This is a genomic window from Propionivibrio dicarboxylicus (genome assembly GCF_900099695.1).
Classification (GTDB): Bacteria; Pseudomonadota; Gammaproteobacteria; order Burkholderiales; family Rhodocyclaceae; genus Propionivibrio; species Propionivibrio dicarboxylicus.
In genome coordinates this window covers 1-57,671 of record NZ_FNCY01000006.1, presented here as the reverse complement: position 1 = coordinate 57,671, position 57,671 = coordinate 1, and the positions used below count along the sequence as shown (strand labels likewise).

The following is a 57,671-nucleotide window of genomic DNA, read 5'->3' as shown; positions in this document are numbered from 1 at the left end:
ACGAAAGCGATATTGACCGTCCGCTCCGGATGCTCAAGCGCTTGCACGAGCGTCTTCCACACCGACAGGTCCGCGGCGCGGGCGAGAATGTCCAGCTTGTGGCAAATAATCTCGTCGAGCATCTGGTTGTGCAGCATGGCCGGGATCTTGTAGATCGAATCGGCATCGAGACACTCGATGACCGCCTCGCGCTGCACGTTACAGAACAAGGCGATCTTGGCCTTCTCATCCTCCGGAATCGGGCGGTCCGCACGACACAGCAGAACATCAGGCTGAATACCGATTTCGCGCAATTCCTTGACCGAATGCTGTGTCGGCTTGGTCTTGAGCTCACCAGCCGTCGGGATATAAGGCAACAGTGTCAGGTGCATATAGCAGGCATTGCCACGGCCTTCCTGAAGCCCCATCTGGCGGATTGCCTCGAGAAATGGCAGTGACTCGATATCGCCGACGGTACCGCCAACTTCGACTATGGCAACATCAGCACCTTCAGCGCCGCGACGAATATGATTCTTGATTTCGTCGGTAATATGCGGAATGACTTGAACCGTCTTACCGAGATACTCGCCTCGCCGCTCCTTCTTGATTACCGTTTCGTATATCTGTCCGGTCGTGAAGTTGTTGCGCTTGCTCATCTTGGCGCTGGTGAAGCGCTCATAATGGCCTAGATCAAGATCGGTTTCGGCACCGTCTTCCGTAACAAAAACCTCTCCGTGCTGGAAAGGACTCATCGTTCCCGGATCCACGTTGATGTAGGGATCGAGCTTGAGATGAGTGATTTTGATACCACGCGATTCGAGGATCGCACCCAGAGACGCAGCGGCGATGCCCTTGCCAAGCGAGGACACTACTCCGCCGGTAACGAAGACGTATTTGGTCATGGAATTCTCTGCAGCGGGAAATTGAGATTGTAGCCGAAAAACGTCATTCTCAAACAGTGCCAATCATCAAGAGTCATGACAAAAGCCACACCTGTCGCTGCGACAGCGAGCTCAAGGCCCATGTTAACCTTCGTGGTCACAATCGTTTATGATTGGCGCTTGTCTTGACAAGAACCAAGTGACCACGAGGCACATCCATGAGACAGGAACACTCGGCGCAAGCATTTGGCGCCCTCGCCCGAACACAGCGCTTTATCGCCCTGCTTGCCATCTCGGCAATCTCGGTGAGCGTGGTTTCCTGTGGAAAATCATCCGAACAGACGACGCCTCAAGTCAAGGCCGAGAGCGCCGTTGTTGCCGATTCCCCGCTGGCGAAAGCGGTTGTTCAGGGCGACATTGGAGAAATCCGGACGCTGATTGACGGCGGCGCTGACATCAACGCCCGGGACACACTGGGCAGGACGCCTTTGCACATCGCGGCATTTTATGGCCACACAAGAACCAGCGACTACCTGATCAGCCGCGGCGCCAACGTCAATATAAGAGATCTTGTCGGAATGACGCCACTGCACGTCGCTGTCATCTCGGGCGGCAGACAGGAAGTGGAGCTTCTTCTCGACAAAAAGGCCGATATCAGCCTGAAGTCTGAATCAGGACAAACCGTTCTGCACCTCGCCGCAGCAACCGGGCAGCCAAAATTGACCAAATTCCTTATCGAACGCGGTGCTGACGCAAAAATCAAGGACAACGAAGGAAAAACCCCGTTGTTCTACGCGATTCAGAACAAGCATCCGCAAACTGCAGCGGTTCTGCAACAGGTTACGCCAAAAGAGCAGTAACGGCGGCGACGGCTCGGTCAAGCAGCAACAAAGACCAACGCCACTTCCGCACGAGCACTTTCCCTGCGCCGGCTCAAAAGCCTTCTTGGCTACGGATTAAACCGACAGCGATTCCCTCTATCGCGACGGGTTGTTCGCGCGTATCGACAACGATCGGCTCGAAATCGGGGTTTTCCGCGATCAATTCGACGATTGCCCCTTGTTTTCGAAAGCGCTTTACCGTCACATCCTCGTCAAGGCGCGCCACGACGATCTGACCATTTCGCGCCTCCTGGCAGCGATGCACTGCCAGCAAATCGCCATCGAAGATCCCGGCATTAATCATGGAGAGCCCCCGAACGCGCAGCAGAAAATCGGCACGCGGCTTGAACAGACTGGCATCGAGGGCATATCGCATCTGCACGTTTTCAACCGCCAGGATCGGACTGCCCGCGGCAACGCTACCGATCAATGGCAACCCGAGTTGCTCCACCAGACGGATCCCGCGCGCCGACCCCGGCTCAAGCACAAGCAAGCCTTTCTTTGCCAGTGCCTTGAGATGTTCCTCGGCCGCGTTGTGGGACGCAAAGCCGAAGGCGTGGGCAATCTCGGCCCGCGTAGGGGGCGCACCGAGCACTTCAAGCGAGTTGCGTATGAAGTCCAGGATTTCCTGTTGGCGCGGCGTCACTTTCATCATCGGTCAGTCTCCTCCAATAACTGTATTTATATACAGCAATCGCAAATTGCGCAAGTCAACGCGAGGATGGCACGACAACTTTCGTCACCGGAATGAAAAGAGGGAGGCTACCGCCTCCCTTCTATCGCATCGAAAAACTTTGTCGGCGATCCGACTCAACCCTGCTTGCTGACGATATCGCGTGTGTCGCGTGCGATCACGAGTTCCTCGTTGGTCGGAACCACCATCACCTTGACAGCGGAATCACTCGTCGAGATAAGGACTTCCTTCCCGCGCGAATTATTCGCCGTAGCGTCAAGCTTGATACCGAGCGCGGTCAAGCGTTCGACGACCGACGCACGGAAACTGATACCGTTTTCGCCGATACCACCGGTGAAGATGATCGCATCGACCCGGCCAAGCTCGATGGCATAGGCGCCGATATACTTGAGTGCGCGGTGACGAAGCACGTCGATCGCGAGTTTGGCGCGCTCATTGCCTTCATTGGCGGCATTTTCGATGTCGCGCATGTCGGAGCTGATGCCGGAGATACCGAGCAGCCCAGACTTCTTGTTCAGCGCATTGTCGATATCGGCGAAGGTCATGCCATTGTTATCGGCGAGGAACTTGGGAATGCCGGCGTCGATATCGCCGCTGCGCGTTCCCATGACAATCCCTTCGAGCGGCGTCATGCCCATGCTGGTGTCGTAAGACTTGCCGCCCTTGACGGCGGTAAACGAAGAGCCATTGCCCATATGGCAAGTGATGCAGTTGAACTCGTCCTTGGCGATACCGAGGATTTCAGCGGCGCGCTCGGAAACAAACCGGTGCGACGTACCATGGAATCCGTAGCGACGGACGTGATGCTTCTCGTACCACTCGTACGGGACGGCATAAAGGTACGATTCCGGTGGCATAGTCGCGTGGAATGCCGTGTCGAAAACGCCAACGTTCGGAACGCCTGGAAGCGCCTGCATCATTGCTTGAATACCCGTGATGTTGGGCGGGTTGTGCAAAGGCGCAAGCGGGATATTTTCCTTCAGCGCTTCGATGACATCTTCATTGATAAGCACCGACCCCGAGAACTTCTCGGCGCCATGCACGACGCGATGACCGACTGCCTTGATGTCGGACAGCGACTTGATAACGCCAATCTTGGCATCGACGAGTTTGTCCAGGACACGCTTGATGGCCGATTCGTGATCCGCGATCGCGCCCACTTCGCGGACTTTTTCGCCGCCTGAGGGTTCATAGGCAAGAATCGAATCGTTCATGCCGATTCGCTCCACGAGGCCCGCAGCGACCCGGTTTTCATTCGACATGTCGAGCAACTGGTATTTGAACGAAGAACTTCCGCAATTCAGAACGAATACGAACATGGATTATCCCTTTATGATTATTGCGAGAATGTGAGCACGCGACCCGCGGTCATTTAACACCGAAATCATGAGTTTTGCCAGAATTCAAATCCAACAAGGCTCATGCATGGACGATATTGCAGACTCGAAGAATATCGAGCGCGATGCGAACCGATATCGTACCACATAATGAAATATCAAATCACAATATGGTTTTTTAAAAATCGCAATGCCGTGATTTAAAAGTCATTTCTCAAAACGGGTCAAGAGCGCATAAAACTATATTTAGGCAATATCTTGCGTTACACCACTATATATAGTAGCTTTGCACCTCAAATCGCAGCCAACACGCAGTCCGGAAGACGCCAGAAAAACTGGCATCAAAAAACCACTCGCCTGACAGACTAGATTTGACGAGACCTTCGTACTCATCGATATTCCGAGGAAACAATGAACAATAATTCGCAACAACTTTCCTTTGACGCCATTGCTGATGCGCCTGAAGTCGCTCTGCCGGCGGAACAGGAAATCTCCACCGAGGTGCTGATCGAAAAATATGCCAAAGGCACCGAAATAAACGTCCACGACGTGCGCCGACGCGTCGCCCGCGCACTGGCCGCCAACGAAAACGAAAAGCAGCGTGCCAAATGGGAAGAACGCTTCCTCTGGGCACAGGAAAATGGCTTTGTACCGGCCGGACGTATCAACTCCGCCGCCGGCACACCGCTGGCCGCAACACTGATCAATTGCTTCGTTCAACCGGTGGGCGACTCGATCGTCGAACATGTCGACGGCCGGCCGGGTATCTACAGCGCTCTGGCTGAAGCGGCCGAGACCATGCGCCGCGGCGGCGGCGTCGGTTACGATTTCTCGTCGATCCGTCCGCAAGGCGCGCAGGTCAAAGGCACGCAGTCCCGGGCATCCGGCCCTGTATCCTATATGCGCGTTTTCGACCGTTCCTGCGAAACGGTCGAATCGGCGGGCGCCCGTCGCGGCGCCCAGATGGGGGTCCTGCGTTGCGACCATCCGGACATCGAGGTCTTCATCCACGCCAAGGACAAGGGCGATCTGACCAATTTCAACATTTCGATCGGCGTCACCGACCCGTTCATGAAAGCGGTCGAAGAGGATGGCGATGTCGAACTCGTGCATCGCGCCGAACCCAATTCCGAAATGAAGCTCTCGGGCGCCTATCAGCGTGACGATGGCATGTGGGTTTACCGGAAAATCCGTGCTCGCGATCTCTGGGACCAGGTCATGAAATCGACCTATGACCACGCTGAACCCGGCATCCTGTTTCTCGATCGCATGAACAAGGACAACAATCTCTACTATTGCGAGCAGATCGAAGCGACCAACCCGTGCGCCGAGCAACCTCTGCCCCCCTACGGTTGCTGCTGCCTCGGCTCGATCAATCTGACGCTGTTCGTGCGCCACGCCTTCTCTGACCAAGCCGAGTTTGACTTCGAAGCCTTTGGTGAAGTGATCAAGGTGTCGACGCGCATGCTTGACAATGTCCTGGACGTCACCGCTTGGCCGCTCGAGCGGCAAAAAGAGGAAGCCGCCAACAAGCGCCGTGTCGGACTTGGCTTTACCGGCCTCGGCGATGCGCTGTGCATGCTGCGACTGCGCTATGACAGCACGGCCGCCACCGCGATGGGCGCACGCATCGCCGAATACATGCGCAATGCCGCTTACCTCGCATCGGTAGAACTGGCCCAGGAGCGCGGCGCCTTCCCGCTGTTCAACGCGGAACTCTACCTCTCCGGCGGCAACTTCGCCTCGCGCCTGCCGGCCGAGATCAAGGCTGAAATCCGCAAGCACGGCCTGCGCAATTCTCACCTGCTCTCGATCGCTCCGACCGGTACGATTTCGCTCGCTTTTGCCGACAACGCGTCGAACGGCATCGAGCCGCCCTTCTCTTGGACGTATAACCGCAAGAAGCGCATGGTCGATGGAACGATCAAGGAATACGCTGTAGAAGACTACGCATGGCGTCTCTTCAAGCATCTTGGCGGCGACATCGAGAACCTGCCCGACTATTTCGTCACTGCGCTCGAAATTTCGGCGCAAGCGCACAAAGAGATGGTTGCCGCCGTCGCGCCTTACGTCGACACCTCGATTTCGAAAACCGTCAACGTCCCGGCGGAATATCCCTATGACGACTTCCAGGATCTCTATATGAGCGCCTGGAAATCCGGCCTCAAGGGCCTCGCCACGTATCGTCCCAATAGCGTCCTGGGATCGGTGCTGTCGGTCGAACCGGCCAAACAGGTCGAAGAGAAGAAGCAACCGCAGGATTTCGTCAGCGGTGACGCCAACCGCCGCCTGTCGATCAAGACGCTGCCCGCGCCGGTACTGTCGAGCCTGCGCTGGCCCGGCCGCCCGAGCTTGCCGGAAGGCAACATGGCGTGGACCTACATGATCGAACACGAACAAGGCAAATTCGCCCTCTTCGTCGGTCACGTCGAACAGGAGGGCCGTTCCTGGCCATTCGAAGCCTGGGTCAACGGACCGTCGCAACCGCGCGGCCTCGGCGCCGTCGCCAAGACGCTGTCGATGGACATGCGCGCCGACGATCACGGCTGGCTCAAGCTCAAGCTCGAATCGCTCTCGAAGACGCCCGACGGCGAAGGATTCGACATGCACTTCCCGCCTTACGGCGAACGCAAGCGCATGCCGTCGATCGTCTCCGCCATGGCCCGTCTGATTGAATATCGGGTCGAGCAAATCGGCGCGTTCAAGAAGGAAGGTCCCACGCCGGTGCTTGACGCGCTGTTCAGCATCAAGGAACCGAAGACGGGCACCGACGGCACCCTCTCCTGGACGGTTGACGTCCTGAATCCGGCGACGAACGAAGATTTCGTGCTTGGCCTCAAGGAAATCACGCTGCCTGATGGTGTCACCCGCCCCTACTCGGTCTGGCTCTCCGGCAACTATCCGCGTGCGCTTGACGGTCTGACCAAACTGCTGTCGCTCGACATGCGTGTTCTCGACCCGGCCTGGATCGGCATGAAGCTGCGCAAGTTGCTCGATTATCCCGAGCCGCTCGGTGATTTCATGGCTTTCGTCCCGGGAACCCGCAAGCAACAGACCTATCCGTCGACGGTGGCCTACATCGCCCATTTGATCATCCACCGCTACGCCATGCTCGGCATCCTCGACGAAAACGGCCTGCCGCTGCAGCAGATGGGCATGCTTGAATCGCCGGTGAGCAAGACGGCGCCGAAGCCCACTGCCGGCAAGCTGTGCGCCGAATGTGGCAACCATACGATGATTCGCAAGGACGGTTGCGATTTCTGCACCGCCTGTGGCGCAGTCGGCACCTGCGGTTGATTCAGGACGTGCGAATGCAAGAGTAAAACCCAAGCATTCAGCGCAAGCCAATGAGAAGGCCCCGGAGCAACCCGGGGCCTTTTTTCTTCTGATCACCCACGAAGAGGCATCGATCCAAGACAGAACCTCGCCGCCAAAATAGCGTCAAAGTGCATGACGGTATTCAGGAGAAGTTGAAATGCATGACGGCAAGGAGAGCATCGTTCTCGGCATGGGTTGTTTCTGGGGCGCCGAAAAACGCATGGCGGCGCTCGAAGGTGTCGACGTCGAAAGCGGTTATGCCAATGGCGATATCGACGGTAATTACGAGGCGGTCTTGCAGCACGAAAGACGCCGACAACGGGGACAAAGTTCGCTACGCAACCACGCCGAGGTCGTCCGCGTCACTTTCGATCCGGATCGTGTGGACCTCGAGACTGTCCTCGCGCGCTTCTGGGAAAGTCACGACCCGACCCAGGGAGATCGTCAGGGAAACGACATCGGCTCCAATTACCGTAGCGCGATCTACTTGGAACGTCCCGACCAGCAAGCCGTTGCAGAACAAAGCCGGGAGCGCTACCAGCGCGCCCTGGATGCCGCTGGCAAGGGCCGCATCACGACCGAAATCATGCGGTTGACACGCTATTTCCGCGCCGAAGACTATCACCAACGCTATCTGCAGAAGAATCCGCATGGTTACTGTGGTCTCGGTGGCACGGGCATCCCCTATCCTCGCCAGGATATGCACAAAGAGCACGAAGAACACGAAGGCCTGTTCGTGTTCATGCGAAGCGATTGCGCGGCCGGCCAGCGTCTGGCACGCGACATTCTGACAGACTGGCACGCGCCGCTTCCGGTCACGCCGGTGTCTTTCGACGCGGTACCCACCGGCATCGGACTGAACGAGAAAATCGCGGTTAGCCCGACCATCGTATTCGTCCGGAAATCACGGGAAGTCGCCCGCCTGGCCGGGTATGACGGCAATCCTCTGGCATTCTGGCACTGGCTGGGACGCCATCTGCTGTCGCCGGAACAGCAGAGAATAGCGCTCCAGCATGGCACGGAGCGTCCGTTCACCAGTCCGCTTCTTGATGAAACACGGGCAGGACGCTTCATCGATCCGATCACCGGCGTCACGCTCTTCCGCAGCGCCGCGAAATTCGACAGCGCTTGCGGCTGGCCAAGCTTCTTCATGCCAGAAGACGGTGCATTGAGCTTTCACGAAGACGACTCATTTGGCATGAATCGCATTGAAGTCCGCAGCGCCAGTTCCGGCATTCACCTGGGACACGTCTTCGACGACGGCCCGCCACCCACCGGCCAACGCTATTGCATCAACGGTGCTGTGCTGCGCTTTATTCCGGAGCCTGACTGAGCAACTGAAGCCGGTACGCGCCCAACGCCTGTTCGGTCGACTCTGCCGATAACGGCCTGCTGACCAGGAATCCTTGTACCTTTTCACAGCCGACACGGCGCAGAAAATCGAGTTGCTCGGGCGTCTCGACGCCCTCTCCGACGACATCGAGGCCAAGTTTGTGCGCCAGCAATATGCTGATCTCGCAGATGTCAGATGCACCATTTCCGGCGTCGACATCCTTGACGAACGAACGGTCGATCTTGAGCGTCTGGATCGGAAACTGCCGCAGGTAAGACAAGGACGAATAGCCGGTACCAAAATCGTCGATCGAGAATGACACGCCTTCACTGACGAGGCGGCGAATTACCTTTTCGGTTTCGACCGGAGAGGCCATGGCGATCGATTCGGTAATTTCGAGTTCGAGACAGGACGCCGGCAATCCGGTTCTGGTCAATATGTTGGCGATGCGTTCCGGAAACCCGGGATCGGCAAACTGTGCCGGTGACAAATTCACGGCCAGGCGCACGCCATCGATCCCGCGCGCGCGCCATTCCGCCATCTGCCGACACGATTCCTCGAGGACCCAGTTGCCGATGCGGGCGATCAAACCCGTCTCTTCGGCCATCGGAATGAACTCAAACGGACCAACGAGCCCACGACGCGGATGCTGCCAACGGATCAGGGCCTCTACACAGCAAATCCGGTTATCGAGCAAATCAAGCTGCGGCTGATAATGCAAGATGAATTGCTTTTCGTCGATGGCGCGGCGCAGGTCGGCTTCGAGCGCCAGGCGTTGTTCGGCCTCTTCCTGGAACACTTCCCGAAAGAACTGGAAATTTGCCTTGCCCATCGACTTGGCGTGATACATGGCGACGTCGGCTTTCTTGAGCAACTCGTCAGCCTCGGTGGAATCGTCCGGATAAAGGCAGATGCCGACGCTCGGCGTACTGCGCAGATCGTGCCCGTCAACCCGGTATGGCTCGGAGACGACACTGACGATCTTGCCGGCGACAGTCCCTGCGTCAGAAGGCTGGGCGATATCCGGCAACACGACGACGAACTCGTCGCCGCCAAAACGTGCGACCAGATCGCTTTGCCGGACCACATCGGACAGGCGATGCGCCACCTCAGTCAGCAATCGGTCGCCGATCAGATGCCCAAGGGTATCGTTGATCGACTTGAAATTATCGAGATCGATCAACATCAGGGCGACCCGCGTCCGGTTGCGATCCGCCAGCGCCAGCGCCTGGGCAAGATGCTGTTTGAGACTGGCTCGGTTCGGCAACCCCGTCAGCTGATCGAAAAATGCCAGGCTGTTGATCCGCTCTTCGGACTGCTTGCGTTCGGTTATGTCCTGGATGACGCAGGCAAACTGTCCCGGAGCCGGGCGGAATGCCATCACCTCAAAGTACTTGTCGATGTCCGCCGAATAGTTCTCGTAGGAAACAGGATCGCCGAACAAGGCGACCCGGCCATACGTTTCCACCCAATAGGTTTCAAGCTTCGGAAACAGTTCTCCCGCCGTACGGCCGACCACAGTGCTGGCGACCATGCCGGTCATGCGTTCGAATGCGGGATTGACTGCGAGGAAGCGATAATCGACCGGATGGCCGTCCTTGTCGCAAACGATCTCGTGCAAGGCAAAACCGTTCAGCATTTCGCGGAACAGCATCTGGTAATTCTGGGCTACCCGACTGTATTCCTCCGCTGCCAACTTGGATTCGGTGACGTCGATCATGATGCCACGCAGCCAGCGCGGAACGCCCTCTTCTTCGACCACCGTGACCAGATCGTTGAGCCAAACGATTCGGCCGTCACGGGCGATGAAGCGATATTCGACCTTGAAGTGCTCGCGTACGCTGACGCCCATCGCGTATTGAGAGGGCACCCAGAGCTGATCCTGCGGATGCAGATTCTCTTGCCAGAAACCGGCGACATACCACGCGGATGCCGGATAGCCGAGAATATCTTCGGCCTTGTCGCTGACAAACGAGAAGCGATTCCCCGTGATCTCCCGTTCCCACACGATGCCATCCGTCGTATTGACGAGATCGCGGAAACGCCGCTCCGACTCGCTGAGCTGGCGTGTTCGCTCGCTGATCCTCAACTCGAGCGATTCCTGAGATTTCTTCAGGTTGTCGGCCATCGTATTGAACGACTCGGCGAGGTCGGCAATTTCGTCGCGCGTCTGAACGTCGGCACGCACCGTCAGCTCTCCGCGCGAAATCGCATGGATCGGATGCAGCAATTCACGGATCGGACGCAGGATTTCACGGGTCAACCGACGGGACAGGAAGACGGCCCCCACAATCGAAAGGAAAAATACCGAAGCCATGAACGCAATCGCATTCCTGAACTGATTGCGCATGATTTCGCGGGCGGACATGCCGAACGCCGTCGTCGTCATTTCCAGTTGGCCGGAGAGTTCCCCGAGAACCGCGGTTGTCCTGCGATTGGAGTCGCTCAGAAGCAGAAATTTTTCGAGGCTCGACAGATAGTCGCTCGCATACTGGACAAGGCGATACAAGCGCCGCTGCATCTCGCCTTCGTGTATGTCGTACAAGACGCGATGACGCTGTTGTGCCAATTGGTTGCGCAACTCGCGAACGTCGTCCAGCGAAACGGTCGTAGCATTCCCAAAGCGCTGGATTCGCCATTGGATGCCGACCAGATGCGCTATCAACTCTTCATAAACCGAATGCACGCGACGGTCGTCGTGCTGCAAATTGCCGGCCTTCAACTCCCCGTTGATCCGCTGTCCCAACACCGCCAACTGACTGCCAAGCGCGTCGAGTTGATCGGCCTCCGCGACGAATTTTTGAAAATTGAGGCGGTACTCGTCGATATTGGGCAGCAACAATGCCAGTGAACGCGACTCGTTGCGTCCGGAATAGATCCGTTGGCGAATGCCATCGAGATTGACGAATATTTCGCTGGCAAGTTCGCGCGAGGGCAACTGCGCATACCGGCCGAACGCGCCATTCACCTGATTGATTTCCTCGAGTATCCGGATGCGATCCTGTTCCTGCGCGATTTGAGCAGAAACGACATACGCCGACGGAATGACGACAAAGGCATTCGCCGCGATCAGGATGATGAGCCCGGCAAAGCTCAATCCGATCTTTTCCTTCAGATTCAGGCGACGAAATAGGCTCATGCGCGCTTAACGGCTCGGCGAAAGGGATTTGAAGGACTCGGCCGATCGATCGGCGAGATCATGAACGATCTGCCGATACGAATCGGGGAAAGCCAGGAACTCGGCGAACGCATCCAGACCAAGCGTTGCGACGGCAGGCGGGGCAGCCAGATCGAACGAAAAGGCAAAACGCTGACTCCGCGCGATCTCGTCACGAACACGCCGTTGAATATCGCTGTAAAAACCATCCTCGACACGGACATTGGGCGCCAAGGCACCGGACCCGCGACTGAATGCCTTTTGCGCGTCCTCCTGCGCCATCAGCAACAAGGCCGCTTTGGCTCCCTCGGGGTTGGACGCACGCTTCGGCATGACAAGACCGTCGATCGGACCGATCGACACGCGCGGAATCGCGGGATTGACCACAGGGAACGGGAAAAAGTCGTAATCCGTGCCGGCCTTCCAAGCGTGCTTGGCATTCTCGAAATATCCGATCGTCCAGGTCCCCATCAGCGTCATGGCGGCCTCACCACGGAAAACCATTTCGTTGGCCCCCGCATCCCAGGACAAGTCGTTGGGATGCGGCGCCCGGTTGAAGCACCCCCGATCGATCAGTGTCTTCCAGCGCGCGAAGACAGCAATCACTTTGGCATCGTCGAAGCGTTCCGACCCGTTCATCAATCCCTGGCGAAATTCGAAGGGGGCGGTCCTCAGCAACAACAGGTCGAACCAGAATTGCGCCGGCCACTTATCCTGCGCACCCAAGGCAATCGGAACGACTCCCGCCGCACGAAGGCGGGTGCACGCGTTCAGCAAATCGTTCCAAGTTTCCGGCGGTTTCAGTTTGTATTGGGAAAAAACCCCCTTGTTATAGAAGAAACCGATGTAATGCTGCGTCATCGGGACGAGGTATTTGTGCCCGTCGTAGTCGCTTGCCGCTTGCGCAACCGCGGGTGAAAAGAGCTTGTCGAACTCGCCTTCACGCCACAGGTCATCGATCGGATCGAGCTGATCGATGATCGACGCCGTCCGCGCACCGGCCCAATACGAATACAGGTCGGGCGGATTTCCGGAACGCAAAGTGTCATAAATACTCGATTTGAACGCCTCGTGATCGAGCGAAATGGCTTTCAGCTCATAGCGCGGATGACGTGAATTAAACGTCTGCGCCAATTCGGCGATGCCGCCACTGAGGGAATCGGTGAAATAGTGCAGCAAGGTCACTGCAGTCTTGGGTACAGTCTCTGTCCGCCGTCCCGGCCGGCCGTCGCACCCGCTACCCAGAAAAATACAGATCGACAGGCAGGCGAGCAACACGCCAAGCATGCTTTTTTTCATTTTCTCTGCCCCCCGCGACAAAGCGCCACCAGACTCCTCCATCGACGCAAAAAACGACGGTGGTCGTGCGGCATCAATTATGCCCCATGATTGCATGCCCCAACAGGACAAAAGACAGCGTGCCTGAAGAAAAAACAGGGCTCGACGCGATACCTGGCAAGCATTTGGATGAAGCAGTTGCGCTTACTTCTTGACGCAGAATACCCTGCAATGTAGCATCCGCCGATTGCCCGAAATGGGTTCCACAAATCTGGGAGGATGCGCGTGAAAAAGATCTTTTCTCTTCTGACGCTGGCCGCCATCATGGCTGCAGGCGTTTCCCTGACCGGCTGTTCGAATTCCGGCTCCAGCAGTGATGTCATCAAGATCGGCGTTTTCGAGCCGCTGACCGGCGCCAATGGCGCTGGCGGTGCTGACGAACATGACGGCATCAAGCTCGCCAATAAACTGTTCCCCACCGTGCTTGGCAAGAAGGTCCAGTTGGTCGTCGTCGACAACAAGTCGGACAAGGTCGAAGCCGCCAACGCAGCGACGGTACTGGCGCAGAAGGAAAAAGTGAACGCGGTGATCGGCTCCTGGGGCAGTTCGCTGTCGATGTCGGGCGGCCCGATCTTTGCTGAAGCCAAGATCCCGGCGGTTGCGGTGTCGGCAACGAATCCCAACGTCACCAAGGGTAATGACTACTACTTCCGCGTCTGCTTCCTCGATCCGTTCCAGGGCGTCGTCGGCGCAACGTATGCGGCCAAGACCCTGAATGCCAAGAAAGTGGCGATTATTCGCGAAGTGTCGAACGACTATTCGGTCGGTCTGGCCAAGTTCTTCGCTGACGAGTTCGTCAAGCTGACGGGCGACCAAAAGTCGATCGTCGCGACCGCCGACTACAACACTGGCGACCAGGACTTCACGGCGCAACTCACCAACATCAAGCAGTTTGAACCGGATGTCATCTTTGCTCCGGGCAACTACACCGAATCGGCGCTGATCATCAAGCAAGCGCGCGCCCTCGGCATGAAGGCCCAGTTCATCGGCGGCGACACGTGGGACGTCACTTCCTTCCTGGAAGTCGGCGGCGCAGCTGTCGAAGGCGCGGTCTTCTCGACCTTCTTCGCCAACGACGTACCGATCAACAAGACCTCCGAAGCCTTCCTGAAGTCCTTCCGTGAAGAGTACAAGAAGGAGCCGGCAGCGGTTTCCGCGCTCGGTTACGACGCCTATCTCGTCATCCTCGAAGCGATCAAGCGCACCAACTCGGCCGAACCGCAAAAAATCCGCGATGCGCTGACCCAGACGAAGGATTTCGAAGGGTCGGCCGGGTCGATTACGATCAATGCCGAACGCAACGCCGACAAGGCCGCCGTGTTCAAGACGGTGAAAGATGGGAAGTTCGTCTTCCTGACGACCGTCAAACCCTGACGACTGCGCGGGGCGAAAGCCCCGCCTTCCCGGCAAGATCCTGAAATCCGGATGTGCTGTAGCGATGGCTACTGTTGCATTCGGATTTTCTCTTGCCGGAAGGGAGGCAATTTAGCGTCATTTTCTGGCGAGCGCGACCGTATCGGCGCCGCTTCAGAAGGAACAAGATGGATCTTCAGACTTTTCTGCAACAATTCGTCAATGCACTGTCGCTCGGCAGCTTGTACGCGTTGATCGCAATTGGCTACACGATGGTGTATGGCATTCTCCGCCTGATCAATTTCGCCCATGGCGACGTGTTCATGATCGGCGGATATCTGGCTTTCTATGGCATCAGCACATTTGTCATACCCTGGTGGCTGGCGGTTGCACTGGCGATCGCGCTGACCACTCTTTTCGGCGTCGGCCTCGAACGCGCCGCCTATCGCCCCTTGCGCGACTCGCCGCGCATCTCGATCATGATCAGCGCAATCGGCGCCTCCTTCCTCATCGAGAATCTCGCCATCGTGCTGTTCGATGCCCGGCCCAAAGCCTTCCCGGTTTCAGACTTCTTTGCCGCAAACTACGTCTTCAGCGGCGTCTATGTCGCCGGCATCAGCCTGATCATCCCGCTCGTCACCATCGTGCTGCTCGCCGTGTTGCTGTGGATCGTGCATCGCACCAAGACCGGCATGGCGATGCGCGCGGTATCGACCGACATCGATGCAGCCCGACTGATGGCCATCGACGTGGATCGCATCATCTCGATCACTTTTGCCATCGGCAGCGCCCTCGCGGCGATCGGCGGCATCATGTGGGCGCTCAAGTACCCGCGCCTTGAGCCTCTAATGGGCATCATGCCGGGACTCAAGTGCTTTATCGCCGCAGTCGTCGGTGGCATCGGCAGCATCGCCGGCGCCGTCCTTGGCGGCCTCCTGCTCGGTTTCATCGAATTGATGACCATCGCATTCCTGCCGGAACTCACCGGCTACAAGGACGCTTTCGCGTTCGTCCTGCTCATCGTCGTCCTGCTCGTCAAACCGACCGGCCTGCTCGGCAAGAACCAGGGAGAAAAGGTCTGATGAACATGTCCCCCGTGCTCCACGATACGCAACGCCGCGATCGAATGCTGACGATCGGCGCCGCCCTGCTCGGCCTGGCACTGCTCTTCGTATTCGATTCGATGTTCGACCCATTCACGATGCAGATCTTCAAGCTTTGCGCGATCAACATCATCCTGGCGCTGTCGCTAAACCTGATCAACGGTTTCACCGGACTGTTCAGTCTTGGCCATGCCGGTTTCATGGCGGTCGGCGCGTATACCTGCGCCATCCTGTCGATGTCGCCGGACCAGAAGGCCGCCAACTACGTCCTCCAGCCGATTGTTCCGTGGCTTGCCAACGTACATTTGCCCTTCCTGCCTTCGCTGCTCGTTGCCGGTCTCTTCGCCGGATTCATCGGCTGGATACTCGGCATCGTCGCCTTGCGCCTGCGCGATGACTATCTCGCGATCGCAACACTGGGTTTCTCCGAAATCATTCGTGTCCTGCTGACCAATGCCCAGACCATCACCAACGGATCGCTCGGCCTCAAGGGATTGCCGCGTTATACGACGATGTGGTGGGCATGGGGCTCGGCAATCGCCATCACGATTTTCCTCGTGCTGCTGATCAAATCGAGTTACGGCCGCGCCTTCAAATCGATCCGTGACAACGAGATCGCCGCCGAGGCCATGGGCATTGATGTATTCGGCATGAAAGTCCTGTCGTTCACGATTTCCAGCGCCCTCGCCGGTATCGCCGGTGGACTGCTGGCGCATTACCTGACGACAATCGATCCAAAGCAGTTCATCTTCCTCAAGACCTTCGACATCCTGCTGATCGTCGTACTCGGCGGCGTCGGTTCGATCACCGGCTCGGTCGTCGCAGCCATCGTCGTCACGGTGTCGATGGAAGCGCTGCGTTTCCTCGACGGACCGCTCAACCTTGGCTTCATGGTGACACACGGCATTCCCGGCTTGCGCATGGTCTTCTTCTCGGCGCTCTTGATGATCGTCGTCATCTACCGCCAGCAAGGGCTGATGGGTACGGCTGAATTCAGCTGGGCGTCGCTCTCGCGCATCGGCCTGCTGCCGAAGCGTTCCAGCAAGGAGGCCGCGCGATGAGCACCTTGCTTGAGACGAAAAACGTCAACAAGAAATTCGGCGGCCTCGCCGCGGTGACCGAACTCAACCTGCGGGTCGACGAAGGCGAAATCATCGGCTTGATCGGTCCCAATGGCGCCGGCAAGACGACCTCCTTCAACCTCATCACCGGCGTCTATACACCGACAAGCGGCAGCATCACCTTCGCCGGTCATGACATCACCGGCATGAAGCCGCATGGGATCACCCGGCTCGGCGTCGCCCGCACTTTCCAGAACATCCGCCTGTTCAAGGAGATGAGCGTCCTTGAAAACGTGCTTGTCGCCCAGCACATGCGCATGGGGACCAACATACTTGAGGCGACCCTGCGCCTGCCTTCGTACATGAAGCGCGAGCGGCATATTCACGAGCGCGCTCGCACTTTGCTGGCCGAGGTAGGACTCTCCGAACACGAGAATGCGAAAGCTACCAGCTTGCCCTACGGCAAGCAGCGCCGCCTCGAAATCGCCCGCGCACTGGCGACCGAACCGAAGCTCCTGTTCCTCGACGAACCGGCGGCTGGCATGAACCCGCAAGAATCGGTCGAGTTGATGGAATTCATTCTAAAAATCCGCGACCAGTTCAAGCTCACCATCGTCCTCATCGAACATCATATGCAGGTCGTCATGGGCGTCTGCAAGCGTCTCTACGTACTCGACTACGGCGTCACCATCGCGCATGGCACGCCGGAGGAAATCCAGAACAATCCGAAGGTCATCGAGGCCTACCTGGGAGTGGAATAAATGCTGTCAATCCGTAATCTGTCCGTTCATTACGGCGGCATCCACGCGCTGCGCGGGATCAGCCTCGATGTTCCGGCCGGAAAAATCGTCACGCTGATCGGCGCCAACGGCGCCGGCAAGAGCACGACGCTCAATTCGATCATGGGCCTCGTCAAGGCCGGCAGCGGCTCGGTCAGCTGGAACGGCGAGGAAATGCTCGGACGGCAGACCAAGCGCATCGTCGAATCCGGCATCGTTCTGGTGCCTGAGGGTCGTCGCGTCTTCCCAAACCTGACCGTCGACGAGAACCTGACGCTCGGAGCATTCGCCCGTCATGACAAGGCCGCCATCGAAGCCGATCGCGAACACGTCTTCAAGCTCTTTCCGCGCCTCAAGGAACGCCACAAGCAAAAGGCCGGCACCTTCTCCGGCGGCGAACAGCAAATGCTCGCCGTTGGACGCGCGCTGATGTCGCGCCCGACCGTGCTGATGATGGACGAACCTTCGCTGGGGTTGGCCCCGCTCTTCGTCGGCATGATTTTCGACATCATTCGCCAGATCAATGCCGAAGGTGTCACGGTGCTGCTGGTCGAGCAAAATGCCAAGGCGGCGCTCGATGTCGCCGATACCGGTTACGTCATGGAGACGGGATCGATCAGCTTTTCAGGCACCGGCAAGGATCTGCTGGCCGACGACCGCGTGCGCAAGGCCTATCTCGGCGAAGGCTGAACGCTGTCCGCGCTCAGCGATCGAGCCAGACCATCGTCGCCATTCGACCGGTCTGGCCGTCGCGGCGATAGGAAAAGAACCGTTCGGGATCATTGACGGTGCAGCAGTTTCCGCCAAAGACACGCTCCACCCCGCAAGCAGTCAGACGCTGACGGGCCAACAGGAAGATATCGGCCAACCATTTACCGTCGACCGCCCCCGGAACAAAGGCCCGGGCAGCACCCGCATCGCGCGCCAAGAATGCCCGGCGAACCTCGTCCCCTACCTCGAATGCCGTAGGACCGATCGCCGGACCGAACCAGGCAAGGAGGCGCTCGCCGGGGACCGACATCGCCGCCACCGTCGCTTCGAGCACACCGTCCAGCAACCCGCGCCATCCGGCATGCGCGGCAGCGACGACAAGCCCGCGATCGTCACACAAGAGCACCGGCAGACAATCAGCCGTCATCACCGTACAAATGACACCGGCTTGGCGCGCATAGCCCGCGTCGGCGTCGGGCCGATTTTCTGTGGCCGTAAAAGCTGCCGCATCGACCACCGTCTTGCCATGCACCTGATTCAACCAGCATGGCGTGCCGGACACCAGTTCCTCCAGCCGGCGCCGGTTGGCCAAGACAGCCTGCGGATCGTCGCCGACGTGGTCGCCAAGATTCAGACTCGAATATTTTCCCTGACTGAAGCCTCCATGCCGCGTCGTCGAGAGCGCGCGCACTCCCGCCGGCGCAGGCCAGTCGGGAACCAGACAGGCACCATCACTCCAGGTCGTCGTCATCATCTTCGCTGCCGTCGCCACGGACGTATATAACCTCGGGGCCGTCGGCGAAATCATCCTCGTCCCAATCGTCCTCCGCCTCCTCGGCCATCAGTCGAGCTTCATACGCCTCGGAACGCGCGTTTTCGATCAGCTCGCGCATATCGTCCGGCAGTTCTGATTTCCACAGCATTGACCGCTGCGTCAGCGGATGAACCAGACCGAGACGCCGTGCATGCAGCGCCTGACGCGAAAACACCGGCCCGCTCGGGATCCGGCTCGCACCGCCGCCATAGACCGGATCGCCGACGAGCGGATGACCGATCGATGTCATATGCACGCGGATTTGATGCGTCCGGCCGGTTTCCAGCGCACATTCAACCAAGGTGCAATCGAGGAAGCGCTCAACGATCCGATAATGCGTTCGAGCCGGTTTGCCATTCTGGATGATCGCCATTTTGGTTCGTTGCGACGGATGACGTCCCATCGGCGCGTCGACCGTACCGCCCCGTTCAAGCACGCCACGGACAAGTGCATAGTAATAGCGCTTCATCGTACGCGCCTGCAACTGACGCACGAGATCGGTCTGCGCTTCAAGCGTTCGCGCCACCACCAACAATCCGCTGGTGTCCTTGTCGAGGCGGTGCACGATTCCCGCTCGCGGCACCCGTTCGAGTTCGGGCGCGTGATGCAACAAAGCGTTCTGCAAGGTGCCCGTCCAATTACCGCTGCCCGGATGCACGACCAAGCCGGCCGGCTTATCGACAACGATCAATGCCTCGTCCTCGTACACCACATGAATGCCGATGTTCTCGGGCTTCGCGGCCAGCGAATGCGGGTCGGGACGTTCGATGATCTCGACCGACTCGCCTCCCCAGAGTTTATGTTTGGGCTCCGTTATCCTGGCCCCATCGATCGTCACACTACCCTCGCGCACCCACTGCTGCAAGCGACTGCGGGAATGTTGCGGACATAGCCGTGCCAGAACCTGATCAAGACGAAGTCCGCCACACTCGGACGGCACACTCAAGCGAAGGGCGGCGTTTGTTGCGCTATAATCTGCCGGCCCTGCAACGTCGCCTCCGATATCGGAAGGCACTAATTTATTTTGCGGAATTTTCATCATGCGTAGTTTAGCGGTTATCGCGACGCTTTTCCTGCTCTTGCTTCAATCCGGATGCGGTCTCTTGCCGGAAACCAAGGACGAAACCATCGGTTGGTCAGCCACGAAGCTGTACTCCGAAGCCAAGGAGGCAATGACCAACGGCTCCTATGACAAAGCCGTCAAGCTTTTTGAAAAGCTCGAATCGCGCTATCCCTATGGCCGTTATGCACAGCAGGCGCAAATCGAAGCGGCATATGCGTACTGGAAAGCCAGCGAGCCCGCCTCTGCGATCGCCGCCTGCGACCGATTCATCAAGCTGCACCCGAATCATCCGAATATCGATTACGTCTATTACCTCAAAGGTCTCGTCAACTTCAACGAAGACCTCGGCCTGCTCGGCGCCATCAGCCAACAGGACATGACCGAACGTGATCCGAAAGGTGCTCGGGAGTCCTTCGATGCCTTCAGGGAACTGGTCACACGCTTCCCCGATAGCAAATACACGCCTGACGCCATCCTGCGCATGAAGTATCTCGTCAATGCGCTGGCAACGCTGGAAGTACACGTCGCGCGCTACTACATGAAGCGGACCGCCTACCTGGCCGCCGTCAATCGTGCACAGTACGCGCTCAAGAATTATCCGGATGCCCCGGCAACCGAAGAGGCCCTGTTCATCATGATCAAGGCTTACGACGAGATGGGCGTGAACGATCTGCGCGACGACGCCGAGCGGATCATGCGCAAGAATTACCCCAATAGCATTTACTACACACGCGGGATCGACCGCAAAACGCCCTGGTGGAAGCTCTGGTAGCATGCGGAGCGGGACAGCATCCGCTCTGCCCGCTCATGACGACTGCTTGATCGCGAGAACAGCCTGGTTGCGCAAGGTGCGCAACAAGGCGAGTTCCCTTTCCGAAATCACGATCTCACCGGCAAGATCCGCATCGGCGTAGATCATCGCAACCGCGACGTTCTTGATCGAGAGCGGGAAAATTACGAATGTCCCGGCGTTGACACCCTTGCGGAACCAGTCGGGGATGCGACCAGTGATCTTGGCATCGCCGGTATCGCTGATCAAAATGTCAACGTTCTTCGACAGCGCTGCATGAAAAATGTCGGGCGTGAATTCGAGCGAGAATTTGAACCGCTGCGCCACCTCTATCGCATCGGGACCGAAACCGAACCGACCGACCATGCGGTTATTTTGGGGATCGCGCACGCAGAGAATGACGCGCTTGAAATTCTTTGCGCGGAACATCGTTTCGAGAATGATGCGCAAGAGATCATTCAGCTTGAACTCCTCGACCAGCGTGTTGCTGATGTCCTGAATTCCAGCCATCAGGATCGCCTCCGAACTGACCACACCATCAGTTGCAGCCGATGCATCTTCGGGAGAGGTCGCTCCAAGCGCCCCCGTCGGCACGCCTTCGGCCAGAATCGTTTCGCCGCCGACTGAACCCTCGCGGTCTTTCTCGGCACCGCTCAGCGTCTTGGCCCCCCAGGCGCGCATCTGCTTGCCGAACACCGATTGTTTCATGTTGATGCCGATGATCGTCGCAAACTGCGATATTTCGACAAAGGACCGGTCGATCGCTTCGCGCAAGCCCTGCTCGCCCTGCGGAAAATTCTCGCCGAAACGCGCCGACATCTTGCGCAACTCGGTTTGCCGCTGATCCGACTCAACCGTCGAAATCATCCCGCAGAGTTCATTGGCAAGCGACGAGAGAACGCGCATGCGTTCCTCATTGGTGGTCGCTTTGCGGACCTTACCGGCCGGCAGTTTGCGCATGGCATTGAAGATCAAGGACGGGAACCCCCAGGACTTGGCGATCCCCATGCCGAGATCCTCGAACGAGACGCCGAGCACCTGGAGCGCCGCCACTTCCTCACTCACCGATTTCTGCTCGACCAAGCGCCGGATCTCCTGACTCTCCTCAACGAAGTGATAATGACAAAGCAGTCGCCCCAAGCCATGGAACAAGGCACAGATGAAGGCCTGCTCGACTTCGCGCGGCGCGTTCTTCTCGCCAATGTCTTTAGCCAGGACTGCCGCCAGATTCGCCCGGAGGAATTCGTCCTTGAGATTCCCGGTTCCCACCTTGTCCTGCATGTGCTCGAACAACATCACCGTGACCGCCATGTTGCGCACGGCGTCGAACCCCAACACCAATACCGCACGCGAGATCGTGCTGATACTGCCGCCTCCGGCCTGCCGATAATAGACCGAATTAACCAGACGCAAGATCTTGTTGGTCAGCGAAAAATCCTTGAGGATCGACGCTGACAGCGCGGCGATACTCTCCTTGTCCGAGCGCGTGATTTTGTTGATCGTGCTGACGGAATCGGAGAGCGCCGGAAAGTCGCTCTTGACACGCATCCGACGCAGCAGGAAGTCGATCGTTCCTTGGGTCGCATCGGCACTCGGCGACGGCGCCGACGGTTTCAGGTAGTCATCCAGAATTTCATGAAACTGGCGCGCAGACGCGATTCGCTGCTCCGGATCACGGGCAAGCGCGCGATAAAGCAAACTCGCCAGCGCTGCATCGACTTCAAGTCCGGCCACCGCAGGCAACCGAATATCTTCAGTCGTCAGGCGGTTGAAGATCGTCTGGCGATTCGTTCCAGCCACCGCTGGCGCACCGACCAGCATTTCATAAAGCACGAGGCCGGCAGAGAAAATGTCGGAACGCTCGTTACTGACGCGTTGGCCAATATACTCAGGCGCCATGTAGCACAGCGTTCCTGACAGCGCGTCAGGCGCCTCGGTTTGCGCTTCGATGCGGCCGGCGATGCCGAAATCCATGATCCGCACCGTGCCTTTGTCATCGATCAGGATATTGCTCGGCTTGAGATCGCGATGAACAATGCCGGACTCATGGGCGTGCCCGATGGCATCGAGCACACCGCCAAATATCGCCAGCGCCTTGGCCGGCGACAGCCGCCCCTCGCGTTTCAACAACTCGCCCAGATTCTGCCCTGGCACATATTCGAAAACGAGATAGGGATCGCCCGACGCCTCGCCGGCCTCGAAAATCGGGACGATATTTGGATGACGTAACTGACTGGCGGTACGCGCCTCGGAAAGCAACTGCTGATTCTGCTGCGGATCATGCCGAGAGAAATGCAGCGTCTTGATCGCCACTTCGCGCTGCAAATGCGGATCCTGCGCGAGATAGACCACGCTTTGGGCGCCACGCCCCAATTCCCGGATAATCTCGAAACGTCCAATGTGCTTGCTCATAGCAGGGCTTCCGGTTCATGACATGAGTATAGCTTACGAAGCATTGATCCACACAAGCAAAGGAGGACGGCCAATACCGCCAACCACGCAAGCGCACTGACCGAATTCGCGTGCCAGACCACAAATTTCTTCCTTCTCGGTATTCAGCAACAACACACCCTCTTCATCCGGCCAATCGCCGTCATCGGCATGATGGCGGGTATGCAGGAACAGGGTGCCAAGCGTATCCACATGCGCCAGCAGCGCTTGCAGGGCACTGGCGTTATCGGCCTCGGCACAGCGTTTGGCCGCCGGATTCGCAGCGGTGACGATCCCCCATGGTCCACCGCCCCGAGTTGCGACAAAAGCATCGAAACCGGGGTCAAGGCGACCGATACGCAATGCAAAAATGCTGTCTTCACTAAAAACCTGATACGTCGTGGCGATAAACGCCGCCTCCAGTCGAGCGTCCTGACTCGACTTCGTCATGACGACTCGGCCGGTTCCGCCACGTCGATTTCTTCAAGACGCCCGATCTGATCCTGCGCATCGGCGACCGACAACGCCTCAACGCCCTTGAGTTTGCGTTCGATCTGTCGTGTTCGCACGCCCGCCGACTCGATACTTTTGGTCGCCTGCTCCAGCTTCTTCCGCGTCGCTTCAAGCACTTCGCCGAACTTTCCGAATTCGGTCTTGACTGCCCCCAACACGGCCCAAACCTCCGACGAACGCTTCTCGATCGCCAGTGTTCGGAACCCCATTTGCAGGCTATTGAGCAAAGCGGTCAATGTCGTCGGACCGGCGATACTGATGCGAGCGTCGCATTGCAACGCTTCGGCCAAACCGGGACGGCGTAGCACTTCGGCATACAGCCCTTCGGTGGGCAGGTAGAGGATGGCAAAATCGGTCGTGTGCGGCGGATCGACATACTTGTCGCGAATCTTCCGCGCCTCGTCGCGCAATCGAATTTCCAACGCGCGCGCCGCTTGTTCGACTTGAAGCGCGTCGGCGCGCTCCTGCGCTTCGACAAGGCGCTGGTAATCCTCGATCGGAAACTTGGCATCGATCGGCAGCCAGACGGGGGCCGCACCACGCCCGCCCGCTTCCCGACCGGGAAGCCGAATGGCGAATTCGACGCGCTCGCTGCTGCCCGGTCGGGTTGCCACGTTCTTTTCGTATTGATCGACGGTCAGCACCTGCTCAAGCAAGGCTTCGAGCTGAACCTCGCCCCAGGTCCCGCGCGTCTTCACATTGGTCAATACTTTTTTCAGGTCGCCGACGCCGGCCGCAAGACTTTGCATTTCGCCGAGTCCCTTATGCACCTGCTCCAGGCGCTCACCGACGAGGCGGAACGATTCGCCCAAGCGCTGCTCCAGCGTCGCATGAAGCTTCTCATCGACCGTCTTGCGCATTTCCTCAAGCTTGCTGGCGTTATCGGCCTGGATGGCCACCAGCCGCGCTTCGACAGCCTGCCGCAATTGCTCGAAACGCTGGTCGTTACTCTGGGTCAGGCGCGACAGTTGCTGGGCGAAACTCTCAAGCTGCTGACCCTGCAAGCTTCCCAATCTTGAGACCTGAGCCGCAAGGCCTTGCGCCAAACGGTCCAATCCCTGCGCCATTTCCTCGCGATCGTGCCGCGATGCCGTCGCCGACTCCTGCCGACCGCGCGCCAACTCCTCCCGCATTTCGCGCGCCACACGCTCCTGTCCATCCAGCAACGCCCGCAGCGACGACGCATCTGCAGCCGATGCTGCGCGTCGCCAGGTAAGCCACTGCAACACCAGAACGCAAGCAAGCAGGCCGAGAACGACCATCAGCAGAAAATCACTCATAAATTCGCTTCAAATTTTTCTTCTATTTCAGTGAAAAGACAACCTGCCCCGCTGCAGCCTTCTTTTCGCCACCGGCAGCATCGCCGGCCTCTGTCAGTTTGCCCGGCAACATGAAGATGCGTTCAAGCGAAACCTGATGCGCTGCTAACCAGTCCCGCACTTGTCTTGCACGCGTCTCGCCAAGCTCTCGCAAGGTCTCATCGCCAACGTTTGCATACGTCAGCATCAGCTTCTCCATCTCTTCGACCGGCAATGTCTTGACCAAACCGACAACGTTACGCGGCTTCGGGAATTTCTCGGCGCGATAAGCGCGTTCAAGCAGCGCAGGATATTCCTCGGCCCGAATCTGGATGCTATCGACCGCGCCGCTGGCAACCCCCGACCGCGTCAAGTCTTCGCGCTTGGCCGCTTTCACCTTGCGTTCCAGATCGACGCGCTTGAGCGCTTCCAGTTCCCGCACAGGGTCGACGACCGAGGCAATTTCCAGCTTGAGTTCGGGACGATCAATCAGCGCCTTGGCGAGATTCTCGAGCCGTTTTTCCGCCGTCGGCGTAATGGTTTCGCGACCGGCATCGAACTCGATCGCGGACAGTTCTTCGCCGCCGAACATTGACCCCAGCAGGGCAAACGGCGAAGCCACCGCCTTGACGACCAGATTGACGATCACCTTGACGACCAAACCACCGACGCTGAACTGCGGATCGTTGAGCGAGCCCGAAATCGGCAGATTCAGGTCGATCTCGCCGCTACGGTTTTTCAACAAGGAAACGGCGAGACGAACCGGCAGCTTCGTCGCCTCAGGACTGTCGACGGCATCGCCGAATGTCAGTTGGTCGATGAACACCCGATTCTCGGCTTCAAGCTGATCGTTCTCGATCTTGTATTTAACGAACAGCGACAACTTGCCCTTTTCGATTGCATAGCCCGCATACTTGCCTGAGTAGCTTGAGAACGGCGTCATCTCTACGCCCTTGATCTCGGCTTGCAGGTCGAGGTAGGGCTTGGCCGACAGCGGATTGATCTGGGCATCGACGGTCAGAGGGGCAACGTCGTCGTAGCGCCCTCGCAATTCGAGCTTGGCGGTGGTTCCTGGCTCCGACGACAGCCCTGAAATCCGACCGCTGATTTTGCGCAGATTGGCCGTGTAATTGGGCTTGACGAAGTTGTCGGTGAAGCGGACATCCCCCCCTTGCAATGTGATCTTGCCGATACGGACAGGCATCACCGGTTTGCTGGCGGCCTCTTTTGGGGCAAGTGGCGTCGTCGCCTTGCCCTCGCCGGAAGCAGCAAGGGGTTCGGCAGGCGCCGCTACCGGCGCATTCTCATCTTGTCGCACCAGTTGCAGCAGGTTCAGCTTGCCTTCGCGACTGACGATCACCCGAGCAAAGAAATCCGACAATGCGATTTCACCGACCGACACCGACATCGGTTGCAAATTGAGGTCGACCTTGCCAAAGTAAAACGACTTCCAGCGCAGGAAATCCGCCGAATTCGGCTTATCGACCGCCTGAAAATCACCGAGCGTCGCCTGGCCGGAAAACTGGCCCACCACGCCAATAGGCGAATCGGTCGCCTTACGCAAATGAAGCGCGCCATCAGCCGTCAACTGCCCCCGGGTCACGGCAACGTTGAGTTTCTCTGCGAAATACGGCTGGAACGGCAGAAGTTCAAGCGACTTGATCGTCACATTCAGGTCGGCAGCGCCTTGCACCGGATTGAAGCTCCCGGTGACGCCCAACTCGCCGCGCCGATTGACCAGCACACGCGCAGCAATTTCGGCCGGTTCAAGCCCTCGACCGGAAAGCTTCTTGACGCGTATTTCAGGGATGTCGACCGACCCCTTGAACGGCATTTTCCGCGACTGATCCACGACGCGCAGCAGGCCGCCATTCAGCGAAAATTCGCCCAGTGACCAATCAAATGGCGACTCCGGCTGAGCCTTGGCCGAATCATCTCCGGCGGCAGGCGCCTTGGCCCCTGCACCCGATGTTTCTGTTTCGGACAAAGCCGTCAGGTTCAGGCGGCCTTTCTGATCGATCGTGACGCTGACATCCGGCGATTCAAGCAGAACACGATCGAGTTGCACCTTACGGGCCGGCAAATCCAAGGCACCGAGCACCAGTTCCAGTCGTTTGAATGCAAGCAGCGCAGCGCCCTGACTATCGCGAACATCGATGTTCCGGAGCGCAGATTTCCCGGCCAGATGAATTGAAGCGTTGCCGCCCTTGTCCTGATGGAAACGCAAGGTCACGCCGACATCGAGCATCCCGCTTTGCACCTTGACCGGGAGCTTTGCCGGAACGTAGGGAAGGTATTGCGTCAGTTTCAGATCGGCAAGATCCATCGCCAATTCGCTTTCATGCGACTCGGAGAAAGGCTTGCTCTTCACCTTCGCATGCACTGGCGCGCCATTTACGACAGCGGAAAAAGAGGGTTCGACAAAGGTATCGACGGCGAAAGCCATATTCGAAATGAAGGGCAGAGAAACATTCACCCCCTGAATCTCATGCTTTTCGCGCATAGGTTGATCATCGAACGCCAGCGAACCGCCCGTTATGCGGATATTGCTGACGGAAAACATCGGCGGCTTCGCTTCGCTTTTTGGCGCTGGCGATACCTGCGGCGCTTCGAGCAGATCGGAAAAATTGTATTGCCCCGCCGACAAACGCGCGACATGGACGCGCGGGCCATCGAGACGCAACTCGCCAATCACCACGCCCCCCTTGAACAGGGACGCGGCATCGAGGTTGATATGCAGCTTGTCAAAAGCGAGGAAAGTCGTCTCGCTATCGCGCTCCTTGATCGACAAGCCATCGACATCCAACGTCATGGCGAAAGGATTGATGTCCACGCGTTTCACGGCAACCGTGCGATGCAAGGCTTTGCTCGCCTGATCGATCAATACCGATTTGACAATCGGCGGCAGGACAAAGAAGCCGAGGATTGCGAACAGGACAATGGCAAGCCCCGCGTAAGCCATGTAGCGCACCGTCCGATATTGCCGCAACAAACTTGTCCATCGATTCCCGTTCATGCCATCACCATCATCAAGCAATCCAATACTGAGAATCTAGCACATGCCGGCCACTCCTGACGGCGGACAAAAGCGTTGCGGCACGCGATTCGCCGCGACAAGCGCCGGGTGAAGTGTCAGAATACGTCTATTGGCCAAATTCCCCCGTGACAATGAAAATTCTCGTCATCGAAGACAGCAGAAGCAGTCTCAAGCTTCTCTGCGACCATATCCGCAAGATGTACTTTCAGCCGATCCCGGCGGAAACAGGACATCAGGGTGTCGACCTGTTTCTCAAAGAGCGCCCCGACTTGGTGCTGCTCGACGTTGTCATGCCCGATATCGATGGTTTCGAGGTGGCACGCCAGATCCGACAGATCGAAACACCCGGCGAATGGACGCCCATCATTTTCCTGAGTTCGTTGAACAAGGATCAGGACATTGAGAGGGGCATCGCTGCGGGGGGGGATGACTACTTGCTCAAACCGGTCAGTGAGGTCGTTCTGGGCGCAAAGATCCGGGCCATGCAACGCATTTTGCAAATGCGCCAGTCTCTCGTCGTATTGACGCGTAAACTCGACAATGCCAATCAGGAACTCAAGCGACTGACGTCACTCGACGGTCTCACCGGCATCGCCAACCGGCGCCATTTCGACGCGGTGCTATTGCGCGAATGGCGCCGCGCCATGCGCATCGGCGAGGAGTTGTCCATCATCATGGCCGACATCGACTTCTTCAAGCTGTACAACGACACGTATGGCCATCAGAACGGCGATGAATGCCTGCGCCAGATCGCCCAGGCGCTCAGTCACACTACCGACCGCGGCGGCGATCTACTGGCGCGCTATGGCGGTGAGGAATTCATCGCGGTTCTCCCCGGCACGTCGCTCAGCGGTGCCAGCTTTGTCGCCGAACAGATGCGAAAGACGGTCAGCGATTTGCGGATTCCGCACCCGGGCGCGCCGTTCGGCCATATCACCACGAGCTTCGGCGTTGCTTCAGCCGTCGCCATGCCTGAAACCGATCCTCAGGACCTCGTTGGCGCTGCCGACCTGGCGCTCTACAAAGCCAAGCATCTGGGACGAAATCAGGTCTGCCAGACGCTCTCCTTCGACCCGCAGGAGAACTAGACAAACATCATGACACCGCATCCAAAAGTCCTCATCGTCGATGACAACGACCTGATGCGAACCCTGCTGCGCGGGATCCTGCGCAGCGAGAGTTACGACATCATCGGCGACGCCAAGAACGGCGCGGCATCGCTGGAGTTCATCGCCAAGACGAAGCCCGACATCGTCTTCATGGACGTCATCATGCCCCTGATGGACGGACTGGAGGCGCTTCAACGCATCAAGGAACTCTACCCCGAGATCGTCGTTATCATGATCACGGGCAACCCCAGCAAGGAAAATGTCGAGGAATCAATCCGCAACGGCGCCAACGGCTTCATCATCAAGCCCTTTAACTCGGCGCGCGTCCTCGACACGCTCAACAAGGCCTGGCAAAACCGCAAGCGTTAGACGTCGCTACGCGTCAGAACGAGTTCTTCCAGCCACGTAGCGCCGCGAACACATCAGCCGACTCCAGGCTTGCGGCACCATGCTGACGCGCGGACTCGACAACCTCCGGCACGTTGCAGCGCAAAAACGGATTGGTCGCTCTTTCCAGCGCAAGAAACGATGGCACCGACGGCTGTCCCTTGGCACGCAGAACCGCGACTTCATCGACGCGATCACGCAGAAAACGGTTCCCAGGTTCAACGGCCATGGCAAAGCGCAGATTGGCTTCGGTATATTCGTGGGCACAAAACACACGCGTCCCGTCAGGCAAGGCCGATAGCAATGACAAGGAGTTCCACATCTGCAGGGGAGTCCCCTCAAAGACCCGTCCACACCCGGCTGAAAACAGCGTATCGCCACAAAACAAGGCATCACTCGCCAGATAGGCAAGATGCCCGGCCGTATGCCCTGGAGTGGACATTACCCGAACCGGACAACCCAAGGCCGGTAGCGTCAGCACCTCGCCGCCGCGCAGAGGATGGGTCAACGCTGTGATAGACTCCGTCGCCGGCCCATACACCTCGGCAGCGAAATGGGATAACAACGATGGAATTCCGCCTTGATGGTCCTGGTGGTGGTGCGTAACCAGGATGGCTTCGAGCGATAATTTCTCCTGTTGCAGGACATCCAGCACCGGCGCAGCATCACCGGGGTCGACAACGACCGCCGCGGCGCCTTTGCGCAACAGCCAGATGTAGTTATCCTTGAAAGCCGGAATCCCGATGACCTCGAACATGATCTGATTGTGGAAGAATCACGAAAAATGTCAAATCACGACATGGACGAATGGCTCGACTCGCCTCAGGGACGCTACATCATGACTTGGGAGCACGCCCGCGTGACTGCCCTGGTCAGCGACTTGTTCGGCTATAACGCCCTGCAACTCGGCCTGCCGCAAATCAGGCTGCTCGAACAAAATCGTATTCCACTACGCCAGATTGCCGGCGATACCGGACCCGTCGACGTTCTATGCGACATGCATGAACTCCCCTTCTCTGCCAACAGCATCGATCTTGTCGTTCTACCGCATGTGCTTGAATTTCACGACGACCCACATCAAATTCTGCGTGAAGTCGAGCGTATCCTGATCCCCGACGGACAACTGATCGTCACCGGATTCAACCCGCTGTCGCTTTGGGGCTTGCGCCGCAAGCTTCCGGGCGGCAAGGAAGACTTTCTCGCACAAGGCAATTTCATTTCGGTGCTGCGCATGCGCGACTGGTTGCACTTGCTCAGCTTCGAAGTCGACCGTGGCAACTTCGGCTGCTATGCCCCGCCCTTCCGTCACGAACACTGGCTCAAGCGCTGCCATTTCATGGAAGCGGCGGGCGACCGCTGGTGGAGCTTTGCCGGCGGCGCCTACGTCCTGCGCGCGGTAAAACGGGTACGCGGCATGCGCCTCGTCCTGCCCGGATGGAACACCCGGAAGAAGGCCTCGCATAAGGCGCTCACCACCGTCACACACAAGGAACTGGACCAGCGTGAACTCTGAACTGATTACGAATATCTACGCCGACGGCGGCTGTCGCGGCAACCCCGGCCCCGGCGGATGGGGCGTCTTGCTTCAGGCTGGAGCCGCCGAAAAGGAACTCTGGGGTGGCGAACGCGACACCACCAACAACCGCATGGAATTGACCGCCGTGATCCGGGCACTGGAAGCGCTCAAGCGGCCGGCGCGCATCCAACTGCACACCGACTCCCAGTATGTACAAAAAGGCATCAGTCAATGGATCCACAACTGGAAGCGTAACGGCTGGAAAACCGCCGACAAGAAACCGGTCAAGAACGCCGACCTGTGGCAAAAGCTCGACGAAATCAGCCAAAAACATGAAATTACCTGGACCTGGGTCAAGGGGCATGCGGGGCACCCTGGCAACGAGCGCGCCGATGCTCTGGCAAATCGCGGCATAGACGACCTTCTTGCCGGGCGCACTTCGTCACACAACTGAGGGATCTGGACAAGACCATGAGACAGATTTTTCTCGATACCGAAACCACGGGCCTCGAACACAAATTGGGGCACCGCGTTATCGAAATCGGCGGCGTCGAAATGCGCAACCGTCGGCTGACACACCATCATTTTCACCGCTATCTCAACCCGGAACGCGACATTGACGAGGGCGCGCTGGCAGTGCACGGCATCAGCCTCGATTTTCTTCAGGACAAGCCGCGCTTTGCCGAGGTTGCAGCGGAATTTCTTGATTTCGTGCGCGGCGCCGACCTCATCATCCACAACGCGCCCTTCGACATCGGCTTCCTGAACGCCGAACTGGCACGTCTGGACATGGCACCGATCGAAACCGTCTGCCATGCCGTGCACGACACCCTGCGCATGGCGAAGGAAACATTCCCGGGCAAGCGAAACAGCCTCGATGCGCTCTGCGATCGCTATGGCATCGACAATTCGCGCCGCACGCTTCACGGCGCCTTGCTCGACGCGGAAATTCTGGCCGAAGTCTATGTCGCCATGACGCGCGGCCAGGAAAGCCTGATGATCGAACCGGTCGACGAACCGCAAGCGGAACTCGCCGCCACAGCCATATTTTCTGGCAGCACGGGGAAGCGCGCGCAACGCATTGTCCGAGCCAGCCCTGAGGAAATCGAGCAACACGAAGCGCTGCTCGGCGCCATCCAGAAGGAAAGCAAAGGCAAGTGCGTCTGGCTTGCGGGCGACGCCGAGACCTGAAAAACGGGGTCCACGCCCATTATCGCCGGATGATGACAACAAAAAAAACCAGGTCAAGCGACCTGGTTTTTTATTTGAAGCACGTGAAGCCTCAGGAATTACCCTCGGGATTCCCCTGCGGCGGCGCATCCCCTTGCTGCGGACGCTTTGGGCGGCGATGCTGACGCTTCGGCGGCCGCACCTGGCCCTCAGGACGCGGACCCTCGGGACGATTTTCCTGCTGTGGCGGGCGGGCATCCTGACGCGGACCGGGATTCTTCTTGCCGAAGCCCTGCCCTTGCCGCCGCCCTTGACCGAAATTCCCCGGCCGCTTTCCTTCCGGACGGTCCTGAGCGTAACCGTTGTCGCGGTTTCCTGGTGCCGTCCGGATTTCGAGTTCGTTCAACTCGTCCCATTCCGCATCGGTACGATCACGATCGGGAATGGACAACAGTTCGCGAATCCGGCGACGAATATCAAATGGTTGTGGATCGTTCATGACGGTATTATGACCCAGTCAGGGAGTTGCATTCAATACTCACGAAAAAAATCCAACCTCCCCGCATCTCTGATTCAATCCTATAATTCGCTCCTTTTTTCCGAGTTCGTCGCATGTGGTTCAGAAACCTTCAGATCTTTCGACTCCCCCGAAACCTCGACATCGACATCGAGGCGATCGACACTGCGCTGTCCGGTGCCGCACTCCATCCCTGCGGACCGCTTGAAGCCGAGTGCCTCGGCTGGGTGGCGCCCTCTGCGAGCGGCGCGCTGGTACATTCGGTCAATCATCAATGGTTGATCGCGCTCGGCGTCGAACAACGGTTGTTGCCGACCTCGATCGTCCGCCAGATTGCCGACGACCGAGCAAAAGCTATCGAAGAAGCCGAAGGGCGGCGCGTCGGACGCAAGGAACTGCGTGACCTGCGCGAAGCGCTGACCGTCGAACTGCTGCCGCGCGCGTTCGTCCGTCGCCGCACCACCTTCGGCTGGATCGACCCACTGAATGGATGGCTCGTCATCGACGCCGGCGCGCAGGCCAAGGCCGAGGAATTCCTCGAGCACCTGCGCAAATCCGTCGACAGTTTTCCGGCAACCCTGCTCAAGACAACGGTATCACCGTCCTCGGCGATGACTGGCTGGATCGCAGGCAACGAAGCGCCAGCAGGATTCACCATCGACCAGGACATCGAATTGCGCTCGGCCGAAAATGCGCTCATCCGCTATACGCGACATTCGCTTGAAGGCAAGGAAATCCGCGAGCACATTGCCGAGGGCAAGGTCGTCACCCGTCTGGGCCTGACCTGGAACGATCGCATTTCGTTCGTGCTCGACGAAAAACTGCAAATCAAACGCCTTTCCTTCCTCGACATCCTCAAGGAAGAGACCGACGGCCAGGCCGAAAACGAAGACGAGCGTTTCGATCTCGATTTCGCGCTGATGACCGGCGAACTGGCGCACCTCATGTCGGACGTCATCGCCGCACTCGGCGGCGAGCCTGAAAAAGGCGCGTAACCGAAACATGAGCACCGCTGTCCGCCCCTGGTTCGTGTACCTCATCGAATGCCGGGGCGGCAGCATCTACACCGGCATCAGCACCGACGTCGAAGCCCGCTATCAGGCGCATCTTTCCGGTAAGGGCGCACGCTATACCCGCATGCATCCGCCGCAACGACTGCTGGCGGTCATCCCCTGCAGCGACCGTTCGACGGCACTCGCCGCCGAATGCCGGATCAAGGCGCTACCGCCCGCCGAAAAGCGGACGCTGGCCAGCGAGCATCCCTACCTTAGTCGAACAGACCCGGCTGCAACGGCGCGAGATTCTCGCGCTTGACGGTGAAGCGAACGGGGGCACCGCTACGGCCGATCGCTTCGACGACCATGCGGTTGGCACAGGTTTCGGCAACGATGCGAACGTTGTAGCCGCCGCGCGCCAGACGGCCTGCGCGCCCGACATAAGTCGCGACAATACCGACCTGCGGCACCCATGTAGATTTCTTTCGCCCCATCACCCGCCTCATCTCCCGTAATGCCTTTATCGTATCAGCGGGATGGTCAAAAAACCAGCGCGTCGCAGAGCGCCTCCTCCTGGAATGAAAGCCAATCGAAGGCGTAACGTCCGGATAATGGACTAATATCAGTCAATCAGAATACTCGCGACACAGCCTGCGCTGCCAGCGTGACAAAGAGGGAACACTGCGATGAAACTGCGAAACCGGATACTGACAATCGTCTCTGCCTCGCTGATCGGACTTGCCGCCATGGCAAGTTACGGACTGCACCAACTGCGCGAGAGTCTGCACAACGAAAGACGGGCGCAGATCGCGCAATTGCTCGACGTTGCCGATGCACAGCTCAAATATTTCCACGCGCAGGAACGGGCCGGAAAGATCTCACGCGAAGAGGCCCAGGCGCGTGCCAAGGAGGCCATTTCGGCGCAACGAACAGCCGACAACTATTTCATCGTTCGCAATATTGCCGACAACATGCTGATGATCCACGGCAACCCCTCGCGCGTCGGCAAGATCGATCCCGGCGGGAAGACCACCGATGGACGGCAGGTCATGACGGTCTACCAGGAGGAGATCCGCAGCAGCAAGGACGGCAAAGGCTACGTCATGCTCGAAGCCGTCCGGCCAGGCACCGAGGACAAGAAGCTTTACAAGAAGCTCAATGGCGCCAGCATCTTCGAGCCCTGGGGATGGCTCGTGGCGATCGGTTTCTTCGTCGATGACATCGACCGGATTTTCTGGCGCGACGCGGCCAATCTGCTGATCATCGGCGGACTCTTGCTGAGCATCGTCGCCTTTCTCGCCTTCAAGACGATGCGCAGCATCCTCGACCAACTCGGCGGCGAACCGGCTTATGCCAGCGAGATTGCCCGCGGAATTGCCGATGGAGACCTGTCGCAGGACATCGCTGCCGGAAACAACGATGCCAGCCTGCTCGGCTCGATGAAAACGATGCAAGCCGGACTCCACGACATGGCGACCCGTTTCAACCAGGCCTCGACAACGCTTGCCGACGCTTCGCGCAAACTCACCGACGAAACGGCGCGGATCAGCAACGGCAGCCAGAAGACCTCGGCGGCTACATCCGCCACCGCTGCCGCAGTGGAGGAAATGACCGTCAGTATCAATCACATTTCCGACAATGCGCGGGAAACCGAACAGAACTCGCGCCATGCGGCAAGCATCGCCGCCGACGGCGAGAAACTGGCACGCGACGCCGCAGCAGAAATCCAGCGTATCTCGGCCGACATCGCCAGCGCCTCAGAACTCATTCTCGGACTGGTCGAGCGCTCGCGCGAGATCGACGGCATGAGCGCCGTCATCAAGGAGATCGCCGACCAGACCAACCTCCTGGCACTCAACGCCGCCATCGAAGCGGCGCGTGCCGGCGAACAGGGGCGCGGCTTCGCGGTCGTCGCCGATGAAGTTCGCAAGCTGGCCGAACGCACGGGCGGCGCCACCCAGGACATCACCCGTACCATCCGCGCCGTGCAAAGCGACACCGACATGGCCGCCGAGCGCATGGACGGCGTGCGCCAACAAGTGGCGCTGGGCGTCGAACTGGCCGAAAGAGCAGCACATGCCCTGCAAAAAATCACCCAAAACGCTCAGGCCACGCTGGAAAAAACCCGCGACGTCGCCGACGCCTCGCTCGAACAGAGCCAGGCAAGCAACAACATCGCCAACAACGTCGAGCAGATCGCTCAAATGGTCGAGGAAGCCGATGCCTCGGTGCAGGCCGTACATATGCAGGTTCAGCAACTCGACCATCTGGCGCGCGAACTGAGCCAGACCGCCGAGAAATTCCGCCTTTAACGGGCGTAAAAGCCGTCATACGGGCGTTCAGCGTATATAATTACGGGTTTCACTGAACGTCCGGAAGACTATGGAAGCCGAACAACTCAACCAGATCGCCAACCGGCTCGTGGATCTCGCCCAGCGCGCCACCGAGCTACGGAGGTATCTTTGACTACGATCAGAAATTCGATCAACTGAACGCCGTCAATCGCGAACTCGAAGACCCGAAAGTCTGGGATAACGCCGAGCGCGCCCAGGAACTCTCCAAGGAAAAGAAAGCGCTCGAAGGCGTCGTCCTGACGCTGAACCGCGTCGCCGACAGCCTCAAGGACGCCGACGAACTTTTCGCCATGGCGCGCGAGGAGGAAGACGACGACACGCTGCTCGCCGTCGCCGCCGACATCGACTTCGTCGAGAAGGAAGTCGCCGGCCTCGAATTCCGCCGGATGTTCAACAACCCGGCCGATCCGCTCAACTGCTTCGTCGACATCCAGGCCGGCGCCGGAGGCACGGAAGCGCAGGACTGGGCGTCGATGCTGCTGCGCATGTACGTCAAGTACGGCGAACGCAAGGGTTACGGCGTCGAGGTGCTCGAAGAGTCCGAAGGCGATGTCGCTGGCATCAAGACGGCAACGATCAAGCTTTCCGGCGAATATTGCTTTGGCATGTTGCGTTCGGAGACGGGCATCCACCGTCTCGTGCGCAAATCGCCTTTCGACTCGAATGCGCGTCGTCACACGAGCTTTGCCTCGGTCTTCGTCTATCCGGAAATCGACGACTCGTTCGAAATCGAGATCAATCCGGCCGATCTGCGCATCGACACCTATCGCGCCTCGGGCGCCGGCGGTCAGCACATCAACAAGACCGACTCGGCCGTGCGTATCACGCACAATCCCTCCGGCATTGTCGTGCAGTGCCAGAACGACCGCTCGCAGCATCGCAACCGGGCCGAGGCGATGGCCATGCTGAAATCCCGCCTCTATGAGGCCGAGATGCGCAAGCGACAGGCCGACCAGCAGAAGCTCGAAGATGCCAAGACCGACATCGGCTGGGGCCACCAGATCCGCTCCTACGTGCTCGATCAGTCGCGCATCAAGGATCTGCGCACCAATGTCGAAGTCGGCGACACGCAACGCGTCCTCGACGGCGATCTCGACCTTTTCATCGAAGCCAGCCTGAAGCAAGGCGTCTGACAACCATTCCCTTTCAGAGACTGACCATGTCCGAACAGAACAGCACCCCCGAACAACAGCAGGACGAGAACCACATCATCGCCGAACGTCGCGCCAAGCTGGCCGAATGGCGGGCGACCGGAAAAGCCTACCCGAACGATTTCGAGCGCGAGAACATCACCGGCAAGATCATCGAGCTGTACGACGACAAGAGCACGGAAGAGCTCGCAGCCAACCCGGTCGAGGTCAAGGTCGCCGGCCGCATCATGCTCAAGCGCGTGATGGGCAAGGCCTCCTTCATCACCATCTCCGACGTCGGCGGCCGCATCCAGATCTACGTCGCCCGCGACAAGGTCGGCGAGGAAACCTATGCCGCCTTCAAGCGCTGGGACATCGGCGACATCGTCGGCGTCGTCGGTCCCTTGTTCCGCACCAAGACCAACGAACTGACCGTCGAAGCCAACGACATCCGCCTGCTGTCGAAGTCCTTGCGTCCGCTGCCGGAGAAATTCCACGGGCTGACCGACCAGGAGCAGAAGTACCGGATGCGTCACCTCGACCTGATCATGAACGAGCAATCGCGCTTCACGTTCATGGCCCGTAGCCGCATCGTCCAGTCGATCCGCAACCACATGTGCGCCCACGGCTTCCTTGAAGTCGAAACGCCGATGATGCACCCGATCCCCGGCGGCGCATCGGCCCGTCCGTTCAAGACGCACCACAATGCGCTCGACATGGAGCTTTATCTGCGCATCGCACCGGAGCTTTATCTCAAGAAACTCGTCGTCGGCGGTTTCGAGAAGGTGTTCGAACTCAACCGCAACTTCCGCAACGAAGGCATGAGTCCGCGCCACAATCCCGAATTCACGATGATGGAGTTCTACGAGGCGTACAGCGAATACAACAAGCTGATGGACTTCACCGAAGGCCTGCTGCGCCATTCGGCACGCGAAGCACTCGGGGCTGAAACCTTCGAATACCAAGGCCGCACGCTCGATCTCTCGAAGCCGTTTGATCGCCTGACGATGGTCGAAGCCATCATGAAGTATCGCCCGCAATACACGCTCGAACAGTTGACCGACGCCGACTGGTTGCGCCAGAAGCTCGCGGCCATGAAAGTCGAACTCAAGCCAGGCATGGGCCTGGGAACACTGCAACTGCTGATGTTCGAAGAAACGACCGAAGCCGATCTCTGGGACCCGACCTTCATCGTCGACTATCCGGCCGAGATCAGCCCGCTCGCCCGCAGCAGCAACGACAACGCCGACATCACCGAGCGCTTCGAACTCTTCATCGTCGGCCGGGAAATCGCCAACGGCTTCTCCGAGCTCAACGACCCCGAAGACCAGGCCGAGCGCTTCCTGGCGCAGGCCAAGGCCAAGGATGCCGGCGACGAGGAAGCAATGTATTACGACGCCGACTTCATCCGTGCACTCGAATATGGCCTGCCGCCGACCGGCGGTTGCGGTATCGGCATCGACCGTTTGGTCATGCTGCTGACCGACTCGGCCAATATCCGCGACGTCATCCTCTTCCCGCAGATGCGTCCGGAATGACGCGATGACCGGACGGCGTTAACTGCGCCTGAGCGAAAATCGACGGGGAGCCTCGCATTGAGGTTCCCCGTTTTGCATTTCAGGCCCGAAGCATGTATCGGCGGCAATCTGGACCCCATCGTCTTGCGCACCGCCTCCGCCACACGGCACCGCCCCCAATTTACGGCGTGGCAACACTCGCTTTGTCAGCCGACCCGACTATTGTTGCGTTAGTACGACATTGAAGACCTTCGCCAGGAGACACGCCATGGACAACCCATCCCCCTCCCGCACGCATCCGATGGTCATCGTCGCGGCAAGCGCCATCACCGTCGCCAGTCTGGCCGCAACGGCGTGGTTCGCTGGCTATTTGCCACCGCGCGCCGAGCCGGCCACCACCGCAGCGCCAGCCACAAGCGCGCCGCCGCCTCCACCAACGGTTGCAGTGCCACAAACACCGGCGGCGGCAGCCCCAGCCGCCGTCGCCCCTGCTCCGACAACCGAAAAAAAGCCAGCGCCCATTGCCAAGGCACGCCCCCAAGACGATCGTGACGCCCCCATTCCGCCACCGCGCCAGGTTCAGCGGCGCCCGGCTAACCGTGACCCCGCGTTCGGACAGCAAGGTTTCGCCGCTGAAGCGCCGATGGGCGACAACGGCTGGAACGGACGCACTGCAGAGAGAAACCCCCCCGTATTGCAGTCACCGGCCTACGGGCAAGCGCAGCCGGTATGTCGCGAATGCGGCATCGTCGAAAGCGTGCGGGAAATTCGCCAGGAAGGCGAAGGTTCGGGACTCGGCGCTGTCGGTGGCGGAGTTATTGGCGGCTTACTCGGCAATCAGATCGGCGGCGGTCGCGGCAAGACGGTCGGCGCCGTGGTCGGCGCCGTCGGCGGCGCGCTAGCCGGCAACGAGGTTGAACGAAACGTCCGTTCGACACGCCATTTTGAAATCGCCGTCCGCTTTGACGACGGCAACGTTCGCACTTTTATGGAAGCCCAAGCACCGAGTCTGCAACGCGGCGACCGCGTCAGGATGGTCAACGGCCAGCTCATGCGCTTCTAATCAACTGTCAGACGCAGTACAAGCCCGACGCCCGGACGATTTGCCGGCGCCGGGCAATCGCCAGTCGACAATGTCGGAAATACATCAAAAACCGTTGCAAGATCACGACGCCGACCTGCCTGACGCAGAAAAATTGCCGAACTCTCGGGACAAAAATCGTATACTCTGGCGCAGGCTCGCCGACACAGAATATGCAAACAAATTACTCCGGGGAATGCCGCCGATCCGGCGCAATAAGAAACGATGACACGTTCGCCACTGCTGCTTGAACCCTTGGCCGACCGATCGCTAAAGGTCGCCGCGATAGCGTTGTATCTCGACCCTGAAGACGATACCGGCATTCAAGCGCTGGTGGGGACAGCGACGTTCGCAGCCTTGGCAACCGCGCTCCCCTGCCTCATCACTTCCGATCGTGCTTCCCGATTGTCTCCCGGAACCCAAGAGCGTCTCATACAGCTAGGTTGTCACATTGTTGCCGATGAAACGATCCGTAGCGCCGCCACACTCGATCAGATCGATCTACACGCGCCATGCGAATGGCTCGGGGGACACTGGTTCATGGCCGCAGGCAACAACGGCACCGGCGGCCAGTCAAGCTCGCGCGGACTTGAACTCAAGTTGCTTCAACTCGTCGCCAACGAAGCTGACACGCGCGATATCGAAGCCGTCTTTCGCCAGGACCCCGTTCTTTCCTACCACCTTCTTCGTCTTGTCAATTCCATTGGCATCGGCGTCAGCCGGAACATCTCGAGTTTTTCGCAAGCCATACTGATTCTTGGCCGGCAACAATTGAAGCGCTGGCTGAATCTGATGCTCTTTTCGGCGAACCGGAACGACCGTCGATCAGCCCTGCTGCTCGCCCATGCCACGGTTCGTGCGCGCGCAATGGAGTTGTTGGCGAAAGCCGCAGGCTTCGACCGCCAAACGCAGGAACAGGCCTTTATGGCCGGCATGTTCTCGCTTCTTGGCGTACTTTTCGCGGTGCCGCTCGAGAAGATACTGACGCCGCTCAACCTGAACAAACCGCTGATGACCGCCTTGCTGACCTTGCAGGGCGATCTGGGCCGCATGCTGAAAGCGATCGATGCTGCGGAAAAATGCGACGCCAAGACGCTCACCGCCGAAGTCGCGTCGCTCGGCATCTCGCTGGAGGACTACAACCGTCTGACTGTCGAGGCCTACCAATGGATGCTGGACGTCATTCATGAGCATCAGTGCGATGGCAACGCCTGACCTCATCCTCGCCCAATGTATCGCGCTGTGCCAACAAGCGCGCACGCAATCCGGCGAGGATGCACACCGGAAGCTTGAGTCGCTCGAACGGATACTCGGCAAACTCAACGACGAATATTGCTGCAACAATCCGACATGGAAGCCACTGGAAGCCTCGGAACAACCGATCATCCGGATGGATCTGACAGGCTATATTACGGACTGGAACAACGCCGCAGAAGCACTTTTCGGATACACCCGAAGCGAAGCAATCGGACAGCACTTCCTCTTCATTTACGCTGACGAATCGGACACGTTCAACGACGGCTTTCATGACTACTTTCTCAATGAGGGCAGTCCGTATATCGAGGTCCATCATCGCAAGAAGACGGGCGAAGTATTTCGCGCCAATCTCACGCTTTCGCGAATCTTCGACGATGCCGGTCAGGCGATCGGGATGGCCGCTCACCTGACGACGCTCAGCGATCTCCTCAGCGATGACGATCGCCAGCGCTTACATGCCACCATCATTGAAAACAGCGACGAAGGCATACTGATCACCGACCGCAACGAGATGATCGTTTCCGTCAATTCAGCCTTCTCCCGCATTACCGGCTACACCTCCTTCGAAGCCATCGGGCAGACCCCGGATCTACTGCGCTCGGGGGGGCACAGTGCCGACTTCCGCGCCGAAGTCCGTGCCGCAATGCATGGTGCCGGTGCCTGGCAAGGCGAGATCATCGGGCGGCGAAAGAACGGCGAGTTGTTCCCCCAGTCGGTCTCGATCGGCGTCGTGCGCAATCCGCAAGGAGAAGTCACGCACGCTTTTTCCATTTTTTCCGATATCAGTGTGCTGCGTGCCGCCGAACACCGCATGCAGCAAATCGTCAATTACGACAGCCTGACGGGCTTGCCCAATCGCACGCTCTTTAACCAACTGGCGGATCAGATGTTCGCCAGTGCGAGCCGCAACGAGCGCAACGTAGCCCTGATGGTGATCGACATCAACCGATTCACCTCGGTCAACGATTCGCTTGGACTCGAAATTGGCGACGAACTCCTCCGCCAGATCGCACAGCGATTCCGTCAAGCTTTGCGCGACGAAGATATCATCGCGCGCTTTGGCGGCGACGAATTCGTCATTGCCCTCAATATCCAGAAGCGCGAGCACTGCGGACTCGTCGCCGAGAAGCTGCTGGAAACCCTTCATCCCTTGTTCGCCATCGGACCGCATGCTTTGCACATAGAGGCATGCATCGGGATTGCGACACTGCCCGAAGACGGTCAGAACGTGGACGAACTGCAGCGCGCCGCCGACGTGGCGATGAAGCGCGTGCAACAAACCAGCGACTCAGGTTATCTGTTTTTCGGCCCGGCGATGAATATTCGCGCCAAGGAGCTCTGGCAACTCGAAGGCGAACTGCGCCAGGCCGTCAACGAAAATGCACTCGTCCTGCATTACCAGCCCAAGGCAAGCCTCCGCAACGGCCGCATTGTCGGCGCGGAAGCATTGATCCGCTGGCCGCACCCGGTCCAAGGCATGATCCCGCCTTCTCGCTTCGTGCCGCTTGCCGAAGAAACCGGCCTCATCTACAGCCTCGGCAACTGGGTTATCGAAGCCGCCTGCCGCCAGATTCACGACTGGATGCGGAAAAGCATCCCCTTGATTCCGATCGCGGTGAATCTCTCCGCACGCCAATTCGACGCCCAACTTCCCGACCGGATCAGCGAGATCGTCGAACGTCACGGCATACCGCCGGAAATGCTTCGCCTCGAAATTACCGAAAGCCTGCTGGTCCGCGGCGCAGAACTCGTCATCCCGATCATGAACGATCTCGTCGCCCGTGGTTTCAGTCTCTCGCTGGATGATTTCGGCACAGGCTATTCAAGCCTCGCCTATCTGAAGAAATTTCCGATCTCGACGCTGAAGATCGACCGGTCCTTCGTCATCGGTGTGCCGCAGGACAAGAACGACTGCGCCATTGCGCAGGCGATCGTCACCATGGGCAAGCAACTCGACCATGAAATCGTTGCCGAGGGCATCGAGAACAAGGCGCAGATGGATTTCCTGCGCTCGCTCGGCTGCGATCAGTTGCAGGGTTACCTGTTCAGCCCGCCGGTCCCGGCTGACAGACTCGCCGAAATGGTCTGCAAGGACCATCGGCTGAGTCTGGAATGAACCGCCTCTAATCAGACCTTGTAAGCGCGCAGCGTCTCGGCAATTTCCCGACTCATCTCGCTCATGCGATTGACCGCTTCGGCGGTCGTCTCGACGGCCTGCGTATTACGTTCGGTCATCTGCGCGATCTGCTCGATGCGCTGCGAGATCGAGGTGGTCGCCGCGCTCTGCTCGCGCACGGCTTCCGAGATTTCCTCGACGGAGCCAACCACGGTACTCGACCCTTCCTTGATTTCCTGGATCGAGTGTCCCGCTCGCTGCGCGTTCTCGACGCCGACATCGACCGAGCGCACGGCCTGGCCCATGCTGTTCACGGCGTGCGCGGCGCTGCTCTGCATCTGTCCGAGCAGTGTCGAAATTTCCTGCGTCGACTGCGTCGTCCGCTCGGCGAGCTTGCGCACCTCGTCCGCCACGACCGCGAAACCGCGGCCCTGCTCACCCGCCCGCGCCGCCTCGATCGCGGCGTTGAGCGCCAGCAGGTTGGTCTGCTCAGCGATCTCCTTGATGATGTTGGCCACGGAGGATATCTTCTCGCTATCGTTACGCAACGCATCGATGCGCGTCGACGTCTGACGCACCGAATCCGATATCGTCTGGATCCCCTGAACCGTCGCCAGGATCACCTCGGCACCGCTATCGGCAGTCTCGCGCGACTTGAGCGTGTGCTGACTGGCTTCCTGCGCCTGATTGGCAACCATCGAAATACTGACGGTGAGTTCCTCGATCGCAGCGGCCATCGAGGACGACGCATCGTTCTGCGCATGGGAGTTTTCGGTAATTTCCTTGGTCGTCTGATTGACGTCGTCGGAAATCTGCGCCATGCGCGCAGCGGCGGCCTGCACGCCGCTCAAACTTGCTCGCAGACGTGATAGCAATTCGTTGTAGGCGCGCAGCGTCCTGCCAATCTCATCATCGCTACGGATATCGATTGAGCGGGTAAAGTCGAGCTCGGTGGACGTCTGTGTGATCGCCTGCTGCATGGCCGACAGCGGTTTGGTGATCGAGCCTCCGAGGAAAAATCCCATCAGGCCAATGCCACCGACACCGATCACTGCCGCCGCGATCGTGATCATCAGCGTTCTCTTGAATGCCGAGTCTGCCGACTGGGAATGCACGTTAACATCATCGATACTGACCTTCACCAGCTTGTCGAAAGCAGCCGCCAGATCGTGGTGCAGCGGACCGATGTCGCGCTTGATCATATCCAGCGCCATGCCGTTCTCCCCTTGCGAGGCGAGCGCGCTGATCTGCCGCATGCGCGTGATGAAAGCAATCAGGCCAAGTTTGGCCTGGGTGAGATCGTTCTTGCGATCCTCATCCGTAACGTTATCCGAGTAGGCATTGATCTGCTTGATCAGCGCTTGTCCGCCTTCGTTGATTTCTTTTTCGAGGGATTCCCCTTTGGCGGCGTCGTCCGTGCCGGCGCGTTCATACAGCTTCGGAATCAGGCCGAGATAGGTACTGCGCATGTCGCTGATCTTCAGCATCGCCGGAACCGATTCTTCGGCGATCCCCTTGACGTCGGTATTCACAACCCGAAGACCAAACAGACCGAAAAATGAAATGGCTGCAGCAGTCGCCATCGCCAATGCCACCAGAAGCCAGATTTTCCTGCTAATCAGCATTTCGAACCATCCCCTTTTGAACGCACGATGACTCTCAGATATTCCACCCGTATTCTCTATTTATCGAGCGAAAAAACCATGAGCCGGTATGACCGCATTACCACTTAAGGCGTAGTTAAGATTAACGCATCGCGTCCGATGAAGCAAACGTAATAATGCTTTTCGATTTTTGAAAATATCTCAATCGACCTCGTCGATCCAGGCCTGCTGAATGGCCTCGAGCACCTTTTCACCGCAATGCTTGGGGTCGTCGTCAAAATCTGGCAAGGCGATAACCCATTGCATCAAATCAACAAAATTGACCTTCTTCGGATCGACGTCGGGATGCGAATCGGCCAACTCGGCGGCAATATCGTAAACGGAAGTCCACTTCATGATCAGCGTTTCCCTTCCCGTGTCATGTTGATCGAATAGCGCGGAATCTCGATGACCAGTGGCGTTTCGTTCACCACGGCCTGGCACGAGAGACGCGAATTGGGCTCAAGCCCCCAGGCCTTGTCCAGCAAATCGTCCTCGAGTTCGTCCGAAGGCTCGAGACCGTTGAAACCCTCGCGAATGACGACGTGGCACGTCGTACAGGCGCAGGACATCTCGCAGGCGTGCTCGATTTCGATGCCGTTATCGAGCAGATTCTGACAAACCGACTCGCCCTCCTTGGCCTCGATGACGGCCCCGTCCGGGCAGATTTCCGCGTGGGGCAATACGATGATCTGTGTCATGCCGATTCTCCCGAAGTCTGATCAGTGAGTTCTTCCTCCGTCAGCGATTCGATCCGCTTGCCGGCAAATGCCTTGCGGATCGACTTGTCCATCCGCAGCGCGGCAAACGCCTTGGTTTGCATCTCGAGTTCATTCATTGCCGCGTTGATCTGCACCCGGTCTTCGCCAAGCGATGCCGCCTGCAAACGCGTCATCAACTGCTCAATGCGAGCGCGCTGTTCGGTTTCGAGCAATTCGCCATCGCTGCGCAAGGCTGCCTGCACGGCTTCGATCAGGCGCTGCGCCTCGACCTGGGCTTCCTTCATCGCGCGCCTAAGGGCGTCGTCGCGCGTATGCGCCATCGAATCCTTGAGCATGCTGGCGATCTCGTCGTCGGACAAGCCGTACGACGGCTTCACCGAAATGCTGGCCTCGACTCCCGAGGTCGTTTCGCGCGCCGACACGGACAACAGGCCATCGGCATCGACCTGGAAGGTGACGCGAATACGCGCCGCACCGGCGACCATCGGCGGAATACCGCGCAGTTCAAAGCGGGCAAGCGAGCGACAGTCGCTGACCAGTTCACGCTCACCTTGCACGACATGAACCGCCAACGCGGTCTGCCCGTCGCGGAAGGTCGTAAACTCCTGCGCACGCGCGACCGGAATGGTCGAGTTGCGCGGAATGATCTTTTCGACGAGCCCGCCCATCGTCTCGAGTCCGAGCGAGAGCGGGATGACGTCGAGCAGCAGCCAGTCGTCGCCGGCGGCACGGTTGCCGGCGAGCAGATTGGCCTGCGTCGCTGCGCCCAGCGCGACCACCTTGTCGGGGTCGAGATTATTGAGCGGCTGCTGCTTGAAAAATTCGGCGACAGCACGCTGGATCTGCGGCATGCGCGTCGCACCGCCGACCATGACGACGCCCTTGACATCATCGATCGTGAGCGCGGCATCGCGCAGCGCCTTTTTCACCGGCTGAATCGTCTTCGACACCAGCGTCTGCGTGATCTCGGTGAATATCTCGGTCGTCAGCTTGAGATCGACGACCTCGCCGCTGCCGAGCCGCGCCGAAATCGGAGCGACGCCATGCGGCGTCAGGTATTCCTTGGCCTCACGCGCACAGGTCAGCAGCAGACGGGCGTCCTCGGCCGAGAGCGGCTTGAGCTTCGCCGCCTCGAGAATCCAGCAGAAGATGCGCTGATCGAAATCGTCGCCGCCGAGCGCCGAGTCGCCGCCGGTCGACAGCACTTCGAAAACGCCGCGCGACAGGCGCAGGATCGAGATGTCGAAAGTGCCGCCGCCAAGATCATAGACGGCATAGATGCCTTCGGCCGCATTATCGAGACCGTAAGCGATCGCCGCCGCCGTCGGTTCGTTGAGCAGGCGCAAGACCGACAACCCGGCCAGCTTGGCCGCATCCTTGGTCGCCTGACGCTGCGCATCGTCGAAATAGGCCGGGACGGTAATCACCGCGCCGACGAGCGGACCGCCAAGCGCACTCTCGGCCCGTACGCGCAAGGCGCGCAGGATGTCGGCCGACACCTCGACCGGACTCTTGACTCCTGCCACCGTCTGCAAGCGGACCATGCCTGGGGCATCATCGAAGACGTACGGCAACGACTCGCGGTGCGCGATATCCTTGAGGCCACGCCCCATGAAGCGCTTGACCGAAACGATGACGTTGCGCGGATCGACGGCTTGCACGGCCTGCGCCTCGTAACCGACGACAGGCTCTTCGTCGGCACGATACTGGACGACCGAGGGCAAGAGCGGCCGGCCGAATTCGTCGGCGAGAACGACCGAGAGTCCGCTGCGCACCGTCGCCACCAGGGAGTTGGTCGTCCCCAGGTCGATCCCGACCGCCAGTTTGTGTTGATGCGGTGCCGGCGATTCGCCAGGTTCCGAAATTTGCAGTAAGGCCATAAGGGGTCCCTGTGTATTTTTATTAGGCCTCGACGGCCTCCAAGGCTTCGTCGATATCGACGAGCAAGCGTTCGAGGAACATCAGGCGCCGCACGCGATCGCTGGCCTGCACCAGGTCCTTGCGATCGTCAAGCAGGTCGGCCAGTTCCTCGTAGCCTGAACGGATCGAGGCCCGCACGCGCTGATCGAGGTCTTCGAGTTCCGGCGCGGCTTGCGCGGCGCGGGCTTCAGCGACCGTTTCACGCCACTCCATCTGTTCGACGAGGAATTCGGCCGACATGGCGCGATTGTCGGCGAGATCGATGCCTTGTCCGGCGAGTTCAAGCAAATAAATGGCCCGCGACAGCGGCTTCTTCAGCGCCAGATACGCCTCATTGGCCCGCGTCGCCCATTGCAAGGATAAGCGCCGCTGCGCATCGTCGGCATCGGCGAAACGATCCGGATGCACCTGCGCCTGCACGTCGCGGTAACGGGCATCGAGTTGTGCAGCATCGATGCGGAAGCGCCGCGGCAGATCGAACAGCGCAAAATAGTCGGCGTTGAAATCCATGAATTCCCTTGGCGATGTTTGACGAACCGGCCCGGCCGGCATCGTCGCAATCCAGCACTACCCGACGCGCCCGCCGGGTACCGCTCACACCTTTAAACCGTGAAGCTCTCGCCGCAACCGCAGGCGTCCTTGACGTTCGGGTTGTTGAACTTGAAGCCTTCGTTCAAACCCTCGCGCGTGTAGTCCAGTTCGGTACCGTCCAGATACGCCAGACTTTTCGCATCGATCAGCACCTTGACACCGTGCGACTCGAAGGACACGTCTTCGGGTTCGATGACATCGGCAAACTCGAGCTTGTAGGCGACACCCGAGCAACCGCTGGTGCGAACGCCAAGCCGCAGGCCAATTCCCTTGCCACGTTTGCTGAGATAGTTGGCGACGTGTGCCGCCGCCCGCTCCGAGAGTGTTACCGCCATTCCTGTTCTCCTGTCGACAACGACGATATCATTCGCCGTTCTTTTTCTTGTAATCGGCCACCGCTGCCTTGATCGCATCCTCTGCCAGAATCGAGCAGTGGATCTTGACCGGCGGCAGCGCCAGTTCTTCCGCAATCTGCGTATTCTTGATCTCGAGCGCCTGCTCAAGCGTCTTGCCCTTGACCCATTCGGTCACCAGCGACGACGACGCGATCGCCGATCCGCAACCGTAGGTCTTGAACTTCGCGTCTTCGATGACACCGTCCTTGCCGACCTTGATCTGCAATTTCATCACGTCGCCACAGGCCGGCGCGCCGACCATACCGGTCGCGATGCCCGACTCTTCCTTGCCGAAGGATCCGACGTTGCGGGGATTCTCGTAGTGATCCAGAACTTTTTCGCTATATGCCATTTCCGACTCCATTCATCCTTGTATTACCGCGTCAGTGGGCGGCCCACTGGACGGTGTTGAGATCAATCCCTTCCTGCACCATTTCCCACAATGGCGAGAGTTCGCGCAGCTTGCCGATCTTTTCGTGCAGCAGCTTGACGGCGAAGTCGATTTCTTCTTCCGTATTGAAGCGACCGATCGTGAAGCGGATCGAACTGTGCGCCAGTTCGTCGTCGCGACCGAGCGCCCGCAAGACATACGAGGGTTCCAGCGAAGCCGATGTACAGGCCGAACCGGACGAGACAGCCAGATCCTTGATCGCCATCAGCATCGACTCACCTTCGACATAGGCGAAGCTGATGTTCAGGTTGTGCGGCACGCGATGGACGAGATCGCCGTTGACGAACACCTGGGGGATATCCGACAGCCCTTTCAGCAAACGGTCGCGCAAGGCGCCGATGTGGGCGTTTTCGCTGGCCATTTCTTCGCGGGCGATGCGGAAGGCCTCGCCCATGCCGACGATCTGGTGCGTCGCCAGCGTCCCCGAACGGAATCCGCGCTCGTGGCCACCGCCGTGCATCTGCGCTTCAAGCCGCACGCGCGGCTTGCGCCGGATGTAGAGCGCGCCGATACCCTTCGGGCCATAGGTCTTGTGCGCCGAAAAGCTCATCAGGTCGACCTTCAGTTTGGCCAGGTCAATCTCGACCTTGCCCGTCGCCTGTGCCGCATCGACGTGGAAAATGATGCCCTTCTCGCGGCAGATTTCACCGATCTCGGCGATCGGCTGGATGACACCGACCTCGTTATTGACGAACATCACCGAGACGAGAATCGTGTCCGGACGAATCGCCGCCTTGAAGGCATCGAGGTCGATCAGGCCATTGTCCTGGACGTCAAGATAGGTCACTTCGAAACCGTTGCGCTCGAGTTCGCGGCAGGTGTCGAGCACGGCCTTGTGCTCGGTCTTCACCGTGATGAGGTGCTTGCCCTTGCCCGAATAGAAATTGGCAGCGCCCTTGATGGCAAGGTTGTCCGACTCGGTCGCGCCGGAGGTCCAGACGATCTCCTTCGGATCGGCATTGACGAGCCGCGCCACTTCTTCGCGCGCTTCCTCGACGGCCGCTTCCGCTTCCCAACCGAAAGCGTGCGAGCGCGACGCCGGATTGCCGAATTTCTCGACGAGATAGGGAATCATCTTGTCTGCCACGCGCGGATCGACAGGCGTCGTTGCCGAGTTATCCAGATAGATGGGCAGTCTCAACATGTGTTCACTCCGTAATTAGCATCAAACCGCGATTGCGGACAAACGCCGCAGTTTCGACACGGTCTCCTGCAAAGTCAATAAAAAATCGTCCATGTGTTGCTCAGTATTCGCTACGCCCAAACTCACCCGCACCGCACCGCGCGCCAACACCGGCGGCACCGCCATCGCTTGCAGCACGTGCGACGGCTCGGGATTGGCGCTGGAACACGCGGCACCGCTAGCCACCGCAAAACCGGCACGATCGAGTTGCCCCACCAGCGTTTCACCCTCGATACCGGGAATCGAGAACAGCACGGTATTCGGCAGGCGCGGCGCCTCGGCGCCGAAAACAACCGCCCCGATGTCCGCAAGCCCGGCTTCGATGCGTTGGCGCAGCGCCGGCAAACGCCGCGACACTTCTTCCAAACGCCCGACCGCCTGCGCACATGCGGCGCCAAAACCGACGATCGCCGCGACGTTTTCGGTTCCCGACCGCAGTCCTCTCTCATGACCGCCGCCGGCGATCAAAGGTTCCAACTCGACGCGTTTATCGACAATCAGCGCCCCTGCACCCTGCGGACCGCCGATCTTGTGCGCCGACACCGTCAGGGCATTGACGCCCGCCGCGTTCAGCACACGAAAGTCTAGCGGCATTTTTCCGAGCGCCTGGACGGCATCGGCGTGAAACCAGGCGCCGGCAGGCTTCGCCAGGGCCGACAAAGCCGCGATGTCCTGAACGACGCCGGTTTCATTGTTCGCCGCCATGACCGAGACAAAACGCGGCCGCCGGGCGACGACCTCGCGGAATGCCGCCGTATCGACGCGCCCCTGCGCATCGACCGACAGCTTGCACACTTCCCAGCCCTGACGCGCCAGTTGCTCGGCCGGCTTCATGACACAGGGATGCTCGACGGCGCTGATCGCCGCCAGTCCCGGCCGTTGCCGCGCCGCCACGCCCTTGACGAAAAGGTTGTTGGCTTCGGAACCGCCGCTCGTAAACACCACTTCAGTCGCATGCGCACCGACCGCCAGAGCGACCTGTTCGCGCGCCGCATCGATGGCTCGCCGCGCATCGCGTCCGTACTCGTGCCGGCTCGACGCATTGCCGAAGCGCTGCGACAACCAGGGCATCATCGCGTCGAGCACGACCGGATCGAGCGGCGTCGTCGCGTTATGATCGAGATAGACGGGCGCGAACATCGCTATTGCTCAGGCCACCACCGACAGCGTCCGTGTCCGACTGCCAGCCGGACGGCGCAATTCCTCGAGCGTGACCACCTCGCCGCCGAGTTTGCGCAACTGCTTCTCGACGAGATCGGCCAGCGTCACCGACGACAGATACTCGTACATCTTGGCATTGAGCGTCGTCCACAAATCGTGCGTCATGCAGCGCTCTTCGTCGCGGCAATTCTCATGACCGCCGCATTGCGTCGCATCGAGCGGCTCATCGACGGCACGCACAATATCCGCAACGGTAATCTGGTTTCCCGGACGCGCCAGGCAATACCCGCCGCCCGGTCCGCGCACGCTGCCGACCAGCTCGTGACGGCGCAATTTGCCGAAGAGCTGCTCCAGGTACGACAACGAAATCTTCTGCCGCTCGCTAATGCCGGCCAGCGTTACCGGGCCTTCGCCGCTCCGCAGCGCAAGGTCGATCATGGCCGTCACGGCAAAACGTCCTTTGGTGGTCAGTCGCATGGGATCCTCCAGTCAATACCCGATCAGCAGACTCAACTATACCGAGCCACGCCGATATTAGTCAACTATTTTGCTCAGGTATTTCGGATCGAATTTGTCGGCCGTCGCCAGTTCGTCTTCGACACAAACGCCGCTGGCTTCGAGCTTATGCAGCAAGAGTTCCAGCCGACGGTCGGTCTCGACGGCGTGATCGAGCAGTCCGTGAATCGCCTTGGCCAGCGGGTCGTCCTGCTTGCCGGCCAGCGCATAGGCGGAAAAGCCCATCTGACCGGCTTTTTCCTCACGCTTCTGCGCCTGTTCGGAGTCGATGATGCGCGCCGGATTGCCGACTGCCGTCGTTTCCGGCGGCACATCCTTCACGACGACCGCATTCGACCCGACCTTGGCGCGCGCGCCGATCGTGATCGGCCCGAGAATCTGGGCGCCGGCACCGACCACCACGCCATCTTCAAGCGTCGGATGGCGCTTGCCCTTGACCCAGGACGTGCCGCCAAGCGTCACGCCGTGATAGAGCGTGACGTCGTCGCCGATCACCGCCGTTTCGCCAATCACCACCCCCATGCCATGGTCGATGAAGAAGCGGCGACCGATCGTCGCCCCCGGATGGATTTCGATGCCGGTCATGAGGCGGGCGACATGCGAGGTGAAACGCCCGAGCCAATAGAATCCACGCCGCCAGAAACCGTGCGACAGGCGGTGCAGGATCACCGCATGCACGCCGGGATAACAGGTCAGCACCTCCCAAGTCGTACGGGCGGCGGGATCCCGGTCGAACACGGAACGAATATCTTCGCGAAGGCGGCTGAACATCAGGAAAATCTCCACAGGCAACAACGGGGCATTCTACAATACCCGACTCTTTCTATCAACAATTAAACGCAGGCCCGCCGGACATCGCTGGCCCGCAAAGCCTCAGCGCAGGCGTTTCTGAACGGCGTCGAGAATCCCTCGCAGGATGTTGATTTCGTCGCGTTCGAGCGCGGCACGGCCGAACAGGCGCCGAATCTTCGGCATCAAGCGCTTCGGTTGCGAGGGATTATGGAAGCCGGTAGCGACCATGACCGACTCCAGATGCGCGTAAAAGCGTTCGACGTCGTCGAAACTTGCCGGCGGCGACTCGAAAGGCACGGTCCGCGTCACCACCGGCGGACGCTCCGCGAACGCCGCCATGCGCAATTCATAACAGAGCACCTGCACGGCGGCGCCGAGATTGAGCGAGGTGTAGTCGGGATTGGCGGGAATGAACACCGTATGCTGGCAGCGCATGACATCCTCGTTGGCCAGCCCGCGCGTTTCGTTACCGAAGACGAGCGCCACCTCGCCTTCGTTCGTCCGCTCGAGGGCGACAGCCGCCCCTTCCCTCGCCTGCAGCGGCGCCGGACCGAGGTTGCGGTGCCGGGCCGACATCGCGATCGCCATCACCGTGCCCACCAGCGCCTCATCGAGCGTCGCGCAGACCTGGCAATGGACCAGCACGTCCTCAGCCCCGGCGGCACGGGCAATGGCTTCGTCATCGGGAAAACGGGCGGGATCGACGAGCACCAGACGCGACAACCCCATCGTCTTCATCGCCCGCGCCGCGGCGCCGATATTGCCGGGATGACTCGGGCGACAGAGGACCACGCGCACGCGGTCGAGAGCGCCGGCGGATGCGGCCAGGGAAGACGCAGAAACTTGATTCATATAAAATACCGGATTCACTCAACTTCGCGGACAAACCGAAGCACTTCGGCCTCCGGCGAACTCTCTTTAAAAGATACCCTATGCATCCAGCACTCAACATCATGGTTAAGGCCGCGCGTCGCGCCAGCCAGATCATCAACCGCGCCTCGCAGGATCTCGAACATCTGCGCGTCACCGTCAAGCGCCAGAACGACTTCGTCACCGAGGTCGACAAAGCCGCCGAAGCCGCCATCATCGAAGTGCTGCGCGAGGCGTATCCGGAGTACGGGATTCTAGCAGAAGAGTCCGGCGAGACCCTGGGCAGCGGCGCTGGCAGCGACTATCAGTGGATCATCGACCCGATCGACGGCACCACCAATTTCATCCACGGCTTCCCGCAATACTCGGTATCGATCGGTCTCGCCTACAAAGGCCAGATGAACCAGGCGCTGGTCTATGACACGCTGCGCAACGAGATGTTTACCGCCAGCAAGGGCGGCGGTGCCTTCCTCAACGAGCGCCGCATTCGTGTCTCGAAGTGCGTGAAACTCGAAGACGCACTGATCGGCACCGGCTTCCCCTTCCGCGTTTTCGACCACATCGACACCTACCTCAAACTCTTCAAGGAATTCACCGAGAAGAGCGCCGGCGTACGCCGTGCCGGTTCGGCCGCGCTCGATCTGGCCTACGTAGCCTGCGGCCGTCTCGACGGCTTCTGGGAATTCGGCCTGGCACCGTGGGACATGGCGGCCGGCAACCTGCTGATCAGCGAAGCCGGCGGACTCGTCGGCGACCTGACCGGCGGCGAAGACTACATGAAGACCGGCAACCTGATCGCCGGCACGCCCAAGGTGTTCTCGCAGATCGTGCAGATCGTCGACGGCTACCGCTCGGCAGCGCTGTCGGCTTAAAGCCCAAGCAAGCTCCGCGCGCCAAGGCCGTGCGCGCGGGGTCTACGCTGCCTCTGCTCTGCTTCGGTGTTGCCTCCGCCCGGCCCTGCCGACGCCCCCCTGATTTTCGGCCCGACAGACAAGAGATTTCGATGACGACCCGACTTCAATCCGGCGATGCGCTGTTGATCGTCGACGTACAGAATGACTTTCTTCCCGGCGGCCAGCTCGCCGTCACCGACGGTGACACCGTCATCGCGCCGCTCAATCGCTGGATCGAACGATTCCAGGCCGCCGGCCTGCCGATCTTCGCCACCCGCGACTGGCATCCGGCAGCGCATTGCTCGTTCATCGCGCAAGGCGGGCCGTGGCCAAACCATTGCGTCGCCAACACCGATGGCGCCCGCTTCGCGACGGCGCTACGCCTGCCGAAAAATGCAAAAGTCATCAGCAAGGCGACGACGGTCGAGGTCGACGCCTACTCGGGCTTCGGCGGCACCGATCTATCCGACCTACTCCAACACACCGGCAGCCAGCGCCTCTTTATTGGCGGCCTTGCTACCGACTATTGCGTGCTCAACACGGTCCTCGACGCCTGCCGTCTCGGCTACAACGTCGTCCTGCTGAGCGAAGCGATCCGGGCAGTCAATGTCCAAGCCGGCGACGGCGCGCGCGCGATCGCCGAGATGCAGGCCGCCGGCGCCACGCTGCTTGAGGAATCTCCCGAATGAACGACCAAAGCGTCCTCATCACCGACTTCTATCAGCTGACCATGCTGCAGGCCTACGATGACCACAGCATGAACGATACCGCGGTCTTCGAATTCTTCGTCCGCCGTCTGCCCGACAATCGCAATTTCCTGCTCGCTGCCGGCCTCGAACAAGTACTCGATTATCTCGAGACCGTGCGTTTCACGCCCGAAGAACTCGACTGGCTGGCAAAGAGCGGCCGCTTCACGCCCGACTTCGTCGCTACGCTCCGCGACTTCCGCTTTTCTGGCGAAGTCTGGGCGATGCCCGAAGGCACCCCGTTTTTCGCCAACGAACCGATCCTGCGCGTGGTCGCGCCGCTACGTGAAGCCCAACTGATCGAAACGCGCATCATCAATCTGCTGCAATTCCAGATATTGATCGCCACCAAGGCCGCGCGCACGCGACTGGTCGCGCCCGAGGCGCTGCTCGTCGACTTCGGCCTGCGCCGGGCGCACGGTGCCGAAGCCGGCATGCTCTCGGCCCGCACCAGCTATCTCGCCGGCTTCAACGGCACGGCCAACGTCCTCGCCGGCATGCAGTGGGACATTCCGCTCTTCGGCACGATGGCGCATTCGTTCATCCAGGCGCACGAAGACGAAAGCGAGGCCTTCGAGAATTTCTCGCTCTCGCATCCGCGTGCGACGACGCTGCTGATCGACACCTACGACATCGACGCCGCGGCCCGCGCCATCATCCCGTTGGCCGGCCGGCTCGCCGCACGCAATATCCGCCTGCAGGCGGTACGCATCGACAGCGGCGACCTCGGCCAGAACGCCGCCCGTGTGCGCGCCATCCTTGATGACGGCGGTCTCAAGGACGTGCATATTTTCGCCAGCGGCAACCTCGACGAATACGCCGTGCGCCGCCTGCGCGCCGAACGCGCGCCGATCGACGGATTCGGCATCGGCACACGCATGAACACCTCGGACGACTGCCCCTACCTCGAATGCGCCTACAAGCTGCAGGAATACGCCGGTGCGGCGCGGCGCAAGCGTTCCGAAGGCAAGGCCAGTTGGCCGGGACGCAAGCAGGTCTATCGCCGCTACGACAATGATGGACGCATGTGCGGCGACACGCTAACCCTTGAGGGCGATGCCCCGGCCGGCACCCCGCTGCTCGAATGCGTCATGCGCGACGGACGACGGACGGCATCGCAGGCGACGCTGGCGCAACTGCGCACCGACGCCCAGGTGCAACTCGCACGCCTGCCGGAAAATTGCCGCGGACTCGACGCGACAACGCCCTACCCCGTCGATATCGCACCGGCGCTGCAAGCGCTGGCCGACAGCGTGGACCGGCGCCTGCCGGGCTGACCCTCCGGCCCTGGATCAAGCCAAGGCCGGCTTGATCCAGTACTGCCAGGTGTAGATCACGGTCAGCGCGATACCGACAAAAATCACCATGCCGCGCAGCCAGCCCACCGGCATTTTCTTGGCAACGCTGGCGCCGACAAAGCCGCCGGTCATCGCGCCGACGGCGCAAACCAGCGTCTGCCCCCAGGCAATGCCACCCTGGACGATAAAGACGGCGAAGACGCTGGCAATAATCAGTACGGCAAGATAATTCTTGATGGCATTGCTCTGCTGGATATCGCGGTAGCCCATCAGGCTGAGGCTGGCGAGCACCATCAGGTTGACGCCACCGCCGAAGAAGCCGCCATAGACGGCGACGATGCCCAGTCCCAGCGCCGAGGCGAGCGAGCCGCCGGCGCGCGGCTCGGCACCCGACGTCTGGCGCTGCGCGATGCGCAGCACCCAGCCCCGGATTTGTTCGGCATACGCGAAAAGCGCCGTCGCGAAGACGACGAGCGCGGGCAACAGCCGGGCGAAGCCGTCATTGCCGATCCAGTACAGGAGAGCGGCACCGGCCGTGCTGCCGGCCAGGGTCACGAACGACAGGAACGGCAGGTGCGCGCGCACTGCCCAGAGTTCGCGGCGATAGGCGAAGGCCGCCATGCCATTGCCCGGCCACAGCCCGACGTTGTTCGACGCGCTCGCCAGCGCCGGAGGAACACCGGCAGCGACGAAGGCCGGAAAACTGAAGAACGTACCACCGCCAGCAATCGCATTGACGAAACCAGCGGCCAGCGCTGCCACTGCGATCAGGAGGAAATCCAAAAACATGAGATCGACGATGCCGCTCAGCGCATCACGCCGATGCCGCCCACGGCGGCATCGGCTGACAACGTCACATCCATGACAACCGCTACATCAGCCACTTGGCCGGCACGGTGACGAGTTTGGGGAAGAAGACGAGCAGGAACATCAGCACGGTCTCGGCGAGCAGGAAGGGCCAGACGCCCTTGATGACGTTGTCGAGCTTCTCCTTGCCGACCGCCGCCACCACATTGAGCACCGTCCCGACCGGCGGCGTCAGCAGGCCAATGGCATTGTTCATGATGAACAGTACGCCGAAGTAGTACGGATCGATCCCCGCCATCTTCACCACCGGCACCAGAATCGGGCCGAGGATCAGTACCGTCGGGATCAGATCCAGCGCCGTCCCGACGATGATCACCAGGATCGTGATCACCAGCATCAGCACCATCTGGTTGTCCATGAACGGCTTGAGCAACTCGATCGTCTGCGCCGGAATGTCGGCGATCGTGATCAGCCACGCCGATACCATCGCGCAGGCGACCAGGAACATGATCGTGCACGAGGTCTTCAAGGCCGAAAGCATCAGGTACGGCACCTTGCGGACATCGAGTTCGCGATAGACGAGCAAGCCGGTGAAGAGCGAGTAGAAGACAGCGACGACCGCCGCTTCGGTCGGCGTGAACACGCCGGCCTTCATCCCGCCGAT

The 57,671-nt window shown here is 59.5% G+C and carries 53 protein-coding genes (1 of these 53 running past the window's edge); 25 read left to right on the top strand and 28 right to left on the bottom strand.

Annotation, left to right across the window (positions count from 1 at the left end):
- Positions 1-881, bottom strand: the 5' portion of a protein-coding gene (locus BLR25_RS08820; protein ID WP_091936679.1) for a CTP synthase. The gene continues 763 nt to the left of window position 1, outside the view; the window shows 881 of its 1,644 coding nt (coding positions 1-881); the start codon lies at positions 879-881; its stop codon lies beyond the left edge, outside the window.
- Between the two features lie 197 nt (positions 882-1,078).
- On the opposite strand from BLR25_RS08820, the gene BLR25_RS08815 reads away from it, so the two are divergent.
- On the top strand, positions 1,079-1,720 hold the full coding sequence (locus tag BLR25_RS08815; protein WP_091936677.1) for an ankyrin repeat domain-containing protein: 642 nt from the start codon (positions 1,079-1,081) through the stop codon (positions 1,718-1,720).
- 73 nt (positions 1,721-1,793) lie between these two features.
- Here the strand turns inward: BLR25_RS08815 and lexA are convergent, their stop codons facing one another.
- Entirely contained in the window at positions 1,794-2,393 is a 600-nt protein-coding gene (gene lexA / locus BLR25_RS08810; protein ID WP_218122689.1) for a transcriptional repressor LexA, read from the bottom strand.
- Between the two features lie 158 nt (positions 2,394-2,551).
- Positions 2,552-3,754: an acetate kinase gene (locus BLR25_RS08805; protein ID WP_091936673.1), complete on the bottom strand. Its 1,203-nt coding sequence runs from the start codon at positions 3,752-3,754 to the stop codon at positions 2,552-2,554.
- A gap of 429 nt (positions 3,755-4,183) precedes the next feature.
- On the opposite strand from BLR25_RS08805, the gene BLR25_RS08800 reads away from it, so the two are divergent.
- The gene (locus BLR25_RS08800) at positions 4,184-7,069 is read left to right on the top strand and encodes an adenosylcobalamin-dependent ribonucleoside-diphosphate reductase (protein ID WP_091936671.1); all 2,886 of its coding nucleotides are present in this window, start codon (positions 4,184-4,186) and stop codon (positions 7,067-7,069) included.
- Between the two features lie 178 nt (positions 7,070-7,247).
- Positions 7,248-8,423: a peptide-methionine (S)-S-oxide reductase MsrA gene (gene msrA, locus BLR25_RS08795; protein ID WP_091936669.1), complete on the top strand. Its 1,176-nt coding sequence runs from the start codon at positions 7,248-7,250 to the stop codon at positions 8,421-8,423.
- Here msrA and BLR25_RS08790 read toward each other — a convergent pair.
- Positions 8,404-11,562 (bottom strand): EAL domain-containing protein, encoded by a 3,159-nt coding sequence (locus BLR25_RS08790; protein ID WP_091936666.1) that lies wholly within the window; start codon positions 11,560-11,562, stop codon positions 8,404-8,406. The genes msrA and BLR25_RS08790 overlap by 20 nt on opposite strands.
- Before the next feature lie 6 nt (positions 11,563-11,568).
- Positions 11,569-12,879: an ABC transporter substrate-binding protein gene (locus BLR25_RS08785; RefSeq protein ID WP_176785813.1), complete on the bottom strand. Its 1,311-nt coding sequence runs from the start codon at positions 12,877-12,879 to the stop codon at positions 11,569-11,571.
- 264 nt (positions 12,880-13,143) lie between these two features.
- Here BLR25_RS08785 and BLR25_RS08780 point away from each other — a divergent pair, with 264 nt between their 5' ends.
- The 5 genes from BLR25_RS08780 to BLR25_RS08760 all read left to right on the top strand — a co-directional run bounded on the left by BLR25_RS08780 (position 13,144) and on the right by BLR25_RS08760 (position 17,904).
- Positions 13,144-14,292, top strand: a complete 1,149-nt coding sequence (locus BLR25_RS08780; protein WP_091936984.1) for an ABC transporter substrate-binding protein — start codon at positions 13,144-13,146, stop codon at positions 14,290-14,292.
- Between the two features lie 167 nt (positions 14,293-14,459).
- Positions 14,460-15,353, top strand: coding sequence for a branched-chain amino acid ABC transporter permease (locus BLR25_RS08775; protein WP_091936662.1), 894 nt, complete (start codon positions 14,460-14,462; stop codon positions 15,351-15,353).
- A complete protein-coding gene (locus tag BLR25_RS08770; protein ID WP_218122679.1) occupies positions 15,353-16,435 on the top strand; it encodes a branched-chain amino acid ABC transporter permease in 1,083 nt (360 codons plus the stop codon). The genes BLR25_RS08775 and BLR25_RS08770 overlap by 1 nt, the downstream gene beginning before the upstream one ends.
- Complete coding sequence (locus BLR25_RS08765) at positions 16,432-17,196, top strand: ABC transporter ATP-binding protein (RefSeq protein WP_091936659.1); 765 nt, start codon at positions 16,432-16,434, stop codon at positions 17,194-17,196. Before BLR25_RS08770 ends, BLR25_RS08765 begins: the two co-directional genes overlap by 4 nt.
- Positions 17,197-17,904 (top strand): ABC transporter ATP-binding protein, encoded by a 708-nt coding sequence (locus BLR25_RS08760; RefSeq protein WP_091936657.1) that lies wholly within the window; start codon positions 17,197-17,199, stop codon positions 17,902-17,904.
- Between the two features lie 13 nt (positions 17,905-17,917).
- On the opposite strand, the gene pgeF is transcribed toward BLR25_RS08760, so the two are convergent.
- The gene (pgeF, locus tag BLR25_RS08755; RefSeq protein ID WP_091936979.1) at positions 17,918-18,676 is read right to left on the bottom strand and encodes a peptidoglycan editing factor PgeF; all 759 of its coding nucleotides are present in this window, start codon (positions 18,674-18,676) and stop codon (positions 17,918-17,920) included.
- Positions 18,657-19,781: a 23S rRNA pseudouridine(1911/1915/1917) synthase RluD gene (gene rluD / locus BLR25_RS08750; RefSeq protein WP_245715505.1), complete on the bottom strand. Its 1,125-nt coding sequence runs from the start codon at positions 19,779-19,781 to the stop codon at positions 18,657-18,659. The genes pgeF and rluD overlap by 20 nt, the downstream gene beginning before the upstream one ends.
- Here rluD and BLR25_RS08745 point away from each other — a divergent pair.
- Positions 19,780-20,574, top strand: coding sequence for an outer membrane protein assembly factor BamD (locus BLR25_RS08745; RefSeq protein WP_091936653.1), 795 nt, complete (start codon positions 19,780-19,782; stop codon positions 20,572-20,574). The two genes, rluD and BLR25_RS08745, sit on opposite strands and share 2 nt — an antisense overlap.
- A gap of 33 nt (positions 20,575-20,607) precedes the next feature.
- On the opposite strand, the gene BLR25_RS08740 is transcribed toward BLR25_RS08745, so the two are convergent.
- Genes BLR25_RS08740 through BLR25_RS08725 form a run of 4 tightly spaced genes read right to left on the bottom strand, consistent with a single transcriptional unit; the run spans position 20,608 to position 27,795 of the window.
- Positions 20,608-23,004: a serine/threonine protein kinase gene (locus BLR25_RS08740; RefSeq protein WP_091936650.1), complete on the bottom strand. Its 2,397-nt coding sequence runs from the start codon at positions 23,002-23,004 to the stop codon at positions 20,608-20,610.
- A 33-nt stretch (positions 23,005-23,037) separates the two neighbouring features.
- Entirely contained in the window at positions 23,038-23,472 is a 435-nt protein-coding gene (locus BLR25_RS08735; protein WP_091936648.1) for a DUF3293 domain-containing protein, read from the bottom strand.
- A complete protein-coding gene (locus BLR25_RS08730; RefSeq protein WP_091936646.1) occupies positions 23,469-24,815 on the bottom strand; it encodes a DNA recombination protein RmuC in 1,347 nt (448 codons plus the stop codon). Before BLR25_RS08730 ends, BLR25_RS08735 begins: the two co-directional genes overlap by 4 nt.
- Positions 24,816-24,837: 22 nt before the next feature.
- Positions 24,838-27,795, bottom strand: a complete 2,958-nt coding sequence (locus tag BLR25_RS08725) for a DUF748 domain-containing protein (RefSeq protein WP_425438688.1) — start codon at positions 27,793-27,795, stop codon at positions 24,838-24,840.
- Between the two features lie 206 nt (positions 27,796-28,001).
- Between BLR25_RS08725 and BLR25_RS08720 the strand changes: the two genes are divergently transcribed.
- Both BLR25_RS08720 and BLR25_RS08715 read left to right on the top strand, forming a co-directional pair.
- On the top strand, positions 28,002-28,958 hold the full coding sequence (locus tag BLR25_RS08720) for a GGDEF domain-containing response regulator (RefSeq protein WP_091936642.1): 957 nt from the start codon (positions 28,002-28,004) through the stop codon (positions 28,956-28,958).
- A 9-nt stretch (positions 28,959-28,967) separates the two neighbouring features.
- Entirely contained in the window at positions 28,968-29,348 is a 381-nt protein-coding gene (locus BLR25_RS08715) for a response regulator transcription factor (RefSeq protein ID WP_091936640.1), read from the top strand.
- A 13-nt stretch (positions 29,349-29,361) separates the two neighbouring features.
- Here BLR25_RS08715 and gloB read toward each other — a convergent pair whose 3' ends face one another.
- Complete coding sequence (gene gloB, locus BLR25_RS08710; RefSeq protein ID WP_091936638.1) at positions 29,362-30,123, bottom strand: hydroxyacylglutathione hydrolase; 762 nt, start codon at positions 30,121-30,123, stop codon at positions 29,362-29,364.
- A gap of 27 nt (positions 30,124-30,150) precedes the next feature.
- On the opposite strand from gloB, the gene BLR25_RS08705 reads away from it, so the two are divergent.
- From BLR25_RS08705 to dnaQ, 3 genes are read left to right on the top strand one after another with little or no spacing between them, the layout of a single operon-like run.
- A complete protein-coding gene (locus BLR25_RS08705; protein ID WP_091936636.1) occupies positions 30,151-30,879 on the top strand; it encodes a class I SAM-dependent methyltransferase in 729 nt (242 codons plus the stop codon).
- Complete coding sequence (gene rnhA, locus BLR25_RS08700) at positions 30,869-31,336, top strand: ribonuclease HI (protein WP_091936634.1); 468 nt, start codon at positions 30,869-30,871, stop codon at positions 31,334-31,336. The genes BLR25_RS08705 and rnhA overlap by 11 nt, the downstream gene beginning before the upstream one ends.
- A gap of 17 nt (positions 31,337-31,353) precedes the next feature.
- Positions 31,354-32,073, top strand: coding sequence for a DNA polymerase III subunit epsilon (gene dnaQ, locus BLR25_RS08695; protein WP_091936632.1), 720 nt, complete (start codon positions 31,354-31,356; stop codon positions 32,071-32,073).
- A gap of 91 nt (positions 32,074-32,164) precedes the next feature.
- Here the strand turns inward: dnaQ and BLR25_RS08690 are convergent, their stop codons facing one another.
- Positions 32,165-32,551, bottom strand: a complete 387-nt coding sequence (locus tag BLR25_RS08690; protein WP_091936630.1) for a hypothetical protein — start codon at positions 32,549-32,551, stop codon at positions 32,165-32,167.
- Positions 32,552-32,664: 113 nt separating this feature from the next.
- On the opposite strand from BLR25_RS08690, the gene BLR25_RS08685 reads away from it, so the two are divergent.
- The gene (locus tag BLR25_RS08685) at positions 32,665-33,564 is read left to right on the top strand and encodes a recombination-associated protein RdgC (protein WP_091936628.1); all 900 of its coding nucleotides are present in this window, start codon (positions 32,665-32,667) and stop codon (positions 33,562-33,564) included.
- Between the two features lie 7 nt (positions 33,565-33,571).
- Positions 33,572-33,883, top strand: a complete 312-nt coding sequence (locus tag BLR25_RS08680) for a GIY-YIG nuclease family protein (RefSeq protein WP_091936626.1) — start codon at positions 33,572-33,574, stop codon at positions 33,881-33,883.
- Here BLR25_RS08680 and BLR25_RS08675 read toward each other — a convergent pair.
- Positions 33,837-34,058, bottom strand: coding sequence for a hypothetical protein (locus BLR25_RS08675; RefSeq protein WP_143009809.1), 222 nt, complete (start codon positions 34,056-34,058; stop codon positions 33,837-33,839). The genes BLR25_RS08680 and BLR25_RS08675 overlap by 47 nt on opposite strands.
- 192 nt (positions 34,059-34,250) lie before the next feature.
- On the opposite strand from BLR25_RS08675, the gene BLR25_RS08670 reads away from it, so the two are divergent.
- The 6 genes from BLR25_RS08670 to BLR25_RS08640 all read left to right on the top strand — a co-directional run bounded on the left by BLR25_RS08670 (position 34,251) and on the right by BLR25_RS08640 (position 43,019).
- Positions 34,251-35,876, top strand: coding sequence for a methyl-accepting chemotaxis protein (locus BLR25_RS08670; protein ID WP_091936622.1), 1,626 nt, complete (start codon positions 34,251-34,253; stop codon positions 35,874-35,876).
- A 70-nt stretch (positions 35,877-35,946) separates the two neighbouring features.
- Positions 35,947-37,051, top strand: a protein-coding gene (gene prfB / locus BLR25_RS08660) for a peptide chain release factor 2 (RefSeq protein ID WP_143009808.1) whose coding sequence is annotated in 2 segments (ribosomal slippage) — positions 35,947-36,027 and positions 36,029-37,051 — 1,104 coding nt in all. Because the reading frame shifts where the segments join, the coding sequence is not laid out codon by codon here.
- Between the two features lie 26 nt (positions 37,052-37,077).
- Positions 37,078-38,586, top strand: a complete 1,509-nt coding sequence (lysS, locus tag BLR25_RS08655; RefSeq protein WP_091936617.1) for a lysine--tRNA ligase — start codon at positions 37,078-37,080, stop codon at positions 38,584-38,586.
- Between the two features lie 247 nt (positions 38,587-38,833).
- A complete protein-coding gene (locus tag BLR25_RS08650) occupies positions 38,834-39,628 on the top strand; it encodes a glycine zipper 2TM domain-containing protein (RefSeq protein ID WP_091936615.1) in 795 nt (264 codons plus the stop codon).
- 273 nt (positions 39,629-39,901) lie between these two features.
- Positions 39,902-40,861 carry an EAL and HDOD domain-containing protein gene (locus BLR25_RS08645; RefSeq protein ID WP_176785812.1) on the top strand — a complete coding sequence of 320 codons (960 nt, stop codon included), beginning with the start codon at positions 39,902-39,904 and terminating at the stop codon, positions 40,859-40,861.
- Positions 40,833-43,019, top strand: a complete 2,187-nt coding sequence (locus BLR25_RS08640; protein ID WP_218122678.1) for a putative bifunctional diguanylate cyclase/phosphodiesterase — start codon at positions 40,833-40,835, stop codon at positions 43,017-43,019. The genes BLR25_RS08645 and BLR25_RS08640 overlap by 29 nt, the downstream gene beginning before the upstream one ends.
- An 11-nt stretch (positions 43,020-43,030) precedes the next feature.
- On the opposite strand, the gene BLR25_RS08635 is transcribed toward BLR25_RS08640, so the two are convergent.
- The 12 genes from BLR25_RS08635 to BLR25_RS08580 form a co-directional block, all read right to left on the bottom strand.
- Entirely contained in the window at positions 43,031-44,644 is a 1,614-nt protein-coding gene (locus BLR25_RS08635; RefSeq protein ID WP_091936612.1) for a methyl-accepting chemotaxis protein, read from the bottom strand.
- A 180-nt stretch (positions 44,645-44,824) separates the two neighbouring features.
- On the bottom strand, positions 44,825-45,019 hold the full coding sequence (gene iscX, locus BLR25_RS08630; protein WP_091936610.1) for a Fe-S cluster assembly protein IscX: 195 nt from the start codon (positions 45,017-45,019) through the stop codon (positions 44,825-44,827).
- A gap of 2 nt (positions 45,020-45,021) precedes the next feature.
- Complete coding sequence (fdx, locus tag BLR25_RS08625; protein WP_091936608.1) at positions 45,022-45,363, bottom strand: ISC system 2Fe-2S type ferredoxin; 342 nt, start codon at positions 45,361-45,363, stop codon at positions 45,022-45,024.
- On the bottom strand, positions 45,360-47,264 hold the full coding sequence (gene hscA, locus BLR25_RS08620) for a Fe-S protein assembly chaperone HscA (protein WP_091936606.1): 1,905 nt from the start codon (positions 47,262-47,264) through the stop codon (positions 45,360-45,362). The genes fdx and hscA overlap by 4 nt, the downstream gene beginning before the upstream one ends.
- Positions 47,265-47,286: 22 nt before the next feature.
- Complete coding sequence (hscB, locus tag BLR25_RS08615; protein WP_091936604.1) at positions 47,287-47,814, bottom strand: Fe-S protein assembly co-chaperone HscB; 528 nt, start codon at positions 47,812-47,814, stop codon at positions 47,287-47,289.
- A gap of 92 nt (positions 47,815-47,906) precedes the next feature.
- A complete protein-coding gene (gene iscA, locus BLR25_RS08610) occupies positions 47,907-48,230 on the bottom strand; it encodes an iron-sulfur cluster assembly protein IscA (protein ID WP_091936602.1) in 324 nt (107 codons plus the stop codon).
- Positions 48,231-48,258: 28 nt separating this feature from the next.
- The gene (gene iscU, locus BLR25_RS08605; protein ID WP_091936600.1) at positions 48,259-48,642 is read right to left on the bottom strand and encodes a Fe-S cluster assembly scaffold IscU; all 384 of its coding nucleotides are present in this window, start codon (positions 48,640-48,642) and stop codon (positions 48,259-48,261) included.
- A gap of 31 nt (positions 48,643-48,673) precedes the next feature.
- On the bottom strand, positions 48,674-49,885 hold the full coding sequence (locus BLR25_RS08600) for an IscS subfamily cysteine desulfurase (protein WP_091936598.1): 1,212 nt from the start codon (positions 49,883-49,885) through the stop codon (positions 48,674-48,676).
- 21 nt (positions 49,886-49,906) lie between these two features.
- Entirely contained in the window at positions 49,907-51,064 is a 1,158-nt protein-coding gene (locus BLR25_RS08595) for a cysteine desulfurase family protein (protein WP_091936596.1), read from the bottom strand.
- A 9-nt stretch (positions 51,065-51,073) separates the two neighbouring features.
- A complete protein-coding gene (gene iscR / locus BLR25_RS08590; protein WP_091936594.1) occupies positions 51,074-51,562 on the bottom strand; it encodes a Fe-S cluster assembly transcriptional regulator IscR in 489 nt (162 codons plus the stop codon).
- Between the two features lie 57 nt (positions 51,563-51,619).
- Positions 51,620-52,372: a serine O-acetyltransferase gene (cysE, locus tag BLR25_RS08585; protein WP_091936974.1), complete on the bottom strand. Its 753-nt coding sequence runs from the start codon at positions 52,370-52,372 to the stop codon at positions 51,620-51,622.
- Positions 52,373-52,474: 102 nt separating this feature from the next.
- Complete coding sequence (locus BLR25_RS08580; protein ID WP_091936592.1) at positions 52,475-53,245, bottom strand: RNA methyltransferase; 771 nt, start codon at positions 53,243-53,245, stop codon at positions 52,475-52,477.
- 80 nt (positions 53,246-53,325) lie between these two features.
- On the opposite strand from BLR25_RS08580, the gene BLR25_RS08575 reads away from it, so the two are divergent.
- The 3 genes from BLR25_RS08575 (at position 53,326) to BLR25_RS08565 (ending at position 56,179) form a co-directional block, all read left to right on the top strand.
- The gene (locus tag BLR25_RS08575) at positions 53,326-54,135 is read left to right on the top strand and encodes an inositol monophosphatase family protein (RefSeq protein WP_091936590.1); all 810 of its coding nucleotides are present in this window, start codon (positions 53,326-53,328) and stop codon (positions 54,133-54,135) included.
- Positions 54,136-54,266: 131 nt separating this feature from the next.
- Complete coding sequence (locus BLR25_RS08570) at positions 54,267-54,845, top strand: nicotinamidase (RefSeq protein WP_091936588.1); 579 nt, start codon at positions 54,267-54,269, stop codon at positions 54,843-54,845.
- The gene (locus BLR25_RS08565; RefSeq protein WP_091936586.1) at positions 54,842-56,179 is read left to right on the top strand and encodes a nicotinate phosphoribosyltransferase; all 1,338 of its coding nucleotides are present in this window, start codon (positions 54,842-54,844) and stop codon (positions 56,177-56,179) included. The genes BLR25_RS08570 and BLR25_RS08565 overlap by 4 nt, the downstream gene beginning before the upstream one ends.
- Positions 56,180-56,194: 15 nt before the next feature.
- Here BLR25_RS08565 and BLR25_RS08560 read toward each other — a convergent pair whose 3' ends face one another.
- On the bottom strand, positions 56,195-56,989 hold the full coding sequence (locus BLR25_RS08560) for a sulfite exporter TauE/SafE family protein (protein WP_091936584.1): 795 nt from the start codon (positions 56,987-56,989) through the stop codon (positions 56,195-56,197).
- 82 nt (positions 56,990-57,071) lie between these two features.
- Positions 57,072-57,671, bottom strand: a 600-nt coding sequence (locus BLR25_RS08555; RefSeq protein ID WP_143009807.1) for a TRAP transporter large permease, incomplete at its 5' end; no start/stop codon positions are given.

Coding starts and splice junctions, on each gene's coding strand:
- BLR25_RS08815 (WP_091936677.1), top strand. CDS start 1,079: ATGAGACAGGAACACTCGGCGCAAGCATTTGGCGCCCTCGCCCGAACA.
- lexA (WP_218122689.1), bottom strand. CDS start 2,393: ATGAAAGTGACGCCGCGCCAACAGGAAATCCTGGACTTCATACGCAAC.
- BLR25_RS08805 (WP_091936673.1), bottom strand. CDS start 3,754: ATGTTCGTATTCGTTCTGAATTGCGGAAGTTCTTCGTTCAAATACCAG.
- BLR25_RS08800 (WP_091936671.1), top strand. CDS start 4,184: ATGAACAATAATTCGCAACAACTTTCCTTTGACGCCATTGCTGATGCG.
- msrA (WP_091936669.1), top strand. CDS start 7,248: ATGCATGACGGCAAGGAGAGCATCGTTCTCGGCATGGGTTGTTTCTGG.
- BLR25_RS08790 (WP_091936666.1), bottom strand. CDS start 11,562: ATGAGCCTATTTCGTCGCCTGAATCTGAAGGAAAAGATCGGATTGAGC.
- BLR25_RS08785 (WP_176785813.1), bottom strand. CDS start 12,879: ATGAAAAAAAGCATGCTTGGCGTGTTGCTCGCCTGCCTGTCGATCTGT.
- BLR25_RS08775 (WP_091936662.1), top strand. CDS start 14,460: ATGGATCTTCAGACTTTTCTGCAACAATTCGTCAATGCACTGTCGCTC.
- BLR25_RS08770 (WP_218122679.1), top strand. CDS start 15,353: ATGAACATGTCCCCCGTGCTCCACGATACGCAACGCCGCGATCGAATG.
- BLR25_RS08765 (WP_091936659.1), top strand. CDS start 16,432: ATGAGCACCTTGCTTGAGACGAAAAACGTCAACAAGAAATTCGGCGGC.
- BLR25_RS08760 (WP_091936657.1), top strand. CDS start 17,197: ATGCTGTCAATCCGTAATCTGTCCGTTCATTACGGCGGCATCCACGCG.
- pgeF (WP_091936979.1), bottom strand. CDS start 18,676: ATGACGACGACCTGGAGTGATGGTGCCTGTCTGGTTCCCGACTGGCCT.
- BLR25_RS08745 (WP_091936653.1), top strand. CDS start 19,780: ATGCGTAGTTTAGCGGTTATCGCGACGCTTTTCCTGCTCTTGCTTCAA.
- rluD (WP_245715505.1), bottom strand. CDS start 19,781: ATGATGAAAATTCCGCAAAATAAATTAGTGCCTTCCGATATCGGAGGC.
- BLR25_RS08740 (WP_091936650.1), bottom strand. CDS start 23,004: ATGAGCAAGCACATTGGACGTTTCGAGATTATCCGGGAATTGGGGCGT.
- BLR25_RS08735 (WP_091936648.1), bottom strand. CDS start 23,472: ATGACGAAGTCGAGTCAGGACGCTCGACTGGAGGCGGCGTTTATCGCC.
- BLR25_RS08730 (WP_091936646.1), bottom strand. CDS start 24,815: ATGAGTGATTTTCTGCTGATGGTCGTTCTCGGCCTGCTTGCTTGCGTT.
- BLR25_RS08725 (WP_425438688.1), bottom strand. CDS start 27,795: ATGGCTTACGCGGGGCTTGCCATTGTCCTGTTCGCAATCCTCGGCTTC.
- BLR25_RS08720 (WP_091936642.1), top strand. CDS start 28,002: ATGAAAATTCTCGTCATCGAAGACAGCAGAAGCAGTCTCAAGCTTCTC.
- BLR25_RS08715 (WP_091936640.1), top strand. CDS start 28,968: ATGACACCGCATCCAAAAGTCCTCATCGTCGATGACAACGACCTGATG.
- gloB (WP_091936638.1), bottom strand. CDS start 30,123: ATGTTCGAGGTCATCGGGATTCCGGCTTTCAAGGATAACTACATCTGG.
- BLR25_RS08705 (WP_091936636.1), top strand. CDS start 30,151: ATGTCAAATCACGACATGGACGAATGGCTCGACTCGCCTCAGGGACGC.
- dnaQ (WP_091936632.1), top strand. CDS start 31,354: ATGAGACAGATTTTTCTCGATACCGAAACCACGGGCCTCGAACACAAA.
- BLR25_RS08690 (WP_091936630.1), bottom strand. CDS start 32,551: ATGAACGATCCACAACCATTTGATATTCGTCGCCGGATTCGCGAACTG.
- BLR25_RS08685 (WP_091936628.1), top strand. CDS start 32,665: ATGTGGTTCAGAAACCTTCAGATCTTTCGACTCCCCCGAAACCTCGAC.
- BLR25_RS08680 (WP_091936626.1), top strand. CDS start 33,572: ATGAGCACCGCTGTCCGCCCCTGGTTCGTGTACCTCATCGAATGCCGG.
- BLR25_RS08675 (WP_143009809.1), bottom strand. CDS start 34,058: ATGGGGCGAAAGAAATCTACATGGGTGCCGCAGGTCGGTATTGTCGCG.
- BLR25_RS08670 (WP_091936622.1), top strand. CDS start 34,251: ATGAAACTGCGAAACCGGATACTGACAATCGTCTCTGCCTCGCTGATC.
- lysS (WP_091936617.1), top strand. CDS start 37,078: ATGTCCGAACAGAACAGCACCCCCGAACAACAGCAGGACGAGAACCAC.
- BLR25_RS08650 (WP_091936615.1), top strand. CDS start 38,834: ATGGACAACCCATCCCCCTCCCGCACGCATCCGATGGTCATCGTCGCG.
- BLR25_RS08640 (WP_218122678.1), top strand. CDS start 40,833: ATGAGCATCAGTGCGATGGCAACGCCTGACCTCATCCTCGCCCAATGT.
- BLR25_RS08635 (WP_091936612.1), bottom strand. CDS start 44,644: ATGCTGATTAGCAGGAAAATCTGGCTTCTGGTGGCATTGGCGATGGCG.
- iscX (WP_091936610.1), bottom strand. CDS start 45,019: ATGAAGTGGACTTCCGTTTACGATATTGCCGCCGAGTTGGCCGATTCG.
- fdx (WP_091936608.1), bottom strand. CDS start 45,363: ATGACACAGATCATCGTATTGCCCCACGCGGAAATCTGCCCGGACGGG.
- hscA (WP_091936606.1), bottom strand. CDS start 47,264: ATGGCCTTACTGCAAATTTCGGAACCTGGCGAATCGCCGGCACCGCAT.
- hscB (WP_091936604.1), bottom strand. CDS start 47,814: ATGGATTTCAACGCCGACTATTTTGCGCTGTTCGATCTGCCGCGGCGC.
- iscA (WP_091936602.1), bottom strand. CDS start 48,230: ATGGCGGTAACACTCTCGGAGCGGGCGGCGGCACACGTCGCCAACTAT.
- iscU (WP_091936600.1), bottom strand. CDS start 48,642: ATGGCATATAGCGAAAAAGTTCTGGATCACTACGAGAATCCCCGCAAC.
- BLR25_RS08600 (WP_091936598.1), bottom strand. CDS start 49,885: ATGTTGAGACTGCCCATCTATCTGGATAACTCGGCAACGACGCCTGTC.
- BLR25_RS08595 (WP_091936596.1), bottom strand. CDS start 51,064: ATGTTCGCGCCCGTCTATCTCGATCATAACGCGACGACGCCGCTCGAT.
- iscR (WP_091936594.1), bottom strand. CDS start 51,562: ATGCGACTGACCACCAAAGGACGTTTTGCCGTGACGGCCATGATCGAC.
- cysE (WP_091936974.1), bottom strand. CDS start 52,372: ATGTTCAGCCGCCTTCGCGAAGATATTCGTTCCGTGTTCGACCGGGAT.
- BLR25_RS08580 (WP_091936592.1), bottom strand. CDS start 53,245: ATGAATCAAGTTTCTGCGTCTTCCCTGGCCGCATCCGCCGGCGCTCTC.
- BLR25_RS08575 (WP_091936590.1), top strand. CDS start 53,326: ATGCATCCAGCACTCAACATCATGGTTAAGGCCGCGCGTCGCGCCAGC.
- BLR25_RS08570 (WP_091936588.1), top strand. CDS start 54,267: ATGACGACCCGACTTCAATCCGGCGATGCGCTGTTGATCGTCGACGTA.
- BLR25_RS08565 (WP_091936586.1), top strand. CDS start 54,842: ATGAACGACCAAAGCGTCCTCATCACCGACTTCTATCAGCTGACCATG.
- BLR25_RS08560 (WP_091936584.1), bottom strand. CDS start 56,989: ATGTTTTTGGATTTCCTCCTGATCGCAGTGGCAGCGCTGGCCGCTGGT.